Origin of the sequence: Pseudomonas alloputida (assembly GCF_021283545.2) — a bacterium.
Taxonomy (GTDB): domain Bacteria; phylum Pseudomonadota; class Gammaproteobacteria; order Pseudomonadales; family Pseudomonadaceae; genus Aquipseudomonas; species Aquipseudomonas alloputida.
The window spans coordinates 3,752,886-3,810,556 of the sequence record NZ_CP128540.1 but is presented as its reverse complement, the minus strand read 5'-3'; the positions used below and the strand labels follow the sequence as shown (position 1 = coordinate 3,810,556).

Here is a 57,671-nt window from a genome sequence, read left to right as displayed (position 1 = left end):
GCGCGGCTCGAAGCGCTGGAGGGTGCGGCGGATATCCGCGCTCACCTGCACAAGCAAGTCGCCGTTGCTCACGTCATGCCCATTGAAGTCGCGCAGGCCCAGCTCAGGGCTGCTCTGGGAGCACCCCTGGCGGGCATTCAGCAGCGTTTCGAGGTGGCGCTTGATGGCGGCGAACTTGTGGGAAGCGCTCTCCCGTCGGGAGGCCTCTCGGCGGGTGCACTGGTCCACCATCAGGCGATCAAAAAGACCACTCATTGCGTATCGAGCCGCCCGACCAGGGAAATCTCGAAGTTCGCGCCCATGTACTTGAAGTGCGGGCGTACGGCGAGCGAAACCTGGTACCAGCCCGGGTCACCCGCAACATCCGAGACCTCAATACGGGCGGCACGCAGCGGCCGGCGGCTGCGAACGTCGGCAGACGGGTTCTCCTGGTCGGCGACGTACTGCTTGATCCATTTGTTCAGCTCGGACTCAAGGTCACGGCGCTCTTTCCAACTGCCGATCTGCTCGCGCTGCAGCACCTTGATGTAGTGGGCGAGCCGGTTGACGATGAACAGGTAGGGCAACTGGGTACCCAGCTTGTAGTTGGTCTGTGCCTGAAGCCCCTCAGGGGTTTTCGGGAAGTGCTTGGGCTTTTGTACCGAGTTGGCGGAGAAGAACGCGGCGTTGTCGCTGTCTTTACGCATGGTCAGGGCGATGAAGCCCTCTTCGGCCAGTTCGAATTCCTTGCGGTCGGATATCAGCACCTCGGTAGGAATCTTGGCCTGCAACTGGCCCAGGGATTCGTACAGATGGACCGGCAAGTCTTCGACAGCACCGCCGGATTGGGGGCCGATGATGTTCGGGCACCAGCGGTAGCGGGCGAAGCTGTCGTTGATGCAACTGGCTAACAGAAAAGCAGAATTGCCCCACAGGTAGTTGTCGTGCTGCCCGGCGATGTCTTCGTTGTAGTTGAAGCTCTCGATCGGTTGTTCCTGCGGGTGGTAAGCGGAGCGAAGCATGAAGCGCGGCCCGGTCAGGGCGACGTGGCGGGCGTCTTCGCTTTCACGAAAAGCGCGCCACTTGGCATGCCGAGGGCCGGCGAAGAGGTCTTTTATTTCCTTGAGGTTAGGCAGCTCCTCGAAGCTGTTCAAATTGAAGAATTCGGGGGCAGGTGCAGCAAGAAAAGGGGCATGGGACATGGCGCCAACGGAGGCCATGTAACTTAGCAACTTGATGTCAGGGGAAGAGGGGCCGAAGTTGTAGTTGCCTACCATGGCCGCAACCGGCTCTCCCCCGAATTGGCCATAACCCGCGGTGTAAACATGCTTGTAGATACCGCTGCAGGTAACGTCAGCAGCATTTTCGAAGTCGTCGAGCAGGTCCTCTTTACTGACATGCAAGATTTCAAGCTTGATGTTCTCCCTGAAGTCCGTGCGGTCGACCAGAAGTTTCAGGCTGCGCCATGATGATTCAAGCTGCTGGAACTCAGGCTGATGCAGAATGGCATCCATCTGTTTGCCGAGCATTCGGTCGATCTCGGCAATCATCTGGTCGGCTCGGTGCTTGTTGATCAGCTGATCTGGATCATTGCTCTTGAGGATTTCGGTGATGAAGGCAGATACGCCCTGCCTGGCAATCTGGTAGCCCTCCTGGGCAGGTACCAGTTTGGTTTCTGCCATGATCTGGTCGAGCAGGGTGGTATTGCTCAATGTGTCGGCCGTTGCGTCTGTGGTGATGGCGGTGCTGCTTGGCTTGGGCATGGGGACGCTCCGTTGTCTCAATCTTTTTCTGGCGCCTCGAGCACCAGGTCCAGTTCTTGGGCGAGCTGCTTACGCGCCTGCTCGTTGTTAAGCAGGTGCTGCAATTGCTTGCGGAAGGCCGGGACGTTGCCCAGCGGGCCTTTCAGGGCGACCAGTGCTTCGCGCAGCGCCAGCAGCTTGTTCAGCTCGGGCACCTGGCGCGCGATCCGGTCCGGCCCGAAATCGTTGATGGACCTGAACTGCAGGTGGACGGCCAGCTCGGTATCCGGGGCGGTGCCGAGCCTGGACGGTACCGTCACGTCCAGGCTCACATTGGCGTCGTTCAACACGCTGTTGAATGTATGTTTATCGATGCGCATGACCTGACGGTCCTCAAGCGCACGGCTGTCATCCAGGCCGAAGTCGCCCAGCACCAGCATCTTGTGCGGCAGCTCCACCTCAGCCTGCTCATCGCTGGTAGCGGGGACATACTTGATATTGACGCGTTCTTTCGGCGCAACGGATCCCGTATTTTTAGACATCGGTACGCAACTCCCTGTTGGGCTGTAGGATGTTCAGGTGCTAGTTGTGTTTATTATTGTCTCGGTCTTGTAGGAAGATTCCTACATATGTTCAGTGGGTTGGATTATTTGTCCAATTTCTATAAAAACCATGCACGCAAGAGTGGTCTTTGGTCGAGCATTAAGATGTAAAGAAATATTTGTTTGTGTGCATTCGGTACTGTGTAATAGGCTTCTGCTGGAGTTGTTTTAATTGGTCGCGCGGGCGCATGGGTATTGCTATCTATTTGTAGGAAAGTTCTTTGCGCCATATAGGCCATTTGTACTATTCAGAGAGTAAATTCAGGATGATTAACCGCAGTGTATATGGCGCCGGTCTCTCGTTGCTGTTTTGTCTGCAGCCGGTGCTGGCAGGCTCCACGCGGGACTGTCCCCGGATTGTTTCCAACGTCGAGCGACTGGCCTGTTTCGATCAGGCTGCTGGCACCCCGGCGTACACGCCAAAACGGCAGTGGTCTGCACCGGAGCAGCAGGCCCCCACGGTGTTGCGTGTGATGGCAAATGAAGCTGAACGGGCACCGGATGACCTGACGTTTCGCATCGGGAGTCAGACCCAGGACGGGGCAGGCGCGCCAGCGCTTGTGATTTCGGCGCCCGCCATCGCATCGGGTGATGAACGTGCCTACATGGCAATCAGTTGCATACAGGCCATCTCCCGGCTACAGCTGATTGCCAGGCGTCCGATCGAGGCAAGCTGGGTCAAGGTACGCCTGAGCGGGGAGGGCTGGTCTACCCGTGAGACGCCCTGGCAAGTGATGGAGAACGGCCAAGTGCTCGATGCCGGGCGGGGCCTGCCCGCCATCGAGCAGATCAGGAAGCTGATCGGTGCCCAGCGTATCGAGGTTGTGAGTGATCACGGCGAGGTCGACGGGCTGACCTTCGATGCGCAAGGCCTGGCCCCCTTGATCAGCCGGGCGCGAAGCACATGTCGGTGGTAGCGCAGGTATCCGGGGAAGAGGTCACTCGGTTGCTCGCGCCGATTGATCCGGCAGTTCCGGCTGGCCTGTTCGATGTCGAGGACGAAACCTATCAGGCCATTGATCAGGAGATGGTCAAGCTGGGTGGGCTGCAGGAAGCCTCGATCGACTGGGTCTACATCGAAGACGCGTCCCGTCAGTACCTGAGCCAGCAATGCAAGCACTTGCGAATCGTTGCGCACCTGAGTGCCGCATGGTTGCGTAGCGGCTGCTGGGAGCAGTGGGGATGCACCTTGGCGTTGCTGGCCGGCATGCTCGAGTGCTATTGGGAAGCCGCTCATCCCAAGCCGGGGCCGAAAGGCTTCCTGGGCAAGCGCAAGCTGGTTGCCCTGGTGATCGATCGCTTGGCCGAGGCGCTCCCGCGTCTTGATCGTTTTACCTACACCCCGACCCACGCAGCGGCAGCGCAGGCTGCCTTGAAACGCCTGCAACAACAGGAAACAGTACAGCTGGACACGGCAGCACTGGGCGAGCTTGAGCGCCTGCTAGGCAAGTACTCGGAACTTGCCAACGGTGTTGGCGAGGCTGCTGTGCCCAAAGCGCCGGCTGCAACCGAGAAGCCTGCACCGTTGGCCGATGTCATCGCCACACCCGTGTCACGCATGTCGATGGGCAATGAGCGTGAGACACGCCGGGCCGTGCTGTCCATGGCCGAGCTCATCAACCAGCAGGACCCTTACGACGCTACCGGCTACCAGTTACGGCGTTTCGGTTTGTGGGCGCACATTCAGGTTGCTCCCCAAGTCAGGCAGGGCAACCGTACGGAATTGATGGCGGTGCCGCTGGATATCACGCGGTTCTATGAAGAGGCCATTGCCAGTAAGGCGGTTGACCCCGCCTTGCTGCAGCGTATTGAAAAGAGCCTGACGGCTTGCCCCTTCTGGATTCGTGGCAGCTTTCTGGCTGCGACCGTCGCCACACAGCTGGCGATGTGCGAGGTGGCCGAAGCCATCCGTTGTGCCACCGCCCGGTTTGTACAGCGCATGCCCTCGCTGCAGCAGCTGTGCTTCAGCGACGGCATGGTATTTGTCGACGACCAGTGCCTGGCCTGGCTCAAGGGCACCCAAGGGCCGTCTGGCCAAGGTGCAACCCCCCAGGAGTTCAGCGGCCTGCGCGAGGAGCTTGTCAGCCAGCTGGAAACCGGTGGCATAGAGCCGCTGCTCCTTCGGCTGCAAGGGCTGCAAGCCGGCGTTCGTGCTCCCCGTGAGCGCTGCCACACCACCGTGATTGCAGCTGATCTGCTGGCCGCGCGGGGTGTGTCCTGGCTGGCCCAGGACCTGTGCGCCAACGTTGCCCGAACCATGCAGCAAACCACCGCCAGTGCGTGGGAGCCCGAGGTGTTTGAGCGGCTTCAGCAGTACGCGGCATCCCCAGTGTTGGCAGTTCAAGACAAGGATCAGGAGCCTCGATGAATCAAATATGGACGCAACTCAAACGTTGGGGCTGGCCGTGGGTAACGCGCATTGGCCTGGCGCTGCCGCTGCTGCTCGGGCTTGGCGCCTTGCTGATGCTGGTCGCCATCTGGTGGCTTGGCCCGCAATGGACGTGGCGTGAGCAGCAGCCGCTGGCAAGTGTGGCTCATCGCAGCGTGGCAAGCCTGGTGCTGGTGCTGGTGCCGCTTCTGTGCTGGCTTGGGGTGCTGCGCACGCGCTTTCGCCGCCTGCAAGCGGAGCGCCGCCAGGCACTGGCCGCCGAACAGGATGTCGCGCTACCATTCGTGCAGGCGCAAGAGCGGGCCTTGAGCCAGGGGCTTGAGCGGTACCTCGACAATGCCGGTGGGCGACGCGCGTTGTACCGGCTGCCCTGGTACCTGGTGTTGGGCGACGAACAGTCCGGTAAAAGCAGCTTCATCGACCGCACCGATCAGCGCTTTACCCTGACGCGTATCGACCAGGCCCAGGCACGGGGCCGACAGACTCAAGCAATGGCCTACCCGGTAGGCTGGTGGGTCAGCGACGATGCCGTGATCATCGACCCGCCCGGTGTTTTCATCAGTCAAAAACCACCGGTGGGCTCGGCGGCCAACGCCCCCTCCGAAGCCTCCGCGCCGCCCGGCATCCAGGCCCGGTTATGGGAGCACCTGTTGGGCTGGCTGCAGCGTAAGCGAAGCCAGCGGGCGCTCAATGGAGTGTTGCTGGTGGTCGACCTGCCGGCGTTGCTGCATGGCAGGCCCGAGCAGCGCGTCGCGCTGGCCCATGGGTTGCGCACACGCCTGTACGAAGTGAGCAGTCAGTTGGGGGCGCGCCTGCCGCTGTACGTGGTACTGACCAAATTCGATCTGCTGGACGGCTTCGACCAGTTCTACAGCCAGCTTCCGGCCGCCAAGCGTAAAAGCCTGTTGGGGTTCACCTTCAAGCTGGATGCGGTTGACGCGTTCGACGCCTGGCTGGATGAGTATGACGAGCACTACGGGCGGCTTCTCACCCAATTGCAGGAGCAGGTCATCGACCGGCTGGATGTACTGGGCAAGACAGCGCCGTGCGGGCGCCTGTTCTCACTGCATGCACAGTTGATCGGGTTGCGCCCCATACTGCAGGCATTCCTGCGCGAAACCTTGGCGAGTGACCGGTTCACCACGCCACCCTTGGTACGTGGTGTGTACTGGTCGTCAGTGGTACAGCAAGGCGACATGCGCAATGCCTTTGTCCGAGAAGCGGCTCAGCCCTACACGACGAAGCTGCCCCTGCGTGAAGGTAAGGCACAGGGGAAGGCGTTGGTCTATTTCATCCAGCAAGCATTCAGGCGGGTTATCTATCAGGAAGCCGGGCTGGCGGGTGACAATGTTCGGGTTGCGCGCAGCAAGCGCCACTTGCTGTGGGTGGGCTCTGGTGTAGGCATCCTGGCGTTCAGTATCGCCGTTGCCAGCTGGCAGCGTTACGCCGACATCAATGGCGCCAAGGCTGCCAGTGTGCTCGCCAAAAGCCAGGAGTACAGCGGTCACGAAGTCGATATGCGTCTTGATCCGACCGGGCGCAACCTGCTGGCGCCACTGGACCAGATTCGCGATGCGGTCGCGGTGTTTGGCGACTATCGTGCGGCCTGGCCGGTGGTTGCCGATTTTGGCTTGTATCAAGGGCGCAACATTGGTCCCTTGGTTGATGAGGCGTACCTCAGCTTGTTGTCTAAACGTTTCTTGCCGGCCTTGGCCAGTGGTGTGATCGATGCCATGAACGCAGCACCACCTGGCAGCGAGCAACAAATGGCCGCGCTCAGGGTTTACCGGATGATCGAGGACCGCAACAGCCGCCGGCCCGAATGGGTCGAGGACTGGATGGCCCGTCAGTGGCAACGGGCCTTTCCTGGCCAGGGGCAGTTGCAGCGTGACCTCATGCAGCACCTGAAATACGCCTTGGCCTATGCCGATACCGATTTGCCGCAGTACCGCCAGCGGGTCAGCGAAGTGCAGCAGGCGCTGCGCAAATTGCCGTTGCCACAGCGGGTCTATGCAGGGCTGAAACAACAATCGTACCAGCAGTTGCACGCCGGGCTGGACCTGCGCCACCAGGTAGGGCCTGCGTTCGATGTGGTGTACCAGCCGTCTTCCGGGGCCAGGCAAGGGGATGAGGATGTACGGCTGGCCGCCATGCTCACCGCCAAAGGCTTCAGGGAATACTTCGAGCCGCACAGCCAACGCTTCGCTGAAATGGCGATGGTTGATCAATGGGCATTGGGGGAGCGCAGTCAACTCGACTATTCGGACGTCGACCGCGATGCGCTGACCGAGCGGCTGTATAACCTCTACAGCGCCGATTACATTGACAGCTGGCGGCGCGCCCTGACCGCTTTTACGGTGGCTGACTTCCGTGATCTGGACCATGGTGTCGCGATCCTGGAGCAGTTGACCGGCCCCGCAGCACCATTGCAACGGCTGCTGGATACGGTCAGGGATAACACCTCGCTTGCGCCTCCAGCAGCTGTTGAAGCATCGGGTGAGCTGAGTACGCTGCGCGTAGCAACCGGAAAACCCGAGCAACAGCAAGCGTTGGCCATCCAGCGGGCGTTTGCAGGCCTTGGCGCCATGCTGCAGGCGACAGGAGAAAAGCCGAGCTACTACGATGAAACCCTTGGCGCTGTTGCGGCCGTGCTGGACTACGCCAAGGCCGTACAGGACAGCCCGGACCGCGGCAAGGCTGCTTTGCAGGCCGTGCATCAGCGCTTTGCGATGACAGGGCAGGACCCGATAGGCACCCTCCAACGTATTGCCACAGGTTTACCGGAGCCTATCAGCCACCAGGTCAGAAAGCTCGCCGACCAGACTGCCCAGGTGCTGAACGTTGAAGCACTGCGCGAACTGGAGCGACGTTGGGATGCTGACGTGTACAGTTTTTTCCAGCAACGCCTGGCAGGCCGCTACCCCTTTGTGGTGAAGGCACCCGATGCTTCTTTGGATGACTTCGAGGCGTTCTTCGGGCCGAAAGGGCGCCTGCAGCAGTTTAATGATCGGTATCTCAAGGTTTTCCTGAAGGACAACCTTGAGGCCTTGCAGTCCGCTCAGCACGGGCAATCCCTGATTCGTGCCGACGTGATCGAGCAGCTCGAGCTGGCGGAGCGCATCCGCGAAACCTTCTTCGATCAGCGTGGCAAGCTAAGTGTGCAGTTCAGCATCGAGCCCTTGGGGCTCAGTGCAAACCAGCGTACCAGCCTGCTGGACCTGGATGGCCAGTTGATTGCCTACACCCATGGGCCAAGCCATATCACGGGTATTGTCTGGCCCAATACCTTGGGGCAGCAGGTCCGCAGCAATCTCACCTTGCTAAGGCAAAATGGCAACAGCAGCAGCCTGGAGTACCGTGGCCCGTGGTCGATGTTCCGCTTGCTCAGCCGCGGTGCGCTCAATGGCCGGACGGCGACCAGCGTGGACCTGAGCTTCAGGACCGGAGATGGCGTGATGCGCTATCGGCTTAACGCTGAAAAAGCCTTCAATCCCATTACCCAGCAACCTTTCAAAGGCTTCCGCTTGCCCCGAGGCTTGTTGCAACAGCCAGCCAGTGTGGTGCAGGCGGTGCTACCGGATGGGCAGCGACTATGAACCTCGTCAGGGGCGCAGTGCATTGACTGTGCAGGCTTTCGAAGCCTGGGTATGCGCTGGCTGCCCCCGGCCTCTGCTTACTCCACAGCCTCGGCCACGCCCTGATCCTCACCCAGGAACCCGCCACTCTGATGCTGCCACAACCGTGCATAGGTACCCTTTTTCGCCAACAGTTCGGCATGGGTGCCTTGCTCGATGATGCGCCCTTCATCCATCACGATCAGCCGGTCCATGGCGGCGATCGTCGACAACCGGTGGGCGATGGCAATAACGGTCTTGCCTTGCATCATTTCATCCAGGCTCTCCTGAATGGCCACCTCCACCTCCGAGTCCAGCGCGCTGGTGGCTTCGTCAAGCAGCAGGATCGGTGCGTTCTTCAGCATCACCCGGGCAATTGCAATGCGCTGGCGTTGGCCGCCAGACAGCTTGATGCCGCGTTCACCCACCAGGGTGTCGTAACCGCTGTTGCCCTGGCGGTCGCTGAGCTGGCTGATGAAACCATCGGCCTGGGCACTGGCCGCAGCGGCACGGATCTGTGCTTCGGTAGCATCGGGGCGGCCATAGGCAATATTGTCGCGAATCGAACGGTGCAACAGCGAGGTGTCCTGAGTGACCATGCCGATGGCGCTGCGCAGGCTATCCTGCGTGACCTTGGCGACGTTCTGCCCGTCGATGCGTATTTCCCCCTTGTCCACGTCGTAGAAGCGCAGCAGCAGGTTGATCAAGGTGGACTTGCCGGCGCCGGAGCGGCCGACCAGGCCGACTTTTTCGCCCGGACGAATGTGCAGCGTCAGCTCATTGAGCACCTGGCGCTCGCCGTTGTAGTTGAAGCTGACCTTGTCGAAACTCACCGCGCCACCCGTGGTTACCAGCTCTGCAGCACCCGGCACATCCTGCACCTTGGGGCCGCGGGTGAGGGTGGCCATACCGTCCTGCACGGTGCCGATGTTTTCGAACAGCGAGGTAATTTCCCACATGATCCAGTGCGACATACCGTTGACGCGCAAGGCCATGGCGGTGATTGCCGCCACGGCCCCGGTGCCAACCTGGCCCTGGTGCCACAGCCACAGTGCGTAGCCACCGGCACCAAAGATCAAGCCCACCACCAACGCCTGGTTGACGATTTCGAACTGGCTCACCAGGCGCATCTGGCGAAAACCGGTCTGCTTGAAATCTTCCATGGCTGCGCGCGCAAAGTGCGCTTCGCGGTTGGAGTGCGAAAACAGTTTTACCGTGGTGATGTTGGTGTAAGCGTCAGAAACCCGCCCGGTCATCGACGACCGGGCATTGGCCTGCTCCTGCCCGACCTTGCCCAGCCGGGGGACGAAATACAGCATGGCCAAGCCGAACAGCACGACCCAGGCAATGAAGGGCAGCATCAGTTTCAGGGCAAAGCCGCCGGCCAGGGCAATGATCGCGATGAAATACACGCCAATCCCAGGCAGGATTTCAATGAGTGTAAACAGCACATCTCGTACTGCCAGCGCCGTCTGCATCACCTTGGTAGTGACCCGGCCAGAAAACTCGTCAGAAAAGAACGATAAGCTCTGGCGCAACATCAGGCGGTGAAAATCCCAACGCAGCCGCAGCGGCAGGTTGATCGCCAGCACCTGGTGCTGAACCATGGTGCGCAGCGCCACCAGCCCGATGCTGACCACCAGGACGATGCCGATCCCCCACAGCACACGGCTTTCCTCGGGGCCAACAGTACCGCCTGCCTGCCAGGACGCGAGCAGGTCGACCACCTGGCCCAGGAACGCGAATAGCCAGGCTTCGTATATCGACACCCCGGCACTGAGCAGCGCCAGCGCCAGGATGTAGCCACGGGCGCCGCGGGTACAAGCCCACATGAAGCGCAACAGGCCAACGGGCGGCGGTGGTACCTCGTCGGGTGGGAAGGGGTCGAGCCGACGTTCAAAGATACGCAGCATGCTTGTCTCCGGAAAACGGTTCTTGCTTGGCCAATGCCCTGCCGGCTTGCCTTTGCCGACTGTTGTTTTTAACCCGGAAAAGGTCGGCCTTGGGGTGTTTGTTAACAAACCTTTGCAACTCATTACATTTCAGATTGATTTCATTCTGCCTTGATGCTGTATAATTGACGCAACTTTGTGTTACGCATCATTTTTGTCGTTTTTTTGACATGAGTCATAAAGCGTCAGCAGAGGATGTGACACATTCCGCCTTCAAACCGTTTCAATTTACCTTTTGCAGAACCAGTGTTTTGACTAATGGAATGCAGTTGTTGGCGATTTCCGGCCTGAGCGTCGAGAGCAGCCAGCTTCATCAACAAGGACTGTACTGGTTAGCCTGTGACGCCGCCGAAGACGCCTCCTTGCTATGCCGCCAGGTAGTCGAAGGCATGCCCGATAATGCCAGGGCAGCCCTGATCGCCGATGCGCAAGCCATGGATGACGTGCTGGGTGCGCTCGACGCGACGCGCGGTCCGGCCGAGCTGGCACTGTATGAGGCCAACTCGCAAGCCACCCGTTATCTGGTTGAAGACCTGCCTCGTCTTGATGCCCGTGGGCGTGTGCTGGTGCTGCTGGCACCGGCACACGCCTGGGCGGATACCGAAGTCGAGCACTGGTGCAATGCGCTGCGCCAGGCATTGTTGGCTGAAGCGGCGTTGCTGCTGGTCGTCAGTGGGGGGCAGAGCACTGCCTTGGTCGAGCGCCTGCGCGTTTTCAACCAGTGCCTCGATGGCCTGGGGCAGGTGTACCGCGGCAAAGGTGGGGTGCGCTACCTGCAGCATTTCTGGAGCAACCCGCTTGGCAAAACCGCCACCCGGGACATGGAGCTGACTCGGCTGAGCGCGGGCTTTGCCGTTGCTGCCGCGCCTCAGGCACCCAGCGACACCGGTGGTGACGAGTTGCTGTGCCTGGCCCAGCGCCCGGTACTGGAAGGCGCGCCAGCCTTCTCCGAACACTGGCAGGTCTGCGAAAGCTTTGAGGAACTGGGGGGCAAAGCCAGCCGTGCGGTGTCTGCCACGGTGATCTTTGCCATGGACGGTGGGCAGCGTCTGGATAGCCTGGCGCGCCAGCTGCACCACCTGCGGCAGTCGCGTGGCAACGCCTTGAAGCTGGTCGTGCGCGAAATGGCGTCGACCCTGCGTTATCAAGACGAACAGTTGCTGCTGGCTTGTGGTGCCAGCCAGATCGTGCCGTTCGGTGCCAGCTTGTCACGCTTCCTGACCATGGTAGAGAGCATCCAGGGTTACGTCTGGCGTCGACACCTGCCAACCGACTTCGACGCCTTGCTGGCACGCCTGCGGCCGCTGGCCATCTGCGGGTTGGTAGCGCCACGGGCGTTCGCCGATGCCGTGCAAAGCATGTGGCACGGGGTGCGCAACGGCGAAATCGTCCACCAGTTGCTGGTGTTGCGTCCGGCGCCTGGCCTGACCCCGCTGCAGGCTTGCTCGCGTACGGTATTCCGCCGTGATGGCGACATTGCCTGCGTGGTTGGCGAAGTGCTGTTCCTGTTCCTGTTCGCCTGCCGCTCCGAAGGGGTCGAGCAAGCGCTTGACCACATCTTCCAGCTGTCATGGAAAGAGCTGTTCATCAGCCAGGAGGTACTTGCCGGCGTCGACAGCCTGGCCACTCCGGCCTTCCTCGACAGCAACCTACCGCAGCCACCCCGCAGCGACACGGCGGCGCAACTGCCTGCACAGGCATGGTCGGCGCTGGCACCGCGCAAGGTTGGCCTGGCCAAGCGGGGTGGCGCATGAACTTCGTGCAACTGCTGCAGGTGGTCGGCATTACCGCACTCGTCACGCTGGGCCTGGCCTTGTTGCTAGTGCGCCTGTGTTCGGCATTACGTGGCGTGTTGCGCCGTCGCCTTCCCCCCCGTTACCTGAAACCGCTGGGCGTACGCCGCCGCGCTGCACGCCAGGAACCCCAGAATGACTAATACCACCATCACCCTCCCGGTACTGGCCCGCTGGCCTGGACTGGGAGGGTGGAACCTCTATTTTTTTGCAAAGTTTCTGCTGGTCGCGCTGGGCATGCTCGACTTCCAGGCGCTGCCGAACCTGTTGTTCGCTGCGTTTCTGCTTGTCCCTTTGCCGGGCAAGTGGCTGCGTATTGCCCGGCAACTGCTGGCGGTGCCAATCGGTATCGCGCTTTTCTACCAGGACACCTGGCTGCCACCCTTCAGCCGCCTGCTGGCGCAGCCGGGGGTGCTGGACTTCTCGTGGGACTATCTGCTCGAGCTGCTGGGCCGCTTCATCAACTGGAACCTGCTGGGGGCGCTGGCAATGTTGCTGGTGGGTTACCTGTACCTACGCCATTGGCTGCGCCTGAGCACCCTGAGCCTGCTGGGGTTGGCATGGCTGTCGGTCGGCGGCTTGCCGTCGCTGGTTGCAGGCCAGGCGCCCGGCGTGGCGGCGCGTACCGCAGCCGAACCCGCGCCTGCCACTGCAGCAGCCGACAATGCCACGCTCGACAGCTGGCTTGAGCGCTTCTTCGCCAGTGAGCGCGAGCGGGTGACGGCGTTCCCTGCCGTGAGTGCCGATGAGCAACCGTTCGACCTGCTGGTAATCAACATCTGCTCGCTGGCCTGGGATGACCTGTCCGCCGTGGGGCTGCGGGACAACCCACTGTTGTCGCGCATGGACGTGATCTTCGACCAGTTCAACTCGGCGACCTCCTACAGCGGCCCGGCCGCAATCCGTGTGCTGCGTGCCAGCTGTGGGCAGTCGTCGCACGCTGGCCTGTACCAACCGGCCCCGGAGCAGTGCCTGTTGTTCCAGAACCTGGCCCGGCTGGGTTTCCAGAGCAACACCTTGCTCAACCACAGCGGCCGGTTCGACAACTTCATCGGCGACATTACCCAGCAGCGCATGCCGCAACCGGGCATGCGCAATACCGACTTCCCACGGGCACTGGTGGGCTTCGACGGCTCGCCGATTGCCAGTGACCTGGATGTCTTGCGCCGTTGGTGGGGGCAACGCAAAGGCACCCCGGACGAACATGTGTCACTGTTCTACAACAGCATCAGCCTGCATGACGGCAACCGTATCGTCACCGCCGACGGCGGTACCCGCGTGGCCGACTATGCCACCCGCGCCAATCGCCTGTTTGGCGAACTTGGCACCTTCCTTGACGAACTGGAGGGCAGTGGCCGCCGCGTAGTGGTGGCCATTGTCCCTGAGCATGGGGCCGCGTTGCATGGTGATCGCATGCAGTTGTCGGGCATGCGCGAAATTCCCACGCCGTCGATTACCCATGTGCCGGTCGGCCTGAAGTTCATCGGCATGGGCCAGCCTGCCCGCAACGAGCCGCTGCGGGTCACTGCTGCCACCAGCTACCTGGCGCTGTCCGAGCTGATCTCGCGTGTGTATGCGGGCCTCGGCCAGCAGCAGGTGCTGGATGTGCCCGGCCTGCTGACCGACCTGCCAACCACCGAGCAGGTTGCCGAAACCTCTGGCGCACAGGTGCTGAATTACCAGGGGCGCGCCTACATGCGCCTGCAAGGCCAGCCTGACTGGCAGCCGATCCCCAAGGAGCGCCCATGATCACTGGCAAGGCAGACCCGTCCGACCGTAGCGACGATATTGCCCAGTTGCGCCAGCACCTGGACATGCCTGAGCTGAACTACCAGGACATCTCGATGCTGGTGGGCGTTCAGCAGGCCCTGCAGCGCTGGCCATTGCTGGGTGAAAGCTGCAGGGCCAGCAGCGACGATGCGCTGTACGCGGCTGTCACCCGGCGCGAGAGGGTCGCGCCATGACCAGCCTGGCTTTGCATGGGGTACGCGGAGGCCTGGGGCGCAGCGCCTTGCTGGCTGCATTGGGCTACGCGCTGCAGGGCGTGGGCGAACGGGTGCTGCTGATTGACCTGTGCCCCAGCAACTTGCTCGGGCTGCACTTCAACCTGCCGCTGGATACGTCCGAGGGCTGGGCGCTGGCCGAGCGGGAAGGGCGGCCGTTCAGCGATGCCGTGTACGAGGTGCTCGATGGCCTGTGCCTGCTGCCGTACGGCAACCTGCCTGGCGGTGCGCAGCACCGTGTGCCCGATGCGCAGTCATGGCCCGCTCGCCAGGTCGAGCTGGCCGAGCATTTCGACTGGCTGTTGTACGACCTGCCGCAATTGCCGGGCGATACCACCGGCAATGGCATCGAGACTGATGTACGGGTACTGGTGGCAGAAGCCGAAATGGCCAGCCACCTGCTGCTCGGGCGACGTCCGCTCGAGCACTTCGACATGCTGCTGGTCAACCGCTATGACCCGGCCAGCCGCTTGCAGAGCGACCTGTTGATGGTGTGGCGTGACTTGTTTCGTGATCGCTTGCCGATCCAGGTGGTCCATCGCGACGAAGCCTTCCTCGAAGCGCTGGCGTACAAGGCTCCCCTGGGTCTTTACGCACCGCAGAGCCTGGCCTGCCGGGATGTGCAAAGCCTGGCGGTGCGCTGTCTGACGAGGCGCCAGCCGTGACCCTGAACCCTCTGTCGGCCTATACCTGGTTCACTGTCCGTGGTGCGCGTCTGCCGGTCGCGTGGCTGTTCACCCTCGGCGTGTGGCTGGCCTTCCTGTTCCTGCGCCTGGAATCACCCGCCTGGCAGGCGCTGCTGGCCGAGCGCCAACGCCTGTACCCGCAGCTGGCGGGCAAGCGCCCGACCCTGGGTGACCCGCTGCGTCTGTTGATCCAGAGCCTGTGGTTGTTGCTGCGGCGCCAACCGCAGGTGCGTACAGCAAGGCCTGGCCGCCGCGCATTGGGCGCGGTGCGCATGCACCTGCGGGCGGCAGGCGGGGTGGCGCGCCACTACCGCGGCCTGCTGATCGATGCATTGCAACAGGTACCCGCGCGCTACCGCGCCAGTGCTTTCAAACACCAGGCCTCGGCACGCCTGCGCGGCCTGAGCGTGTTTGCCCGGCGGGCGTTCTATAGCGTGCTGACGGTATTCGCCCTCAGCCTCGCCCTGCTGTGCGTGACCGAACCGTTCGGCTACCTGGCGCAGCTGATGTTCATCTGCCTGCTGCTGGTCATCGCCTTGCTGGTGCGACACATGCCGGGGCGTTTCCCGACTTTGATGCTGATCGTGCTGTCGACCATTATCTCGTGCCGCTATCTGTGGTGGCGCTACACCTCGACCCTGAACTGGAACGACACCACCGACTTGGTATTCGGGGTGATCCTGTTGGCGGCAGAAACCTATTCGTGGTTCGTGCTGATCCTGGGTTACATCCAGACCAGCTGGCCATTGCAGCGCAAGCCGGCAAACCTCCCGGCCAACACCAGGCACTGGCCAACCGTCGATTTGCTGATCCCCACCTACAACGAAGACCTGTCAGTGGTGCGCACCACGGTAATGGCCGCGCTGGGCCTGGACTGGCCACGCGAGTGCCTGCGCATCTACATTCTCGATGATGGCCGCCGCGACGCGTTTCGTGCCTTTGCCGACGAAGTCGGGGTAGGGTATATCGTGCGGCCCGACAGCAAGCATGCCAAGGCCGGTAACCTCAATCATGCGCTGGGCGTGACCGACAGCGAGTTGATCGCCATCTTCGACTGCGACCATGTGCCGGTGCGCTCCTTCCTGCAACTGACCGTGGGCTGGTTCCTCAAGGACGCTAAACTGGCGCTGGTGCAGACACCGCACCATTTCTTCTCGCCTGACCCGTTCGAGCGCAACCTCGGTTCGTTCCGCCGCCGCCCCAACGAAGGGGAGCTGTTCTACGGCCTGATCCAGGACGGCAACGATATGTGGAACGCGGCGTTTTTCTGCGGCTCGTGTGCCGTGCTGCGCCGCACCGCGCTGGAGAGCATCGGTGGTTTTGCCGTCGAGACCGTGACCGAGGATGCCCACACCGCCCTGCGCCTGCATCGTCAAGGGTGGACATCAGCCTACCTGAGCATTCCGCAGGCTGCGGGCCTGGCCACTGAAAGCCTGTCGGCGCACATCGGCCAGCGCATTCGCTGGGCCCGTGGGATGGTGCAGATCTTCCGCACCGACAACCCGCTGTTCGGGCGTGGCCTTAGCCTGTTCCAGCGGGTGTGCTACGCCAACGCGATGCTGCACTTTCTGGCCGGCCTGCCGCGGCTGGTGTTCCTGACGGCGCCACTGGCGTTCCTGTTGCTGCATGCCTACATCATCTACGCACCGGCATTGATGATTCTGCTGTACGTGCTGCCACACATGATCCACGCCAGCCTGACCAACTCGCGCATGCAGGGCAGGTACCGACAAACCTTCTGGGGCGAGGTCTACGAGACCGTACTGGCCTGGTACATCGCCCGCCCAACCACGGTGGCGCTGTTCGCGCCGAAAAAAGGCACGTTCAACGTCACCGCCAAGGGCGGCTTGATGGAGCAGGAACAGTTCGACTGGCGAATCGCCCAACCTTACCTGTGGCTGGCGGCGCTCAACGTGGTGGGTCTGGGCTTTGCGGTGTGGCGCCTGGTCACCGGCCCGACGGCAGAAATCGGCACGGTGATCGTCAGCTCGCTGTGGGTGATCTACAACCTGCTGATTATCGGTGCCGCAGTTGCGGTGGCCGCCGAAGTGCGCCAGGTGCGCCGCGCCCATCGGGTGCAGATGCGCTTGCCGGCGGGGCTGATGCTTGCCAGCGGTCATGCCTACCCCTGCACCCTGGTCGACTACTCCGACGGCGGTATCGGCCTGCAGGTACAGCCCGGTCTGGAGCTGAAACCGGGGGAGCAGGTACGCCTGCTGCTCAACCGCGGCCAGCGCGAGTTCGCCTTCCAGGCGTGCGTCACCCGTACCGTCGGGCAACACGTGGGCCTGGTGTTCCGCGACCTCGCCCTGCAGCAGCGTATCGACCTGGTCCACTGCACCTTTGCCCGCGCCGATGCCTGGCTTGGCTGGAACGAGCAGCACGAGGTCGAGCGCCCGCTGCGCAGCCTGATCGATGTGTTGAAGCTGGGTGGCGTCGGTTACGTGCGCCTGGTCGAGCACATGCCGCCATGGCTGCGGGCGTGGTTGCGCCCGTTGCGTTCGCTGGCGTCGTGGCTGGCCAGCTACTGGCCCCGCACACCGCAGGCAATCCCTTCCATGAACCCTGTTGATCGAGACGCATGATGACTGGTTATCCCGCGCGTACCTGGGGCCTGGCGATGGCGCTGTTTACCGCCTTGTCGCAGAGCGCCGCTGCTGCTTCCGTAGCTCCGCTTGCCGAGCCTGCGGTACCCACACCCACGGTACCAAACTGGCAGGTTGCGAAAACCTTCGAGCAGCTTGGGCATGCGTCCGACAGCCTGCTGCTGGGGGTACGCAACAGTGAGCATATCGAGTTTGGCCTGCGTCGCGATCGCCTGGCCACCGATGCCAGCTTGCAACTGGACTACACGCCTTCGCCAGCCTTGCTGCCGAACCTGTCGCACTTGCGCGTCTACCTCAACGACGAGCTGATGGGCGTAGTTCCGGTGGAAAAGGAGCAGTTGGGCCAGCGTGTACGTCGCCAGCTGCCGTTGGACCCGAAACTGCTTGGCGACTTCAACCGGGTACGTCTGGAGTTTGTCGGGCACTATACCGATGTCTGCGAAGACCCGGCCCACAGCGGCCTGTGGCTTAACCTCAACCGCAAGAGCCAGGTACAGTTGCACGAGCAGGCGCTGGTGCTGGAAAACGACCTGGCGCATTTCCCGTTGCCGTTCTTCGATACCCGCGACACCGGCAAGGTAGTGCTGCCGGTGGTGTTCAGCGGCGTGCCGAGCCTGGGCGAGCAGCGTGCGGCGGCAATCCTGGCATCCTACTTCGGCAGCCAGGCCGGTTGGCGCAAGGCCAGCTTCCCTGTGTTGTACAACAACCTGCCGGCCCGTGGCGAAAAACCTGCACCGAGCATCGTGTTTGCCAGCAACGACCGTCGCCCGGCGTTCCTCGCCGATCTGCAGCAGTTCCCGCCAGTCGACGGCCCCGTGCTGCAGGTGATCGATCATCCGCACGACCGCTTCAGCAAAGTGCTGCTGGTGCTGGGCCGTAACGACGACGACCTGATCAAGGCCGCCTCGGCGCTGGCGGTCGGCAACAATCTGTTCCGTGGCGCGCGCGTCAAAGTGGAGCAGATGACCGCGTTGCAACCGCGTCAGCCCTACGATGCGCCGAACTGGACGCGCACCGACCGGCCGGTACGATTTGCCGAACTGCTGGATTACCCCGAGCAACTGCAAGTCAGCGGCCTGCAACCGCGGCCGGTGACACTGGAACTGAACCTGCCGCCCGACTTGTTCGTCTGGCGCAACCAGGGTATTCCGCTGCGCACCCTGTACCGCTATACGGCGCCAGCGGTGACCGACGAATCGCGCCTGAGCATCAGCGTCAACGATCAGTACATCACCAGCATGCCGCTGGTGGGCAATGACCGGCGCGGCGGTACCCTTGAGGAAATGCGCCTGGCAGTGCTGTCCGGTGACAACACTGCATTGAGCGAGAACTCGCTGGTGCCGGCGCTGAAGATTGGCGACCGCAACCGCCTGCGCTTCGACTTCAGCTTTGCCAGCACCTTGGGCAGCGCCCAGCGCGATCGCTGCCAGACCTCGCTGCCGGTGGACGTGCGTGCAGCGATCGACGACAACTCCACCATCGACCTTTCTGGTTACCACCATTACATCGCCATGCCCGACCTGCGTGCATTCGCCCGCAGTGGCTTCCCGTTCAGCCGCATGGCCGACCTGTCCGAGACGCTGGTCATCATGCCGGCCAAACCTACGGCGATGCAGGTCGGCACTTTGCTCGACACAGTTGGCGGGTTGGCCGGACAGATCGGTTACCCGGCGCTTGGCCTGCAATTGATCGACGACTGGCAACAGGTCGCAGCGGCAGACGCCGACTTGCTGCTGATCGGCAGCCTGCCCGAGGCCCTGCGCGACGCGCCCGACCTTGGCCTGTTGCTCAGCGCCCAGCGTGACTGGTTGCTGCAGGGCCGCAGCGCATCGTTGCCCGGTGGCCAGCGTTTCGATACTGAGCCGGTGGCTGCAAGCAGCCGCGTGGCGGTCAGCGCCCAGGCGCCGATTGCGGCCATCACCGGGCTGAAGTCGCCGTTCCACGAGCAGCGCAGTGTTGTGGCCTTGCTGGCCAACAGCGACAGCGATTACGCATTGCTGCGCGACATGCTTGGCGATGTAGGCAAGCTCGATGCGGTGGCGGGTTCGGTAACGCTGTTACGCAGCAGTGGCGTGAGCAGCCAGTTCGTCGGCGAGCACTACTTCGTGGGCGCGCTGCCATGGTGGCTGCTGCTGTGGTTCCACTTGTCCGAGCACCCTGTGTTGCTGGCGGTGATCGCGGCTGTTTGCGTGGTGCTGTTCGCCTTCTTGTTGTGGCGGGCACTGCGCTGGGCAGGCAAGCGCCGCTTGGGTGAGGCGGGGTGATGATGCGCCAGATGCTGGTAGGGCTGGTCGCCTTAGGCCTGCCCGTTTTCGCCAATGCCGGGTCGGTTTGCCCATGGCCTGCCTGGGAGCGGTTCAAGGCCGAGCTGGTGAGTGTGGATGGGCGGGTCATCGACCCGAGTGACGAGCGCCTGATCACCACCTCGGAAGGGCAGAGTTACGCGCTGTTCTTCGCCCTGGTAGGTAACGACCGGCAAACCTTCGCGCAGTTGCTGCGTTGGACCAGCAACAACCTCGCCGAGGGTGACCTGGCCCGGCATCTGCCTGCCTGGCTGTGGGGCCGTGACGGGCAGCAGCAGTGGCAGGTGCTGGACGCCAACAACGCCAGCGATGCCGATCTGTGGATCGCCTACAGCCTGCTGGAAGCAGGGCGGTTGTGGGACCAGCCGGCCTACACGCAACTGGGCCAGCACCTGCTGTGGCGTATCGCCGCGCAGACCGTGCGCAAGCTTCCAGGCCTTGGTGTGATGTTGCTGCCAGGTGACTACGGCTTCGAAGACGCCCAGGGTACCCGCCTGAACCCCAGCTACCTGCCGCTGCAGCTGCTCGACCGCTTCAGCGATGTGGACCCCTTGTGGGGTGAGCTGGCGGCCAACACGCGGCGTTTGTGGTTGGCATCGTCGCCAAAGGGTTTTGCCCCGGACTGGTTGCTGTGGACGCCGGCCGGAAAGCCAGCGGCAGACACGAAACATGGCAATGCCGGTGATTATGACGCCATTCGTGTGTACCTGTGGGTCGGCATGTTGGCCGAGGGGGCGGCGCAACGCCGCGAACTGGTGGCCCATTATGCGCCGATGGCGGCATTGACCCAGCGCCAGGGGCTACCTCCTGAGCACCTGGATGCACGCAGCGGTGAAGCCCGCGGCCATGGCCCGGCGGGTTTCTCTGCGGCCTTGCTGCCATTGCTTGCTGCCTCGCCAGAGCACGTGGCCGGCTTGGCGGCCCAGCGCCAGCGCTTGCGCGAACAGCCGGTCGAGGCCAAGGCGTATTACAGCCAGGTGCTGGCGCTGTTCGGCCAGGGCTTCGACGAGGCCCGTTACCGTTTTGACCCGCACGGCCGGCTGTTGCCGGCCTGGAGCGCGCCATGCAGCGAATGATCGGCGTGTTGATGCTGGCGGCAATAACCTGCCAGGCAGATGCGCAACCCAAGGATATCGATGAACAGCGCCAATGGCTGCTGGACCAGGTACGCCGCGGCGAAGCGCTGCACCGTGACGACCTGGTGCGCGATGCGCTGGGCCGTTTGCAGTTGCTTGAGCCGCGCAACCCGGACGTGTTGCTGGCGGCCTTGAGCCTGGCATTGCGCGAGAAGAACAGCAGTGAAGCCGAGCAGTTGAGTGCGCGGATCAGTGCCGTGGCGCCTGGCAGCCTGCAAGCACGTCAGGCCGCACGCCTGCTTGAGCTTCAACAACCGGCGCCTGCACGGCGCTTGCAGCAGGCGCGTCTGCTGGCAGTTACCGGCCGTAATGAAGAGGCGCTGGCGGTATACGAACAGTTGTTTGCCGGCGAACCACCCAGCCTTGAATTGGCCCTGGACTACTGGCGCGTGCGCGGCAATCTGCCAGGCCAACGCCCTGAGGCGATCCGCCAGTTGCAGCGGTTGGATCAGCAGTACCCGGGCAGCGCCGGGCTGCGCCAGACCCTGGCTGGTTGGTTGTTCGCCGAAAAGCGTGACCGCGAGGCCTTGGCCCTGCTCGATCAGCTGGCGCGAGACCCTGGTGCACGGGATGCCGCTGCCCAGCGCGAGTTCGACTACCTGTCCGGGCAAGCCGTGAGTGCCACCAGCGCGGCAGCCTGGCAAGCCTTTCTTCAGCGTTACCCGGCTTCGCCGTTGCTGGCACAGGCCAGCGAGACCTTGCAACAGCAGCGCAAGCTGCTGGCCGACCCGGCATGGCAGGCCGGTCAACGGGGTAAGGCATTGCTCGACAAGGGCCTTAATGCCGAAGCGGAAACGCAGCTGCGCCGCGCACTGCGCCAGTACCCGGGCGATGCCAGCCTGCATGGGGCCCTGGGTTATGCGTTGATGCGCCAGGGCCGCCATGAAGACGCCCATGCGGCGTTCCGCGCGGCGAGCGCCAAGGAGCAGGACACCTACTGGATCAGCCAATGGAAGGACCTGGAGTCGTCCAGCCAGTATTGGGCCCTGCTGAAGAAAGCCGAGCGGGCCCTGGAGGTGAAAGACGTGCGCGGTGCGCGCGCACTTTACCAGCAGGCTCGCCAGCAACGGCCAAAGGATGAATACGCGTTGCTGGGCCTGGCAGATGTCTCGCTGGCCGAGGGCGATGTGGCGGCTGCCGAGCGGCAGTACCTGCAGGTACGGCGTATGGCGCCGGATAACGAAAGTGCCGTGCGTGGCTTGATGCGCGTTTACCAGGCGCAGTCGCCAGGCAAGGCGCAGGCATACCTGGACAGCCTGCCACCACGGCAGCAGGCGCAGTTCGCCAGCCTGCGACGCAGCCTGGAACTTGCGCGGCTGCGCCAGCAAGGGGACGAAGCCCTGCAGCGCGAGGACTGGTCGACGGCCAGCCACGTGCTGGGCCAGGCTTCGGCCCTGGCCCCCGATGAGCCTTGGCTGGTGTATCAGCTGGCCAACAGTCTGCGTCACCAAGGGCGCACTGGCGAGGCCGACGCGGCATTTGCCAGGCTGGTGCAGCACCAGCCACGTGATCCGGCAACGCGCTATGCCAACGGCCTGTTCCTGGAGTCCAGCGACCGTGATGCCTTGGCTCTGGAAAGTCTGAGGGCGGTACCTCAGGCGACCTGGAGCGCGGACATGCACGCGCTGGAACAGCGTGTTCAGCGGCGTATGACCCTGGCCTCTGCGCAGCAGTTGCAGGCACAAGGCCGCAGTGCCGAGGCGACAGCCTTGCTTGAAGCCGGCCTGGCGCGTGGTGAAGGTAGCCCGGACGACTTGATGCTGTTGGCTGACTGGGCAGCAGCGCGTGGTGAACATGGCAAGGCGCGCAGCTATTACCAGCGTGTACTGGTCGTGCAGCCTGGGCGCCCTGATGCACGCCTTGGGGTGATGGAAAGCGCCGTGGCCGAAGGCAACCTGCAGCAGGCCCGGCACATGCTGGGCGTGAAGGTGCCACAATTTGCCGCTGATGACGGCAACGCCCAGCGGCGCCTGGCGGCGGTGTGGACCGCGCTGGGTGAACACGATCAGGCGGCCAGGCTGCTTGACCGGATTGCCGCGCAGCAGACGCGACCCGATCCGTTGTTGCGGCGCGACGCAGCCCGCCTGGTAGCGCAGGATGATCCTCAACGAGCACTGGACCTTTACGCGGCAGCGATGGCCGATGCGCAGTTGCTGGACCGTGCTGCCGTAGCGCCACGGGATGACCGTGCATTGACCCTGGCCAGCCGCGAGCAGGATGGCGACGACTGGCTGGCCCGCAGCCTGCGCAGTGATGTGGATGCCCTGTATCGCCAGCGCAATACCCATGTGACGCTGATGCATGACTACGGCTGGCGCGAGGATGACGGTACGCCCGGTACTTCGGAACTGAGTACCCAGTCGACCTTGTTGCATGTCGACACCCCTTGGCAGGAGGGCACCGCGTTTGCGCGAGTAGAGCGCATTGGCATGGATGCGGGGTCGTTCGAGCCGAACGATCAGGGAAGCTACACCCCCGACTTCGGCAGCTGCCAGTTTGTTGGCCAGACCGCTGACGGCAAAACACTGCCCGCGTGCACGGGGGGATCGCAGACTGCAAACGGCAGCCTGTTGGCGTTGGGTTGGCAGGGCAGCCGCTGGGCGTTCGACCTGGGCACCACCCAGGGCTATGCAATCAACAACTGGCTGGGCGGCGCAACGGTCAACGGTGACCTCGGGCAGGTTGGCTGGTCGCTGACCGCCTCGCGCCGGCCGATGAGCAATTCATTGCTGTCGTTCGCCGGCGCACGCGACCGCCCGACGGGCGTGCGCTGGGGCGGGGTCACTGCCAATGGCGCCACGCTCGGCCTGAGCTGGGACCAAGGTGGCGACAACGGGGTGTGGGCCAGCCTGGGGCACCATTGGCTGTACGGCGAAAACGTGGCCGACAACCAGCGGACCCGGGCCATGGCCGGCTTTTACCACCGCGTGGTGGAAAAGGCCGACGAGCGTGTACGTGTTGGCGTGACGCTGATGCACTGGCGCCATGACAAGGACCTGGGCGGCTACAGCCTGGGGCAGGGCGGTTACTACAGCCCGCAGCGCTACAGTTCGGTGGGCGTGCCGGTCAGTTATGCCTGGCGCAACTACGACTGGTCGCTGCTGCTGGAAGGTTCCGTCAGCTGGTCTCAGGCTCATAGTGGCAGTAGCCGCTTGTACCCGGACGCGCACATCAACCGCAAGGTACTGGCGAATTATGGCGTCGACTCCAACATCGATGCGATGACCGAAGCCAGCGACAGCAGCGGGTTGGGCTACCGCCTGCGCGGTCTGTTCGAACGGCGCCTAAGTGACCAGTGGGTACTGGGCGGCGGCTTCGACTGGCAGCATAGCGATGACTATGCGCCTAGCCATGGCATGCTCTACCTGCGCTACCTGTTCGAACCGTGGCGAGGCAACCTAGCCCTGCCGGTGACACCGCTGGAGCCTTCCAGCGAGTGGCGGTGACGGCAATCGCTGCGTTGCAAGGGGCGCGCCTGCACGGGGCGATGCGGGCCAAGGGTTGACACCAGGCACGCCGCCCCACCATTATCCAGCCATACCTACGCAACGGGCTTGCCAACATGTCCACATCCAACCACGCCATTTCCGCTTCGGGCTTCATCGCCCAGGCAGGCGCGTGCGTTGCCGTTGCCAAGAAATCCAAGAAACAGCCGCTCATCTGACCGAGGCGCGCTGTCTCGTCAGGTGGGCTGACGAGACAGAAGGCGCCAGGTATCCCTGCCACCACTTCCACTCTTCGCCCTGCTGACGCTGACTTTCGGTCAACATCAGGAGTTTTTGCATGTCGAATTTCCGTGGTATCTGGATCGCCCTCGTCACGCCAATGCGCGCCAATGAAATCGACTTCCCAGGCCTGGAAAAGCTGGTGAAGAAGCTGCTCGAAGACGGTGTGGCCGGTTTTGTAGTGTGCGGTACCACGGGTGAGGCAGCGGCGTTGTCCAAGGCCGAGCAACTGGCAGTGCTGGATGCCGTGCTGGCCTGGGTTGAGCCTGGCAGGATGGTGATGGGCCTGTCAGGTTACAACCTGCGTGAGTTGCTGGCCTTCCAGGCTGAAATCCAGCAGCGTGACATTGGCGGGCTGCTGGTGCCCGCACCTTGCTATATCCGCCCTTCGCAGGCCGGCATCGAAGCCTTCTTCGCCACCGTGGCCGATGCGGCCAGCGTGCCAGTGATCGTCTACGACATTCCCTACCGCACAGGCGTACGCATCGAACGTGAAACCCTGCGCCGTATCGTGCGCCATCCACGCATTGCAGCGGTGAAAGACTGTGGCGGTGACAGCGAGACGACCATGGCCCTGATCGAGGACGGCCACGCCCAGGTGCTGGCCGGTGAAGACCTGCAGATCTTCAACAACCTGTGCCTGGGTGGGGCAGGGGCCATTTCAGCCTCCGCACATGTGCGCGCCGACCTGTACGTACGCATGGTGCGGCAGGTTGACAGCGGTGATTGGGCTGCCGCGCGTGGTACGTTCTACCAGTTGCTGCCCTGGATCAAAGTGGCCTTTGCCGAGCCCAACCCGGCCGTGGTCAAGGCGGCATTGCAGCTGCAAAGCCTGATTGCAGACGAGCTGCGCGAGCCCATGCAGACGTGCACGAATACCACCCGAGACAAACTGCAAAGCGTGCTGTGTTCACTCGGCGCCTGAAGCGGCAACGGTTGATGGCGGGTTGACAAGCCGCCACACCCTTGGTTGGTTCGGGGTCGGCGGATGCCTCGCGAGCGGATTTCTGCCAGCAACGCGCTGAGACAGAGTATTGCCAGGGCCGCTTTGCGGCCCTGTCGCGACCCCAGGTTGCTCCTACGCTGGCTGGGTCGGCAGGCGCTTTTCCATCGGCTGATACACCAGCCCGGCAAACTCACCCACGTCGCCTGCCAGGGTGAAGCCGTAGCGTTGGTAGGCGGGTACAGAAGACAATGATGCCTTTACCGTCACCACCTCGGCGCTGGCATGCTCCAGTGCGGCGTTCATCAAACGCTTGCCTATGCCCTGGCGTTGCACGCCTGGTGCAATGAACAGCATCGCAATGTGACGGCCTTCCTTGAGCTCGATCAGCCCCGCGATAGCGCCTTCGACAAAACAGGCCAGCATGAGGTTGTCACCCTGCATGCGCTCGGCAAACGCCTGGGGTGCTGACACCTGGGTAAAGGTCTCGATACCTTGCGCCGACAGTGTGGGCGCGACTGCCTGCATGAAGGCATCCATGCACAAGGCGCAGGCTTGGGGGAGGTCGTCAGGGGTGAGCGTGCGTACTTGCATGGTAATCGTCCTTGTCGGGTGTCCTTCTGTTGCCCACTTTAACCTGTTACGGGTTCAAGGGCCGATGCGGTATCAAGCTGCCCTGGCAGCCCCCGGCTTGCGTTCGCAATCAGGATGTCTTCGAAGAATGCCCCGACAGGTTCGGTAGGGTGGCACAGCTGTATCTCCAGCACCCACACCACCTCGCTCGGGACAATCTCCACCTCGGCCAGCTTGTCCTGGCCGTACAACACATGCGGGAAGTCGGCGATGCGATGCCCGGCCAGGTTGCGCTCCAACTGCCAACCTTTGGCCTGGGCACTGCGCTCGGCAAAGTTATACAGTTCACGCCCGGTCAACCCGCGGCCCCAGGCCTGGCGGGTCTCGTCGAACACTTCATGCAGTGCCTTCACGCAGGCGTGGTGCAGGGCGTGCTGGCCAAACACGAAGGTATCGCCATAGTCACCTTCATAGCCATCCCATACCGGGCCAACGTCGACCACGACGATGTCCGTGGTACGTAACACGCGTTGAAGGTCAATGCCTTGCCGTGGCGTACGCACGGTATCGTCACCAAAACGGATGTAGGTGGGGTGCCAGGTGTGTGAGGCGCCCATCGCCTGAAGGGTATGCGCGGCCATCTCCAGTGCCTGGGCGGTGGTCATACCGACCTGCAGTTGGCTGGCAATGGCAGCCACGGCCCGCACCGACTGTTCGCGGGCCGCGAGCATGCCGTCCAGCGAATAACGTGGGCCGACCTTTTCCAGCTCAGGGTGCAGCGGGTTGGCTGAGGAAGCCTGCGTTGTCAGTGCACCGCTGGCGACAAAGGCCTCGGCGACAAAGCGATGGGGCGGTACCCCTGCTGCAAGGCATTGCTCGCGGGCCTGGCTGATCATCGTGGCATTGCCACAGGCATAGACCTGGGTTTCGCCCCAGCGATGCGTCTGGCTGAGCGCCACCTGCTGTATACGTGCCTGGGCCGAGAGCACCGGTTGCCAGCGAAAGTGCGGGTGCACACGGCTGGACACGTCGAGAAATTCGCGGTCATAGAAATCCGCCGGCGAAGAGCCGCCCCAATACAGCGTGACGTCGGCATCGCCGGCCAAGGCCGTCAGCAACAGCGGCTTTATGCCGGCGTAACCTGTGCCAGTGGCGAAAAGGATCAGCGGGCGTTGGTCATCGTGCTGCCAGGTACAGGCGCCCAGCGGGCCCTCGAGCTTTACCGTTGCACCTGCTTGCAGGGTGGGCAGCAAACCTTCAGTGAACAGGCCGCCGCTGACCTTGCGGATGTGAAACACCAGTTGCCCTTGTTCCCGGGCAGGCAGGTTGGCAATGGAGAAACAGCGGCTGTCGCCGTTGTCCAGCTGGAACCGCATGTACTGGCCCGCCCGCACCTCCAGCGGCTGAGCAGGCTGCAACACCAGCTCGACGATATCTGCGCTCAGCGCGCGCTTGCCAACCACCTGTGCCTGGGTTTCCAGTGCCGGGGCGTCCAGTGACCAGCCGGGTATTTCCAGGCGCATGTCGCTGCAGGCGTGGCTCTGGCACAGCAACATCTCGTCGGCGGCCAAGGGATAGGACGGCGGCGGTGTGTCCGCATCCCGCTGCTTGTCCTGATGCTGCCCTGAGACCACCTTGACCTTGCACGAGCCGCAGGCGCCGCGGCGGCAGGAAAAGGGTACCGGCAGGCCGCTGGCGAGCATGGCATCGAGCAGCAGCTCCTGGCTGGCTTCGAAGGTTTTGCCCGAGGGCGACAATTCAATGACGTGGCGGCTTTGCATGAGCACCTCGGGGCAAATGGAGGTTCGATTGTTGCTATAGTCCAGGACCAGCAGAACCTCCAGTTTTGGATATTTCATATGGTCCAGCTTCGTAAATGGCAGCCACTGCTCAGGCTCGATGGGGCACAGGCTTCGTACCGGCAGATCGTCGAAGGGCTGGTGGCCGCAATCAGCGAGGGTCGCCTGCGCCCTGGCACGCCGTTGCCGGGCACGCGGGAGATGGCGCAATTGCTGAACGTCAATCGCAAGACCGTGATCCTTGCTTATGAGGAAGCCGAAACCAAGGGCTGGCTGCAAAGCGTGCAACGCCGGGGCACCTTCGTCAGCCAGCAGCTGGCGCCTGGCACAGCGGCCGCTTCCGGTGCCGTGCGGCCTTTTGCCCTGGCGCTGCCAGAGGAACCTGCCGTTGCCTACTTCAAGGCGAACGAACAGGCTGTAGCGCAGCAAGGGCGGCCGGGGGCCTTGTTCTTCGACAACGGCGCCTGTGACCATCGCCTGCTGCCACAGGCTGTACTGCATCGCTATTACCGCAATGCCTTGCGCAGCAGCTTCACCAGCAACAGCGTTCGCCACGGCAGCGAGTGCAGCAGCCGCAATCTGCGCAGCGCCCTGGCCGACATGCTGCGGCACAACCGCAGCCTGAACGTTGGCGCCGAGCATATCTGCCTGACCCAGGGGGTGCAGATGTCGCTGTCCCTGGTGGCCAGTGTGTTGCTCAAGCCGGGTGACGTTGTGCTGGTCGAGCGCCTGAGTTACCCCCCTGCCTGGGAGATCTTCCGTCAGCTGGGTGCCCGCCTGGTGACCGTGGAGCTGGACCATGAGGGTTGCCGGGTCGACCAGCTCGATGCCCTGTGCCGGCAGCACAAGGTGCGGATGATGTACATAACGCCCCATCACCAGTTCCCGACCACGGTCAGCCTGCCAGCCGGGCGCAGGCAACAGCTGCTGGAGCTGGCGCGCCAGCATGCCTTTTGCGTGGTCGAAGAGGATTACGACTACGAATACCACTTTGCCGGGCGGCCCTATCTGCCTTTGGCCAGCGACCGCCAGCAGCGGCACGTGATTTACATTGGCTCACTGTCCAAGCCTTTGGGCAGCACGTTTCGTTGCAGCTATATCGTGGCACCGGTGGAAGTGACAACCGTGCTGGAACGCAGGGCGATGCTGACCCTGGGGCAGGGCGATGCAGTCATGCAGCAGATGTTGGCCGACCTGATCAATGATGGGGAACTGAAGAAGCACTTGCGCCGGGTCAACCGCGAGTACCGGCGCCGGCGCGAGACTTTGTTGGGGTGCTTGCGCGATGCGTTCGGCGAACAGATCAGCGTGCAGGCGCCAGAAGGTGGCCTGGCGCTGTGGGTGAGGTTTGCCGATGAGATCAACGTGGATCAGTTGGTCGACAAAGCGCTGGAACGGGACCTGGTGGTGCGCAGTGGGCGACAGTTTTCACCGTTTGGCCATGCCGAGAACGCCTTGCGCCTAGGGTTTGCTTCGCTGGATGCCGATGAGATCCGGCAGGCGACCCAACGCCTGGCAGACGCAGCTAAAGCGATTGGCAAGGCGCGGTAGCGGATGGCACGGGCTTCGCCCGTGTTCGCGGGCAAGCCCGCTCCCACAGTGATCGCGCTGGCCTCAGGATTTATGCAAAAGGGTTATGCCCTAAAGGGTTTCGAGGCCTCTGGGTCTCAACGCATTCCGTTCGGTTACCGCACATAACCGCATCGCGGCGCCTCAAGCCTGCGCCAGTACCTCCGATAGCAGCACACCCACCCTCGAATCATCGATCAGAAGTGGTGCCAACAAGGAGTACTGCCCGCATGCTTGCAAACCTGAAAATTCGCACCGGAATGTTCTGGGTGTTGTCGCTGTTCAGCCTGACCCTGCTGTTTTCGACCGCCAGTGCCTGGTGGGCTGCCTTGGGTAGCGACCAGCAGATCACTGAACTGGACCAGACTGCGCACCAGTCGGACCGTTTGAACAATGCGTTGCTGATGGCGATTCGTTCCAGCGCCAACGTGTCTTCGGGTTTTATCGAGCAGTTGGGTGGCCATGACGAGAGTGCAGGCAAACGCATGGCGCTGTCGGTGGAGCTGAACAACAAGAGCCAGGCGCTGGTCGACGAATTTGTCGAAAACGCCCGCGAACCCGCCCTTCGCGGGTTGGCAACCGAGCTGCAGGCTACCTTTGCCGAATACGCCAAGGCGGTGGCTGGGCAGCGTGAAGCGACCCGCCAGCGTTCGCTGGAGCAGTATTTCAAGGTCAACAGCGATGCCGGTAATGCCATGGGGCGGTTGCAAACCCTGCGCCAGCAACTGGTGACCACACTGAGCGAACGTGGCCAGCAAATCATGCTCGAGTCCGACCGGCGTCTGGCCCGGGCACAATTGCTGAGCCTGTGCCTGCTGGGCGTGACCGTGGTGCTGGCGGTGCTGTGCTGGGCCTTCATTGCCCAGCGTGTGTTGCACCCGCTGCGTGAAGCCGGTGGGCATTTCCGGCGCATTGCCAGTGGCGACCTGAGTGTGCCGGTGCAAGGGCAGGGTAACAACGAAATCGGCCAACTGTTCCATGAGCTCCAGCGCATGCAGCAGAGCCAGCGCGACACTCTGGGGCAGATCAACAACTGTGCCCGGCAGCTGGACGCCGCCGCCACGGCGTTGAACGCCGTCACCGAGGAAAGCGCCAACAACCTGCGTCAGCAGGGGCAGGAGCTGGAGCAGGCCGCCACTGCCGTGACCGAAATGACCACGGCAGTGGAGGAAGTTGCGCGCAACGCGATCACCACCTCGCAAACCACCAGTGAATCCAACCAGCTGGCCGCGCAAAGCCGCCGGCAAGTCAGCGAAAACATCGACGGCACCGAAGCCATGACCCGCGAAATCCAGACCAGCAGTGCGCACCTGCAGCAGTTGGTGGGGCAGGTGCGGGACATCGGCAAGGTGCTGGAAGTGATCCGCTCGGTGTCCGAGCAAACCAACCTGCTGGCGCTCAATGCTGCCATCGAGGCGGCCCGTGCCGGTGAGGCCGGGCGCGGCTTTGCGGTGGTGGCGGATGAGGTGCGCACACTGGCCTACCGCACGCAACAGTCGACCCAGGAAATCGAGCAGATGATCGGCAGCGTGCAGGCGGGGACCGAAGCTGCGGTGGCTTCCATGCAGGCCAGCACCAACCGCGCCCAGTCGACACTGGACGTGACCCTGGCCTCGGGGCAAGTGCTGGAGGGCATCTACAGTGCGATCGGCGAAATCAACGAGCGCAATCTGGTCATTGCCAGTGCGGCCGAAGAGCAGGCTCAGGTGGCGCGGGAAGTAGACCGCAACTTGCTGAACATCCGCGAACTGTCCAACCATTCCGCTGCGGGTGCGCAGCAGACCAGCGAGGCGAGCAAGGCGTTGTCGGGGCTGGTGGGGGAGATGACGGCGTTGGTGGGGCGGTTCAAGGTTTGAGGCGCTGCGCCTGCGTGGAACATTAAGATAAGGTTAAACTTATTTAAAGTTCCCCTTGCGGGTTGACTTCGATACTACGCTTGAATAAAGTTCGACCGCCCCGAGCGCGGGGCCTTTTTTCCCTTCACTGAAGAATTCAATGGACACAGTATCTCGTCGCTGCCTGACCTCTGCCGAATGGCCTGGTCAGGCACTTGAACCGGAACACCGGTCCCGACACCCTGGTCGGGCAAGCCGCGCCAGAGCCTGATGCTCCGCCGTGACTTGCCGCCGCCGGTGTTGGCCGGTTGGAGGCAAGCTCATGAACCTCACTTCATTCGTTTCACATCGCCAGCCTGCGTGCCTTGCGCCGCGGCAGGCCCGCGCCTGGCCGCGGCGTCTGCACGGCTACCTTGACCACCACCAGCACCCCCCAAGTAGTTGCGGGGTGCTGGCGCGTCTTCATGCACGCTTGAGCCCCCGCACTTCTCACTGAATAAAAGATATTGAACGGTATCTTTGTACTCGAACTTTTCATGTTAAAAGTTCGCGGGATAACTATTTCCCTGTGTTTATGAAAAGGAATCAAACCATGGATTGCGCGAGTAGAAAGTTCGCTGCCGACACAACTTCCGACTCTCGGCAGCGGACAGACAACTGTCGGAAAGAACCAGCATTATTCAGCGACCCGACATGCCTTCGTTCACCGCCTGAGTGAAACGTCTGTGTGTCGTGCCGCCGCAGCGGCAGGAGCACAGCAACATGACTGTCAAATACCGTAACACCTCATCGGCCAAGGCCGAACGCGAGACCCGCCTGTCCACCCGCGCCGCCCGTGAAGCGCGCAATGGCCTGGCGGTCACCCTCGCCAACCTCGATGCCAGCGAACAGGGCTTGACCGAGCACGAAGCCGCCAAGCGCCTGGTGCGCGATGGGGCCAACCAGGTTGCCCACGACCCGCAACCCCACGCCCTGGTGCAACTGCTCAAGGCCCTGAACAACCCGTTCATCTATGTACTGCTGACCCTGGCCGGGATCAGCTTCGTCACCGACTACTGGCTGCCGGTCAGCGCAGGCGAAGCAGACGACGCCGACCTGACCAAGGTCATCATCATCATGACCATGGTCAGCCTCAGCAGCCTGCTGCGATTCTGGCAGGAGTACCGCTCGAACAAGGCTGCCGACGCGCTCAAAGCAATGGTGCGCACTACGGCCACGGTGTTGCGCCGCGAGCAGATCGGGCAAGCCCCGCGCCTGCGCGAAGTGCCCATGGACGAACTGGTGGCCGGCGACATCGTGCAGCTTTCTGCAGGTGACATGATTCCCGCCGATATCCGTCTGCTCGAAGCGCGCGACCTGTTTATCAGCCAGGCCGTGCTCACCGGCGAAGCGTTGCCGGTCGAAAAGTACGACACCTTGGGTAATGTCGCGCAGAAGTCCGCCGCCGAGCATGGCGCACATCAGGACAACCTGCTCGAGTTGCCGAACATCTGCTTCATGGGGACCAATGTGGTCAGTGGCCGCGCCCGCGCCGTGGTGGTCGCCACCGGCCGACGCACCTATTTTGGCTCGCTGGCCAAGGCCATTGCCGGTTCGCGCAGCCAGACCGCTTTTGACCGCGGCGTGAACAGCGTCAGCAGCCTGCTGATCCGCTTCATGCTGGTGATGGTGCCGGTGGTGTTCATGATCAACGGTGTGGTGAAAGGCGACTGGGCTGATGCCTTCCTCTTCGCGCTTGCCGTGGCAGTGGGCCTGACCCCGGAAATGCTGCCGATGATCGTCAGCGCCAACCTGGCCAAGGGCGCCGTGGCCATGGCTCGGCGCAAGGTGGTGGTCAAACGCCTGAATGCCATCCAGAACCTGGGCTCCATGGACGTGCTGTGCACCGACAAGACCGGTACGCTCACCCAGGATCGGATCATCCTCGAGCACCATGTGGGCTTCGACGGTCAAACCGACAAGCACATCCTCGAGCTGGCCTGGCTCAACAGCCATCACCAAAGCGGCATCCGCAACCTGATGGACCAGGCCGTGCTGCATTTCGCCGGCCAGGACCACCAGTTCCAGGCGCCTTACGCCTACGCAAAGGTCGACGAACTGCCGTTCGACTTCATCCGCCGCCGCCTGTCAGTGGTGGTGAAGAATGCCTTGGGCGATCACCTGCTGGTAAGCAAAGGGGCGGTCGAGGAGATGCTCGCCATCGCCACCCATGTGCAGGAAGGCGACAAGGTCGTTGCCCTTGATCCGTGCCGTCGCCAGCAGCTGATGGCCAGGGTCGATGCCTTCAACCAGGACGGCTTCCGCGTGCTGGTGGTTGCCACCCGGCAGATCCCGGCGGACGAAGGCAAGGCGCAGTATCACACCGAAGATGAGCGCGATCTGGTCATCCAGGGCTTGCTGACCTTCCTCGACCCGCCCAAGGAAACGGCCGGCCCGGCCATTGCCGCCTTGCGCGACATGGGCGTGCAGGTCAAGGTACTGACCGGCGACAACCCGGTGGTCACGTCCAAGGTCTGCCGTGAAGTGGGCCTGGCGCCGGGCCAGCCCTTGCTCGGCCAGGACATCGAGGGCATGGACGACACCACCCTGAAGCTTCAGGTGGAGGAGCGCACCGTCTTCGCCAAGCTCACCCCGTTGCAGAAATCACGGGTGCTCAAGGCCCTGCAGGCCAATGGTCACACTGTGGGCTTCCTTGGCGACGGCATCAACGACGCCGCAGCCCTGCGCGATGCTGACGTCGGTATCTCGGTGGACAGCGGCACCGACATCGCCAAGGAATCGGCCGACATCATTTTGCTGGAAAAGAGCCTGATGGTGCTCGAGGAGAGCGTGCTCAAAGGCCGCGAAACTTTCGGCAACATCATGAAGTACCTGTGCATGACTGCCAGTTCCAACTTCGGCAACGTGTTCTCGGTCCTGGTGGCCAGTGCGTTCATTCCGTTCCTGCCGATGCTGGCGATCCACTTGTTGCTGCAGAACCTGATGTATGACTTTTCCCAGCTGTCGCTGCCGTGGGACCGCATGGACAAGGAGTTCCTCAGCAAACCACGCAAATGGGATGCCCGTAACATCGGTCGCTTCATGCTGTGGATAGGCCCTACGTCGTCGATCTTCGACATCACCACCTTCGCCCTGATGTGGTACGTGTTCGCCGCCAACAGCGTAGAAATGCAGGCGCTGTTCCAGTCTGGCTGGTTCATCGAGGGCTTGCTGTCACAGACGCTGGTAGTGCACATGCTGCGCACTCGCAAGGTACCGTTCTTCCAGAGCACCGCTGCATTGCCGGTGGTATTGGCAACGGGGCTGGTCATGGCATTGGGTATCTACATCCCGTTCTCCCCGGTGGGCGCGATGGTTGGCCTGGTGCCGCTGCCGTGGGAGTACTTCCCTTGGCTGGTCGCCACCCTGCTGGGCTACTGCGTGGTCGCCCAGGCCATGAAGACCCTCTATATCCGCCGTTTCGGCCAGTGGTTCTGAGCGATGCAAGGAGAGCAGACCATGCGAGTACTGATATGTGCAGGGCGCAACTACGCCGACACCCGGCGCTGCCGCCAGGCCCTGGACGACGTCCAGCGCCAGCGGCCGATCCGGGTGTTGATCCACGGTGGCAGCCAGTTTCTTGGTGGGGAAATCGAAAGCTGGGCGCGCGAGCATGGCGCCGATCTGGTGCGTTACCCGCCAAACTGGCAGCTGCACGGCAAGCAGGCCGAACGCTTGCGCAACCTGTTCATGCTCAATGACAGCCGCCCTGACCTGTTGCTTGCCTTGCCCGGTGGCGATGACACCGAGGAGCTGCTGGCCAGGGCCCGTGGCGCCGAACTTCAGGTGGTGTACGCCAGGCAACCACGCCAGCCCGAGCGGGACGATTGCAGCTAATGCAAGCGCCTGGAGCCGTACGGTACCTGTAGGAGCGGGCTTGCCCGCGAAGCAGGCGCCTCGGCTTCACGGCTTCAAGCTTTGTGCAGCCGTCCTGGGCGGCTGCTCAGCCTGGCTGCGCCGCCAGATCGTTGCTGACGTTGCGCCCCAGCACCAGCACGGTGACAAAGCCACAGCCCACCAGCGCCGTGGCCAGGCTCAGCAGTACCGCCGTGCCCATATGGTCCACGACTTGCCCGCCGAAGAACGAGCCCACGGCAATGATCACCTGGAACATGGCCACGAACAGCGGCATGCCACGTTCGACATCTTTGGGCGCCACGACAAACATCCAGATATTGGCGCAAGCCGGGAACGCACCGAAGGCAAAGCCCCATAGTGCGATCAGCATGGCGGCACCCGTCATGCCGGTGGCGAAGTGCGGGAACAGGGCGGTGCTGACTGCGATCATGAGCGCGACCAGCATCAGGGTATGCCGCACGCTGCGGTTGGCAGCAAAGCCGGCGAAGATGTTGCCCATGAAGCCGGCCACGCCATACAGCAGCAACAATGAACCGATCGTAGGCCCGTCAAAGCCGGCATTCTGTTTGAAGAACGGTGCGACATAGGTGTACGCAGCAAAGTGCGCCAGGCCGATCAGCAACACGGCGATCAAACCGACCCGTGCTTGCGGGTTGATGAACAACGCTGGCAGGTCGCGGATGCGGATGGCCTTTTCCGGCATCAGCCGCGGCAGCAGGAACACCTGTGCCAGCAGCACCGGTACGCCTACCAGTGCAGTGACCAGGAACGTCATGCGCCAGCCCATCAGGCCACTCAGCCAGGTGCCGACAGGCACGCCCACTACCGTCGCCAGGGTTACGCCCGCCATGATGATGGAGTTGGCTTTGGCTACGCCCATTCCGTCAGGTGCCAGGCGACCGCTGAGGGCGATGGCTGTCGCCCAGAAGCCGCCAATACTGATACCCAGTAGCACACGGCCGACCAACAGCAGGTTGAAGTCACCGGCATAGGCCACGATGGCGTTGGCGATGATCATGATCAGCGTCAGGCCGATCAGCAGGTAGCGCCGGTCCAGCGCGCCGACGCCTACGGAAATCAACGGGGCGGCTAACGCAGCCATGATGCCGGGAAGGGTCACCATCAGGCCGGCAAGGCCTGCACTGATGCCCAGGTCGCTGGCCACATCGTTGAGTACCCCCACCGGGAGGAATTCACTGGTGACCAGGGCGAAAGCGCCCACGGCCACCGAGAGGATTGCCAGCCATTGCTGGGTCACGCTTTGTTGGCTGTGTTCGGGAAGGCCGCGAGGGGCCTGGCTGTTGCTTGGCATGGGTTAGGTTCCATGAGGGATCTCGCCTGTAGCAGGCGCAGGAGCGGGGGGATTTGCAGGGGATTGTAGAGGCGGCCGTGCCCAACCGACAGGCAGGCCGCTCGATAGTAATCATCAGCGCAATCGATGAAACGCCTTGTGTAGAGCCGCTGCTCTCAGCAATGACGCCCCACTCGCGAATGCAGTGGGCTGGAGGGGCTCTTCCCAAGCCCGCACGTCAGCAGGCAAGGCCAGCCACGGTGGCATGACCCGGATAGGCGCAGCAGGCGGCAGTGCAGAACGTTCATGCAGCCTAAGGTGTTACCAGCACATCACACTGCGATTCGTTCAGTACATGCTTGGTGACGCTGCCCACCAGCAGTTCCTCCAGCGCGCTTGCCCCCTGCTTGCCGACAACGATCAGGTCGCACTCCAGCTCCTGTTCCTGCTCGGCAATGCGCCAGCCAGGGTCACCGTGCACCAGGATCTGCCGTGCATCGGCCAGGCCGGCAGCCTCACTCAGCGCCGCGAGCTGTACCTGTGCATCCTTGCGGATGACATTGCGGTAGTGGGTGAGGGTATCGTGGTCGAGATGGGCGAAGCGCACGCTGGCTTCGAACGGGGCTTCGTACGCATGCAGCAGAATGATCTCTGCTTGCGGGGCAATGGCCTTGGCCAATTCGATCGTGCGCAGTGAAACGGACGAAAAATCGACTGGCACCAGCACGGTGCGGTAGGCATCACGAGGGGCCGGCTTGACCACCAGCAAAGGGCAGGGCATGCGGTTGAGCAGTTTCTGCACGGTCGAACCCAGCAGCAGGCGCCGCGCTACGCTCTGGCCCCTGGCCCCACACACCAGCAGGTCGCTGTGCTTGTCCTGCACCACCCGGTTGATCTCCGTGATCACCGAGCCGCTGGCGACCTGCACGCCAGCGGAGATACCGTAACGCTGGAACAGCAGCGCTGCCAGTGCGTGGGTTTTCTCGCCTGCGCTATCCAGTACGCGTTTCAACAGATCGTCATCAGGCGTCACCAACTGTTTGAGGCGCTCGAAGGGTGCCGGGTTGGCAACGTAGAGCAGGTCCAGCGAGGCCTGTTGCGCATCGCTCAGGTAGGCCGCGCGCTCAGCGGCGTTGCGAGCATGTGGGGAAAGGTCGGTGGCAACCAGTATGTGTTTCAGCGGGTTCATGTGGGGCTCCTTGGTCAAGGCGCGCACAGCGATCAAGCGGTAAACCTTGCGCACTGTGCACCTGGCGGTACTTGAGTCATTCCTTGCGTGCAGCCATCGTCGCGCGAACCCGGCGCGAGGGCTTGATTTGGGTCAATGGCGTGCAGGTGTAGCGGCAGGTCATGCCTGCCAACAGCACTGCCGGTGTAGCTGCAAGGCTGATTACCCAGGGCTGGCGGGCTGCCTCATTACCGTCTTGACCCTCAGCCTTTCAGCCCGGATTTCCCAGTGGCCTGCCATGAAACCGCATTAACTGTCGCAGCGCTGTCGGCCCTGCAACAGCAGCAGTTCGGTGAGCGTGTCCATGGCCGGTGTTGCCTGGCTGCCTTTACGGGTCACCAACTCGTAGGGGTCGCTGACCGAGCCCATGCTCAAGGGCAGTATGCTGACCTGTTGATTCATCGCACATTGCCGGGCCACGTCGATCGACACCAGCGCAACGAAGTCAGGACGGTTTTGCAACAGCGACAAGGTCGCCAGGATCGAAGTGGTTTCAACCAGGTGCAGCGGGAAGCGCAGCCCGGCATCGTGAAATTCGCGCTCCAGTTGCACGCGCATGGGCATGTTGGCCCGGTAGACGATCCAGCGGCTCTCGGCCAGGTCGGCAAGGCTCAGGCTTGGCGCATGCTTGAGCGGGTGGTCGATGTTGGCGATGACCGCCAGTGTCTCATCCTGGACAAAGGTGCTGGCGAACAGCTGCGGCGTATTGCTGACACTGGTGCGGCACAGGGCGATGTCCAGGCGGCCGCTCTCGATCTGGGTCAGCAGCGACTGGCTGGTGTCTTCGATGATTTCGAACGACATCTGTGGCTGGATGCTGGCCAGCTGTGACACTGCCTTCATCAGCAACGGCACCGCCCCCATGATCGCCCCCACTGCCAGCCGGCCGCCGACCCCACGCAGGATTGCATCCAGATCGTGCCGCAGGTTGGCGATATCGGTCTGCAACAGGCGTGCGTAGCGGATGGCGCAGTGCCCGGCGGCCGTGGGCTCCAGGCCTCGGTTGGTGCGGTTGAACAGCACGGTGCCGAAGGTGGTTTCGATTTCCTGCAAGGCCTTGCTGGCACCAGGCTGGGTAAGCCCGACGCTGCTTGCTGCACCGAGCAGCGAGCGGTGCTCGTCCAACTCGATCAACAAGCGCAGGTGGCGGGCGTGCAGGCGGGACATGATCGAATTGAGCGATGGGGTCATCTGGTATTCGTCCTGGTTATACCGATATGGATTGTTCTCAATACCATGGCCAGCCGCGCATTCCTATACTGGCGCTGCACAGTGTCGCATCCAGTGCGGCTGAAACGCCCAGAACAATAAAGCCAGGAGCCTGCCAAGCCTTATGTCCCTGATCAACTACATCACCCAGATCCAATTCGATATCGGTGCCATCGCCTGCCTGCCTGCCGAATGTGAGCGCATTGGTATAACCAGGCCTTTGATCGTGACCGACCGTGGCGTGCGTGCCGCCGGTATCGTCGATACGGCGTTGAACACCTTCGGCAGCGACACCACACAACTGCCGATCTACGACGGTACGCCACCCAACCCCAACGAGCATGCCGTGCGTGAGGCCGTGGCCATGTTCAAGGCAAATGGCTGTGATGGCATCATCGCCATTGGTGGTGGCTCGGCGATCGACCTGGCCAAGGGGGTGGCCGTGTGTGCCCGGCACGACGGCCCGTTGAAGAGCTTTGCGGTGATCGAGGGCGGCCTGGCCCGGATCACCCCGGCAACCGCGCCGGTGATTGCGGTGCCGACCACGGCCGGCACGGGGAGCGAGGTCGGGCGCGGTGCCATCCTGATACTCGATGACGGGCGCAAGGTGGGGGTGATCTCGCCCCATGTGGTGCCCAAGGCCGCCATCTGTGACCCGTCATTGACCCTCGGGCTGCCGGCACAACTCACGGCTGCCACCGGCATGGACGCGATTGCCCACTGCCTGGAAACCTTCATGGCACCTGCGTTCAACCCGCCTGCCGACGGCATTGCCCTGGACGGCCTGTGGAGGGCCTGGCGCTTCATCGAACGAGCCACCCGCGCGCCGGGCAACCTGGACGGGCGCATCAACATGATGAGCGCATCGCTGCAAGGTGCGCTGGCCTTCCAGAAAGGCCTGGGCTGCGTGCACAGCCTTAGCCACGCGCTGGGCGGGATCAACCCGCGCCTGCACCACGGCACCCTCAATGCGATCTTCCTGCCTGCCGTCATCCGCTTCAACCGCACGGCCGAAACGGTGGTGAATGAACACAAGATGCAACGCATCGCCCAGGCGATGGGGCTGGCCGATGACAGCCAGATCGAAGATGCCATTCGCCACATGACCCGTACGCTGGGCCTGCCGACCGGCCTTGGCGAACTGGATGTCAACCCGGACCTGTTCCCGCGCATCGTCCAGGGTGCGTTGGCCGATCACAGCCACCGCACCAACCCGCGTGAGGCATCTGCCGAGGACTACCAGTGGCTGCTTGAAGCGTCGATGTAAGCCGTTACCTGCTGTTCAACCAATAACAACAAAAGTGAACGCCCATGAATACCAAATATGCGCAACCCGGGCTTGCCCGCGAACCTGAAGCGGTCGCCAGTTCGAACCCGTTCAGAAAGTACCAGGTCATCACCGTCAGCCTGTTGCTGGTGATCGGCATCATCAACTACGTCGACCGCAGTGCGCTGTCGATTGCCAATACCTCCATCCAGCGCGACATGGGCATCACGCCGTCACAGATGGGCATCCTGCTGTCGGCGTTTTCCCTGGCGTATGCCTTTTCGCAACTGCCCTTGGGCATGATCATCGACCGCCTGGGCAGCAAGATTTCGCTGGGGGCGGCCCTGCTGGGCTGGTCGGTGGCACAGACGGCTTCGGGCCTGATCAACAGTTTTTCTGCATTCATCGGGCTCAGGGTGGTGCTGGGAATTGGCGAGGCGCCGATGTTCCCGTCGGCGGCCAAGGCGCTGGCGGAGTGGTTCGAGGCCGAGAAGCGGGGGACGCCGACCGGCATCGTGCTGTCATCGACCTGCATCGGGCCGTGTCTGGCGCCGCCGTTGCTGACGCTGCTGATGGTCACCTGGGGCTGGCGCGGCATGTTCATCGTCACCGGAGTGTTCGGCATTCTGGTTGCCGCCTGCTGGTTCGCTTTCTACAAAAGCAAGGCGCGGTACCTGGCCGAACTGCCTGCCGAGGCGCGTGAGCAGCTGCTGGCGGCCCAAGCGCATAAACAGGCGGTACCAAGCGCCAGGCCCAGTGTGCAGGCACAACTGGCGGCGTGGGCCGAACTGTTCCGCCACAAGAGCACCTGGGGCGCAGTACTGGGCTTCATGGGGGTGATCTACATGCTGTGGCTGCACCTGACCTGGCTGCCGGGCTACTTCGAACGCGAGCATGGCTTGAGCCTGTACCAGACCGCCTGGGTGGTTTCGCTGGCCTATGTGTTCGGCGCGTTGGGCACCATTGTCGCGGGCCGCATCTGCGACCGCCTGGTGAAGCAAGGTGCCAGTGTGCTGGGTAGCCGCAAGCGGGTTGTCGTGACTGCGTTGCTCGCGGCGGCTGCATTCACCGTTCCCCTGTCGTTCGGTAGCGGCTTCCTGCTCAGTGTGGCGCTGCTGTGTTGCGCGCTGTTCAGCGTGAACATGGCCAGCTCTACCGCATGGATGATCGCCAACACCGTGGTCGATAGCCAGCGCGTGGCCTCGTTTGGCTCGATCCAGAACTTCGGCGGCTACCTGGCAGGCTCTGTGGCGCCCATCGTGACCGGGTTCAGCATTCAGCAGACCGGGTCCTTCGCTTCGGCATTCCTGATCAGTGCCGCCGTGGCCGCGGTTGCTGCGATGGCTTATGTGTTGCTGTTGAAGCAGCCGGTTTCCACTGATCGCTGAGCATGCACCTGCAGGCGGATTTCATCAGGCAGTTAAATAACAATTTGTGATGATTTGCATCATGACAATATATTTATCCTTATCAATGTCAGGCCCTAGCATCTGTTGTCCGCCATCGCCTATTTCAATGAGGTCTTGATGAACCGTTCGCTCTTCGTACACCAACGCACTGCAGCCTTGCTACTGCAACACTGGCGCAGCGGTGACCTGCTGACAGAACTGCCCGCCAGCCTCAAGCCCGAGACGTTGAAACAAGGCTATGACAGCCAGGACCAGTTGTTTGCCGCTGCCGCAGGCCAGCGCGCCGGGTGGAAGCTGGGCGTCGGCAGCCCGGCAGGCATGCGTGCCGGCAAGTTGTCGCGGCCCTTGATTGGCCAACTGGAAGCGGGGCGTTGCCATGCCGATGGCGCACATATCCAGCTGCCAGCGGTTACGCCGGTGACCATCGAATGCGAAATTGCCTTCGTGCTGGACCGGGATATTCCTCCGCAAGCCGGGCGCGTACCGGTGAGTGAGGATATTCGTGCCACGTGCGTCACCTTTGAAGTGGTGCGTTCGCGCTTTGTCGACCGCAAGGCTGTCGGCTGGCCAAGTTTTGTGGCTGACAACGTCGGGTTTGAAGCATTGGTGGTCGGCAATAGCCTGGGCGCTGGTATAAATGTGCCGTTGCTCGCCGACCTGGCCGAAACCACCGAGGTGCATGTGGATGGCCAACGGCGCGCCGGTGGCTTGTCTGGCGATGCGGCCACCGACCCGCTGGTGTCGCTGGCTCACCTGTACGCACACGCTGCCGAGCGTGGCCAGACCTTGAAGGCCGGGGATGTCGTGACCACCGGGGCCATGTGCCAGCCGTTCGATTTGCATGAAACAGGCCACCAGGTCAGCGCCAGGTTCCTTGGCCAGACCCTGACGTTTACGCTGTAACTGCCGACCATTGCTCGAACGCTGCCTGCATTCTTTGCCGGGTCTGAGGGTCGGCGGGGATCAGGTGTTCGATGCGCAGTGACTGCACGGTGACATCCTGCGGCATGCCAAAGGTGGTGAACGTGGACAGGAACCGCAGCTCACCATACGGGGTGTTCACGCGGGTCAGCAGCAGAGGGGTGGCTGTCGTCATCTGGCACGGGCTTGCCGGGGCCGGCAAGTCGCGCAAGCGCGCTGCCAGTGCCGGATTGCCTGCGGCCTCCCTGGAGGCACGTTGCCAGGCAGCAGCGCGGATTTCCGGCGCGTTGGCCAGGTGATCACCCAGACCACCGGGGCACAGCAGTGTCTGCAGCAGGTTGAGGCCGGTTGCCGGCTGTGCGCTGACACCGGCCATCGCCAGCAGCAGCCCGGTACTGGCGTTGGCGGCGATGACGTCCCAGTGGCTGTCGATGACGATCGCCGGAGCGGGGTTGTTCACCTGCAGAATATGCTCGATGGCAGTATTCACCAAGGCCAGTTCAGGCGCATCGAGCGGCGTGGCGGCGTAGCGGGGTGCGTATCCTGCAGCAACGAACACTTCGTTGCACCGCTCCAGCGGCGCATCCAGGGCCGAGAGGAGGGCATGCAACGTGCCTGGGCTGGCTTTGGCGCGTCCTGTTTCCACACAGCTCAGATGACGCTGCGACAGCCCCGTCAGCAGCGCCAGTTCCAGCTGGCTGAGGTTGGCCTGACGGCGCAGTTCGCGAAGATGCTGGCCCGCTGAGATGTGCGGGGCAGGGGTGCTGCGATGGAACAGATGCTGATTCATGCGTTGCCCTGATCGTCCTTGAGTGCAATGTCCATGACCTCACGGGTCATTGAGTGCAAGCAACCCTATCACTACTGTGCCGGCAAACCCTATCAAGGAGAGCTATATGGGCTTGCGTATCTGCGCGCTGGCAATACTGGTGCTGTTTTCGCTGTATACCGGCGGGACCATGCTGATTGCCGAGCAATCGCTGCTGGCATTCGGGCTGGCACTGCTGGCGCAGGCGGACACGGCCCAGGTGGTCATCGACCTGTACCTGATGGCCGGGCTGGCCGGTTGCTGGATGGTGCGAGACAACCGCATGCGCGGCAGAGCCGGGATCGCGGTGCTGCCTTACCTGCTGCTGACCGTCGTGTTCGTTTCGCTGGGGCCGTTGCTGTACCTGGTGACCAGAGGCGTTGCCGAGGGGCGCCAGCCATGAGCAGTGCCTTGCAGGCCTATGCGCTGTGTGTGGTGGTGCTGTTCCTCAAGACGTTCCTGGTTTCCTGCTATCAGGGCTATCACCGTTTGCGCTTCGTCGCGTTCACCAACCCGGAGGACGCTGCCGTGTTCAGGCGCATCGCCCAGGCCGTAGAACGCCCGCAGGTGATACGTGCTGCCAAGGTATGGGCCAACGACCTGGAGAACATTCCCATGTTCTTTGCCCTCGGCGGGCTGGCTGTTGCGCTGGAAGCCGCCACGCTACCGGTGCTATGGCTGAGTGTGGTGTTCACGGTTGCCAGGGTCCTGCACACGCTGGCCTACCTGCGGGGTTTGCAGCCTTGGAGAACGTTGTTCTATGGCATCGGGGTCATTTGCCTGCTGGGATTCTGCTTACTCATCACCGCGAGAATAGGCGGCTGAACCAAAATATTGCATGAGTCATCTTGATGCTTTCACATAGCAGTACTAATACTTAAGCACTGCCGAAGGGGATGATCATGCAGACACGCTTCGTTGTGGTTCCCGCAGTGCCACTCAAGAAAGAGGCTTATCCTCGGCGGCTTGGCTTTCCTGCCGCACTGGGGGAGGGTTACGACCTCTACGACACCCAGGACAAGATGCGTCTGAGCCTGAACTTTTCCACCCGTGCCCAGGCTGAGTTCGAATGTGCATGCCGCAACCGCTGTGGGGATGCCGGTGATACAGGTCTCGCCGGCATCGGTTGATCGCCTGCAGTGGCCGGGTTCCTGTTTTTGGTGCCGAGTTGCATGGTCTATCGACACCTTCAAGCGTTTGCGTCGAGGCTGGAGCCGTTCCAGGGTTCCGGCTCGGCGCCTGATGGCACAGTCAATAAGCTCTACCGCGCGGCCTGCCATTCAATAGTCACAAAGTTGTAACACAGCTGATGCAAAGTGTGCCGGCCATCACATGGAGCACATTTTGATGAAACGCCTGATGAAGTCTGCTGCACTCGCCGTTGCCGTTTCCCTTTGCGCCACCTCGGCAGCCTTTGCTGCAGAAAACGTTCGGTTGACCGGTTCGGGCGCCAGCTTCCCTGCACCGATCTACCTGACCTGGTTCAAGGACTTCAGCAAGAACACGGCTGGCGTCACCGTCGATTACCAGTCCAAGGGCAGCGGCGCGGGCGTTCAGGACTTCCTGAACAAGACCGTCGACTTCGCCGCCAGCGACTCGGCCATGAGCGAAGCAGACATTGCCAAGGTTGGCGAAGGCGTGCAATTGCTGCCAATGACCGCCGGTGAAATCGTCCTGGCTTACAACCTGCCGGGTAACCCTAAAGGGCTGAAGCTGCCGCGCGACGTCTACTCCAATATCTTCCTCGGCAAGATCACCCAGTGGAACGACCCGCAAATCGCTGCGGCCAACCCTGACCTGAAGCTGCCTGCCACCCCGATCACCGTGGTCGTGCGTGCCGACTCCAGCGGCACCACTGCCGTCTTCACCAAGCACCTGTCGGCCATCAACGCTGACTTCAAGCAAGGGCTGGGCGAAGGCAACACCGTCAACTGGCCGGCCACCGACAAGTTCATCAAGTCGCCGAAGAACGACGGCGTAACCGCCACCGTCCGCCAGACCCCGGGCGCCATCGGCTACATCGAATACGGCTTCGCCAAGCTGGCCAAGGTCGACTTCGCCATGTTGCAGAACAAGGCTGGCCAATACGTAGTGCCGAATGCCGAGAGCGGTGCCGAAGCACTGGCTGCGGTGAAAATGCCGGAAAACCTGGTGGCCTGGCTGCCTGACCCGGACGGTGCCAAGTCCTACCCGGTCACTTCCTATACCTGGATGATTTTCCGCAAGGACAACGGCAACCCGGAAAAAGCCAAGGCCATGCGTGAAATGGTCGAGTACAGCCTGACCAAAGGCCAGACCATCGCCGACTCGATGGGTTACATCCCGCTGCCGCCGTCGGTAGTCGACCAGGTGCGTAAAGCGTCCGCCAACATCCAGTAATACCCAGGCGCTCCCGGTATTGGCATGAAGCCATGCCGGGGGTGTTTGTCCCTTGTCCCGGAACTCGCCAATGAACACTCCTTTTGCCATACCGGATAACCCCGACTCCGCGTGCCAGCCACCGTCTGCGAAAGACTTTCTGGTCGATCGCACCTTCCGTGCGCTTGCGCGCATTGGCGTGGTGCTGGTGCTGGCGCTGGTCTTCGCGCTGGTCTACGAAGTCGGCCGCAAGGCACTGCCTGGGATTGAAAAGCACGGTTTTGACGTGTTGTTCGGCAGCGTCTGGGACGTTAACCAAGGCAAGTACGGTATTCTGCCAGCGATCTGGGGTACGCTTTACAGCGCCTTGATCGCCCTGTTGATCGCCGGTTTCTTCGGCGTCAGCATGGCCATTTTCCTGACCCAGGATTTCCTTCCGGCCAAGCTTGCCGCGGTGTTTCGCACCATCGTCGAGTTGCTCGCCGCCATCCCCAGCGTGGTGTACGGCCTGTGGGGCATCTATGTGGTCATCCCGGCGATTCGTCCGCTGACCGCCTGGCTGAACAGCGAGCTGGGCTGGATCCCGTTTTTCGGCACCTCCCTGAGTGGCCCAGGCCTGCTGCCTGCGGCGCTGGTGCTGGCGATCATGATCCTGCCGACCATCGCGGCGGTTTCCCAGGATGCGCTGACCAGCGTACCTATGAAAACCAAGCAGGCTGCCTACGGCATGGGTACTACCCACTGGGAAGCCATCCTCAAGGTGATGGTGCCCTCGGCGGCTACCGGCATCTTCGGTTCGCTGGTGCTGGGCCTGGGCCGTGCACTCGGTGAAACCATGGCGCTGGCCATGCTGGTCGGCAACGCCAACACCATTTCCCTGTCCTTGTTCGCACCGGCCAACACCCTGGCGGCGCTGCTGGCGCTGAACTTCCCGGAAGCCGGCCCGAACGAGGTCGAAGTGCTGATGTACGCGGCACTGGTACTGATGTTCATCACCCTGCTGGTGAACGTCCTCGGCTCCATGATCATGCTCTACGCCCAGCGTGGTAACAAACAATGACTGACCTGACGACCCCTGTAGCCGCGCTGCCCAGCCTGCAGCGCAAGCTGGAAGGCCGCGCCCTGCGCAGCCTGGTATTGACCACCCTGGCCTGGTTCGCGGCACTGGTGGCCAGCGTGCCGCTGATTTCCGTGCTGTACATGCTGATCACTCGCGGCGGGGCACGCCTTAACCTGGAAGTGTTCACCGAGCTGCCGCCGACTGGCTTCGAGATGGGCGGTGGTTTCGGTAACGCTATGGCCGGTACCTTCGTCATGGTCGGCATTGCCGCCGCCATCGCTGTGCCGGTCGGTATCCTGGCAGCGGTGTTCCTGGCCGAACTCGGCCCCGACAGCAAACTGGCCAACGCTGCGCGCTTTGCCGCCAAGATGCTCACTGGCCTGCCATCGATCCTGGCCGGGGTGTTTGCCTACGCCTTGGTGGTGATGACCACCGGTACCTACTCGGCACCGGCAGGCGGCGTGGCGCTGGCGGTGCTGATGCTGCCGATCGTGGTGCTGACCGCCGAAGAGTCGATGAAGATGGTGCCCAAGATCATGAAGGACGCCGCCTACGGCATGGGTTGCACCCGTGCCCAGGTGATCTGGAAGATCGTCCTGCCTACCGGCCTGCCGGCCATCCTCACCGGGGTGATGCTGGCTGTGGCCCGCGCGGCTGGCGAAACCGCGCCACTGCTGTTCACCGCATTGTTCAGCAACTACTGGATCTACCACGACGGCGACATGGCGGTGATGAACCCCACAGCCTCGCTTGCGGTACTGATCTACAACTTCTCCGGCATGCCGTTCGACAACCAGCTGGAGCTCGCCTGGGCGGCCTCGCTGGTGCTGGTAATGATCGTGCTGGTCATCAACATTTTGAGCCGAGTCTTCGGCAAGCCCAAGTATTGAGAAAGGGAGCATCCAACTTGAACGTATCCACTGCGCAAAGAGCCGCTCCCATGGTCAGCGAAGCCCCCATCGTCATGGACTGCAAGCTCGACAAGATTTTCTACGGTAACTTCATGGCCGTGCGTGACAGCCATGTGCCGATCAGGAAAAACGAGATCACCGGTTTCATCGGCCCTTCGGGCTGCGGCAAGAGTACCGTGCTGCGTAGCTTGAACCGTATGAATGACCTGGTGAAGGGCTTCCGCTTCGAAGGCCATGTGCACTTTCTTGGGCAGGATGTCTACGGCAAGGGTGTCGACCCTGTTGTAGTGCGCCGCTATATCGGCATGGTGTTCCAGCAGCCCAACCCGTTCTCGATGAGCATCTTCGACAATGTGGCCTTCGGCCTGCGCCTGAACCGCTACAAAGGCGACTTGGGCGATCGCGTGAAGCACGCCTTGCAAGGCGCCGCGTTGTGGGACGAAGTGAAGGACAAACTCAAGGTCAGTGGGCTGTCACTGTCCGGTGGCCAGCAGCAGCGCCTGTGCATCGCCCGTGCCATCGCCACCGAGCCGGAAGTGCTGTTGCTGGACGAGCCCTGCTCGGCACTCGACCCGATTGCCACCCGCCGCGTGGAAGAGCTGATGGTCGAGCTGAAAAAGGACTACACCATCGCCCTGGTGACCCATAACATGCAGCAGGCGATTCGTGTGGCCGACACCACCGCGTTCTTCTCGGTGGATATTTCCCAGGGCACCCGCACCGGCTACCTAGTCGAGATGGGCCCGACCGCGCAGATTTTCCAGAACCCGCGCGAGCAGCTGACCAGCGACTACATCAGCGGCAAGTTCAGCTAAACCATGCAAGCTCAAGGTGGGCGGGTGTTGCAGCCAGGAAGGTTGCAACACCCGGCCGCGTTACCTTCCGTTAAAGTGTTACCCAGGATTACCAATGCGAGCGACGCGTCGTCTTGATCTGTCAGCGGTAGAGCGCGCACTGCGCGAGGTGCAGGGCCGTTTTGCCGAACTCAGCCAGCATTTCACCGAACCGCGGGACCCGTTTACCGACGAGGTGCTGCTGAATGTGGTTGAAGGCTATGCGCTGATTGACGACTATGTCGCTCGCGGTATCGACCTGTTCGATCTGCAACAGCTGAACCTGATGCTGGAAATCAATGCCACCGTGCTATGCGGCAGCGACCCGGCCCGTCGCCTGGAATTCGCCCCGCACCTTGCGGCAACCGAAGCGCACTTTTTCAACAACGTGGAAGGTGGCATCAAGGATTTGTACAACTGGTACTGCGCGTACCGCAGCGATTCCATCTGGAAGCGGGCAGCGGGTGTGTATGTACGGATCCTCAGCAAGCCGCAGCTGTTCATCGAAGGCAACAACCGCACGGGTTCGCTTATTGTCAGCTATTTGCTGATGCGTGCCGGGCTGCCGCCATTCGTGCTGTCGCTGGACAACGCCGAGGGTTACTTCAACCCGTCCTCGGTCATACGCAACTCCGCCAAACACGGTGTCAAGGCTTTGTACGAACTCCCCAAGATCAAGAAAAAGTACGCCGCTTTCCTGGAAGCGAAAGCACCTGAGCCCGGCAAGTTCTTCCTGAACGGCACGCCCGTGCCTGCCTGCGAGGGGAGCCGCTGATGCAAGGTTCATCCCTGTTCGCACGAGGGCGGCAAGCCATCGAACGCAAGCTCAAGCGTGGCCAGGTACGCATTTCGTTCGATATCGACGACACGCTGGCCTGCCTGCCCGAACACGCCGCCGCCGAGGACAGCAAGCTGCCGGGTTTCGTCCATCGCTGGCTGGGTGAGCCCCTGCGCAGCGGCACCCGCGAACTGGTCCGCGACCTGCGCCGCCAGGGCTGCAGCATCTGGATCTACACCTCCTCGGGGCGTACCCCGGCTTACATCCGCCGGTGGCTGATGCTTTACGGCATTCATGTCGATGGCGTGGTCAACAGCGGTCGGCACCAGCACATCCTGGCCCAGCGCGGGCTGGAAAACGCTCCCTCCAAGCTGCCTTCGGCTTTTGATATTGACCTGCACGTAGATGATTCCGAAGGTGTGCGCCTGGAAGGTGTCGACCACGGTTTCCGCGTGGTGGTGGTGTGCCCGAAGGATGAGCACTGGGCGCAGAAGGTGAAGGACGCGGTGGTGGATGTGCAGGCACGGCTGGCCTGGCAGCAACCGCACCGTTATGAAATGCCCGCTTGCCAGCGTTCGCAGGCACTGGCTTCCTGAAGCCAGGAGATTCCGCTCAGATAATGTAATTGGGGCTGCTTTGCAGCCCTTCGCGGGCGAGCCCGCGAAGGGCCGCAAGGCGGCCCCGGTTCATTCAATCGTATTGATACCCGCCTGCCACTCCTGCCTGAGCCATAAGTCTCGAACCAGGACCCAAGCAGGTACCGGGACCAAATCACCGGGCCGTACCCTCCCGCCCCAAAGCACTCGCCACCCCACGCCAAAGCAGCGTTTCTGGCAATTTGCCCACTTCTGATAATCGCCTCCGACATCCCGTCCCCGTTTGGAGCGCGCCATGCACAACAACAATAAGCACCTGCCGCCTCGTTTTCTCGCAGCCGCCATCGCCAGCTTTTCTGCGCTTGGCCTGAGCAGCGTCGCCGAAGCCGAGATCATGCTGTACGACAAGGACCAGACGACGTTTTCCACCGATGGCTATATCAACGCCTTCTACGTCAACAGCGAGGTCGACCGTGAGGGCGAGCAGTTTGACCGCCGCCAGTCGCGGGTGAAGATGGGCTTCTTGCCCAACTACCTAGGCTTCAACATGGGCAAGCAGGTGGATGACCTGAAACTCGGCGCGCGTGCCTCGTTCTGGGTAACCATCAACGACAGTGAAACCAACGGCACCGACACCGCCATCGACGTGCGCCAGTTCTATGGCACGGTGGCCAACCCCGAGTGGGGCGAGGTGCTGATCGGCAAGGACTTCGGGCTGTTCGCCCGATCCAACATCCTGCTCGACGAACTGCTGGCCGGTTATGGCCAGGTCAGCGACACCCTGGGGCTGGTGGACGGCGGCGGGGTGTCGTTCGGCAACATTGGCAGCGGTTACCCATACCCGTTCCCTACCTCACAGATCACCTACCGTACGCCCGTGATGGAGGGCCTACGGGTTGCGGTGGGCATCATGGACCCGGTGGACACCAACGACAGCAGCCCGACCGGAAAGGCCTACCAGGAAAACCCACGCACCGAGAGCGAGATCACCTACCAGTTCGACCTCGGTGGCGCGCAGATCTACAGTTGGGTCAACGGCAGTTACCAGACCTCGGACAATACTGACTCCACGGTAGAAACGATCACTTCCAAGGGGGTGGGTTACGGGGTGCAGGCAAAGATGGGCGGCTGGTCGCTGACCGGCTCGGGGTTCCAGGCCAAAGGCATCAACCCGTTCTTCACCAACAATGCCGGCGAACCGGTTTTGCGCAATGTCGACAGTGATGGCTACCTGCTGCAGGGCTCGTACAAGTTCGGCAAGAACCGCGTGGCGCTGTCCTATGGCAAGACCAAGGACGATGGCAACGGTGCGGTTGGCAGCGGCGCGGACTACGAGACCCGGGGTGTGGCGCTGTTCCATGACATCAACGACAACCTGAAACTGGTGGCCGAGTACAACCAGTTTTCCATCGACGGGCATGACACCAGTGCGCAGAACGAAGACACCGATACCTTTGCGGTGGGCGCGGTGTTGACCTGGTAAGCGGCCGGGGCCGCTAGGCGGCCCCGAATGACACGGTCTTTTACGCCCATGGAACCGCCCACCCGCTACCCAAGTAGCATTCGTCACCCACCACCACCTCCTTAAACTGATCACTCAGCCACCCCGTGCCGGAGACCACGATGCAGCAGGCTCATAACGACGGTGTGGTCAGTGCCATGTCTCAGGCTACCGACGCACGGCTGGCCGCTCAGGACCTGGCGCGGCAGTTGCTGCACCCGCACCTGGGTTTCGTGTTGTTCTTCTGCTCCGCCGAATACGACTTGCAGGCTTTGGGCGAAGCATTGGAACAGGACTTTGGCGGCATACGCCTGGTCGGCTGCACCAGCGCCGGTGAAATCACCCCGCTGGGCTACGGCCGCAATTGCGTGACGGCGGTCGGCTTCGATCACCGGCACTTTTCGATCGCCACCGCGTTGATCGATGAAATGGAGCGCTTCAGCCTGATCGACGCGCAGCAGATGGTCGAGCGGCTGGTCGGCACCTGCCGCAGCAATACCCTGGCGCCAATCAAGGGCCACAGCTTTGCACTCACGCTGCTCGATGGCTTGTCCAGCCGCGAGGAGATGGTGCTTGCCGCACTCAGCGCAGCACTGGGGGATATCCCGCACTTCGGCGGCTCGGCCGGTGACGACAATTACCTGAACCGCACCCATGTGTATTACGGCGGTGCATTCCACAACGGCGCAGCCGTGGTGGTGCTGGTCAACACCTGGCTCGACTTCGAAGTGTTCACCACGCATCACATCCTGCCGCGCCAGGAAAAGCTGGTGGTAACCGGTGCCGACAGCGCCCAGCGCCGGGTTTTCGAACTGAATGCCGAGCCGGCGGCCGAGGAATATGCCCGCCACATCGGTGTGCCCGTGGCTGCGCTCGATCACCGGGTGTTCGCCGCCCACCCGCTGGCCGTGCGCATTCATGATCAGTACTACGTGCGGGCGATCCAGCAAATGCATCCTGACCTCAGCTTGAGCTTCTACTGCGCGGTGGAGAACGGCATCGTGCTCACGGCCATGACCCCGGGCCCGCTGCTGCCGAACCTGCACCAGCTGTTCGATGGCCTGCACCAGCGTCTCGGACCGCTGCTGCTGACCATCGGTTGTGATTGTTTCCTGCGGCGGCTGGAACTGGAGGCCCACCGCGGCCTGGAGCCGGTCGGCGCGTTCCTGCGCGAGCAACGGGTGATTGGCTTCAACACCTACGGAGAACAGTTCAATGGCATGCACATCAACCAGACCTTCACCGGGGTCGCCATTGCCCGCAACCGGCCTCCTGTCGGTCGCTGAACTGCAGGCCGAGCTGACCCGGCTGCAGCATCAGAACCACAAGCTGCAGCGTATCAATGACGCACTGATCGAGCGCATCGAGTCGGGCGTGACCCGGGGCAACGACCCATACGCCGCGTTCCAGCATTCAGTGGTGCTGGCCGAGCAGGTACGCGAACGCACCGATGCGTTGAACCAGGCCATGGCCGAGCTCAAGGCCGTCAACCGCCTGCTCAGCGAGGCCCGGCAGCGGGCCGAGACGGCCCACCAGCACCAGATTCGCCTGATTACCGACAACGTCCCGGCACTGATCGCTTACCTGAACGCCGATCTGGTCTACGAATTCACCAACAAGGTTTACGAAGAGTGGTATTGCTGGCCGCATGGCGTGATGCTGGGCCAGAGCCTGCGCGAGGCCCACAGCGAGCAGCACTACCAGCGCCTGGAAGGCTATGTGGCGCGGGCACTGGCGGGGGAGAGCGTGACGTTCGAGTTCGCCGAGACCAATATCAACGGCCAGGAACGCTACATGCTGCGTTCCTACGTACCGAACCGCCTGGCCAGTGGCGAAGTGGTGGGTATCTTCGTGCTGATCCGCGACATCACCGAGCGCCGCAACACCGCACAGGCGTTGCACCAGGCGTATCAGCACCTGGAGCAACGGGTGCGCGAGCGCACTGCCGAACTGACCAGCCTCAACGACCAGTTGCTGCGCGAAATCGAAGAGCGCAGCCAGGCCGAGTCGCGTCTGCGCGAGGCCAAGCGCGAGGCCGAGCAGGCCAACCTGTCGAAAACCAAGTTCCTGGCTGCGGTCAGCCATGACCTGCTGCAACCGCTGAACGCGGCGCGGCTGTTCACCAGTGCGTTGCTCGAGCGCGATGAGCCGCAAAATGCTGCCCACCTGGTGCGAAATGTCAGCAATTCGTTGGAGGATGTGGAAAACCTGTTGGGTACCCTGGTGGATATTTCCAAACTCGATGCCGGGGTGATCAAGGCAGATGTCGCCCCGTTTGCCCTCCACGAACTGATGGACAACCTGGCTGCCGAATACGTCCAGGTGGCGCGTAGCGAAGGGTTAGAGCTGCATTTTGTGGGGTGTTCTGCCGTCGTGCGCAGTGACATCCAGCTGCTGGCACGCATCCTGCGCAACCTGCTCAGCAATGCTATCCGCTACACCCCCAGCGGGCGCGTGGTGCTGGGGTGTCGGCGCCTGCGCGGTGGCGTGCGGATTGAAGTATGGGACAGCGGCATCGGCATTGCCGAAGAACACCTGCAAGACATGTTCCTGGAGTTCAAGCGGGGTGATGTGCAGCGCCCGGACCAGGACCGTGGGCTGGGTCTGGGCCTGGCAATCGTGGAGAAGATCGCCGGCATCCTCGGCCACCGGATCCGCGTGCGTTCATGGCTGGGCAAAGGCTCGGTGTTCGCTGTCGAGGTGCCGCTGAGCACCACTGCTCCCAAAGCCCAGCCGAGCCAGGTTATCTGCGAGCCGATGCTCGAACGCTTGCGCGGGGCGAGGGTGTGGGTGCTGGATAACGATGCGGCGATTTGCGCGGGCATGCGCACTTTGCTGGAAGGTTGGGGCTGCCGTGTGGTGACTGCGCTGTCGGAGGAAGACCTGGCGCGTCAGGTGGACAACTACCACGCTGACGCCGACCTGCTGATTGCCGACTACCACCTGGACAACGACTGCAACGGTGTCGACGCCGTAGCGCGGATCAATGCCCGCCGCGCCCAGCCGCTACCGGCGCTGATGATCACGGCCAACTACAGCAACGATCTCAAGCAGCAGATCCGCGAACTGGGTCACACGCTGATGCACAAGCCCGTAAGACCGATGAAACTCAAGACGGCGATGAGCCATCTGCTGGCCAGTGGCTTGGCATAGCGGTTGGCCGCTTCGCGGGTTGATCCGCGAAGCGGCCGGAACAGCTCAACGGCGCAGATAATCAGCAAAATCGATATCGCCAGCACTGAGGATGGCTTGTACCCGGTTGTGCACATTGAGTTTGCGCAAAATCGCCGAAACGTGGGCCTTGACGGTGGTTTCGGCGATGTCCAGCGTGTAGGCGATCTGCTTGTTCGATTCGCCTTTGGTCATGCGCTCGAGCACCAGCAGTTGCTTGCGGGTCAGGGCCTGGAGCATTTCCGGAGGGAAGCTCGGGGCATCGTTATGGCGCCGGCTGGTACTGCTTTTTTGCGCGCGGATGATGTCTGGCGGCAGGTAGACATTGCCATTGAGGATCTGCTCGATCGCTTCGATCATCTGTGAGCGTGGCGACGACTTGGTGATGAAGCCCACGGCACCGTAGGTAATGGCCTGCAGCACGATCTGCTTTTCCTGCTCGGCCGAAACGATGACCACCGGCGTGGTTGGCGCCTCGTTGCGCAGGGTGATCAGGCCATTGAGGCCGTGCATGCCGGGCATGTTCAGGTCGAGCAGGATCAGGTCGAGGTCGTCATGGGTCTGGGTCAGGGCCAGGGCGCTTTCAAGGTCGGCGGTCTCCATGACCTCGCTGCCCTGGAAACCATCGCTGATGACATTGTGGATGGCTTCGCGAAACAGGGGGTGATCGTCGGCAATCAGAATTTTGTACATGGCCTTTTCACCTTGTTTTTATTGGATGGAGCGGGGCACGCATACACAGGCACTTCAGGGAAACGGCACCGGTTGTGCCGGCTGCAATGGCAGGTTGGCTTGCTGCCAGGCATCCAGGCCGTCGCGGTACCAGTACAGGTTGTTATAGCCCAAGGCTTTCGCGCGTTTTACCGCGTTCCAGCTTAACCAGCAATCGGAGCGGCAGTAAAAGACCAGTGGTTGGTCCAGGTGCCCGGCCGTGGCTTTTTGCAGGTTACGCACGAAGTAGTCCTGCCATGCCGGGCTCAGTTCGCCGTCGCCGGTGTTGGCCAGCCACAGGCTGCCAGGGAGGTTGCTATGCGGCTGGTCTTCTATGAAGCGACCTTGCAGCCATTGACGGCGATAGACGTCGATCAGCACCGGCCGGGGCGTCTGGCCCAGCAGGCTTTGCAAAGTGGCGGTGTCGACGACCTGGCCGCCTTCGACCTGTTGCGGGGTCGGGCTGCGATAGTGCGTGGTGCGATAGCCGTCGGCGGAGAACAGCGGCGCCGTGTCAGCCTGGGCGATACCTAGCGTCAGGCTCAGCGAAAGTACCGCCAGCAAAGGGCGTGGCAGCCGGGGCAGGGCACGTGGCATGGGGGGGTTCCTTTTTGTTATGGACTCATTACATGCCAGTGGCGGTGCTTTGTGAATGCGACGATAGACAGTAAATGCAGTACTAAAGTAGTAGATGGCCGGGCGCCTGAAGGCATGGAGACGCCCTAGGGAGCAACTGTCTTGCTCAATTTCTGAAAGCTGGCGCGATCCCTGTGGGAGCGGCCTTGCGTCGCGAAAGGGCCGCGCAGCGGCCCCAGGATCTCGGCATCATGCATAGATTGCTGGGGCCGCTTTGCGGCCCAATCGCGACACAAGGCCGCTCCCACACGGGTTACACGCCAGGTTTTCAGCGCGGCTTGCGCAGCGCTGCATGCTGGGGGTTGAAGGTGAGGATCGCCAGCAGGGTGAACAATGCGGTCAAGCCCAGGCACACCGCCAGCGCCAGCAGGTTCAACCGCTCATAAAGTGCAAACCGCACCAGCTCTACGGCATGGGTGAACGGGTTCACAGCACACAGCCAGTACAACCACTGGCTGGCCTCGCGCATTTTCCACAACGGGTACAGCGCCGACGACAGGAAGAACAGCGGGAAGATCACGAAGTTCATCACCCCGGCGAAGTTCTCCAGCTGGCGGATGGCGTTCGACAGCAATAGCCCCAGGGCACTGAGCATGAAGGCCACCAGTAGCAATGCCGGCAGCGCCATCAGCAAGCCCGCTGCCGGTGGTTGTACCCCGTATAACCAGGCGATGGCGAGGAAGGCATAGACTTGCAGCAGGGAAATCAATGAAGTTGCCAGCAGTTTGCTGCCCAGCAGGAACGGGCGTGGCAGCGGGCTGGTCAGCAACACGCGCATGCTGCCCATCTCGCGGTCGTAGACCATCGACAGCGAGCCCTGCATGCCGTTGAACAGCAGAATCATGCAGGCCAGGCCGGGGATGATGTACACCTCGTAGGGGATGTAGGTGTCGTAGGGCTCGATGATGGCAATGCCCAGCGCTGCGCGAAACCCGGCAGCGAACACCAGCAACCACAGCAGCGGGCGCACCAGCGCGCTGAGCAGGCGTGTACGCTGCAGCACGAAGCGCAGCCATTCGCGCAGCATGATGCCGTTGAAACATTGCCAGTAAGCGTTCATCGGGCGTTGGCTCCTGAGGGGGCGTTGGTCAGGCGGGCAAAGGCGTGATCGAGGTCACCGCCGTGCTCAAGGCTCAGCGCATCGGCGGTGCCACTGGCCACCAGGCGCCCCTGATGCAGAATCAACAGGTCATCGCTGGGCTGCACTTCGTCCAGCAGGTGAGTGGCCCACAACACACTGAGCTGCTGCTCGCGGCACAACCGGCGCAGGTGCTGGTTAAGCGCCAGGCGGCTGGCCGGGTCGAGGCCGACGCTGGCTTCGTCCAGTAGCAGCAGGCGCGGTTCATGCAGCAGCGCGCGGGCAATTTCCACCCGCCGCCGATGGCCGATGTTCAGCTCACGCACACGATCGCGCCGGCGTTCGCCAAGGCCTTGGCGGGCCAGTTCGGCCTCGACCCGCAGGTGGCTCTGACGCCGCGACAGGCCATGCAAGGCGGCGTGGTAGCGCAGGTTCTGTTCAACGCTCAGGTCCAGGTCCAGGGTGCTTTGCTGAAACACCACACCCAGCTGGCGCAAGGCCGGACGTGCAGCGTTGCGTAGCGAGCAGCCGCACACGCGGATGTCGCCACGCTGCAGGTCGTACAGGCGCGTGAGCAGGGCGATCAAGGTCGACTTGCCGGCACCATTGGGGCCCAGCAATGCGGCGAAGCGCCCGGGTGCCAGGCTGAAACCGACCTGCCGGAGTGCCTCGCGCTGGCCATAGGCAAAGCTCACGTCACTGACGTCGAGGGCGTTCATGGTGTCACCACCACGCCCCAGGGGTAGCGCCCGACCTTCA

The 57,671-nt window shown here is 62.5% G+C and carries 47 protein-coding genes and 1 pseudogene (2 of these 48 cut by a window edge); 33 read left to right on the top strand and 15 right to left on the bottom strand.

The features are described from left to right. The 3 genes in view from tssE to tssB are tightly spaced (at most 17 nt apart) and all read right to left on the bottom strand, a layout consistent with a single transcriptional unit that may run on beyond the window. Positions 1-255, bottom strand: the 5' portion of a protein-coding gene (tssE, locus tag LU682_RS17520) for a type VI secretion system baseplate subunit TssE (RefSeq protein ID WP_010953542.1). The gene continues 156 nt to the left of window position 1, outside the view; 255 of the gene's 411 nt are visible here — the first part of the coding sequence; its start codon is at positions 253-255; its stop codon lies beyond the left edge, outside the window. Then, a complete protein-coding gene (gene tssC / locus LU682_RS17515) occupies positions 252-1,742 on the bottom strand; it encodes a type VI secretion system contractile sheath large subunit (RefSeq protein WP_010953543.1) in 1,491 nt (496 codons plus the stop codon). Before tssC ends, tssE begins: the two co-directional genes overlap by 4 nt. 17 nt (positions 1,743-1,759) lie before the next feature. Further along, the gene (gene tssB / locus LU682_RS17510) at positions 1,760-2,263 is read right to left on the bottom strand and encodes a type VI secretion system contractile sheath small subunit (RefSeq protein ID WP_010953544.1); all 504 of its coding nucleotides are present in this window, start codon (positions 2,261-2,263) and stop codon (positions 1,760-1,762) included. A gap of 326 nt (positions 2,264-2,589) precedes the next feature. Between tssB and vasI the strand changes: the two genes are divergently transcribed. The 3 genes from vasI to tssM are packed head-to-tail and all read left to right on the top strand — an operon-like array spanning position 2,590 to position 8,308. Continuing rightward, positions 2,590-3,240, top strand: a complete 651-nt coding sequence (gene vasI / locus LU682_RS17505) for a type VI secretion system-associated protein VasI (protein ID WP_232856671.1) — start codon at positions 2,590-2,592, stop codon at positions 3,238-3,240. Then, entirely contained in the window at positions 3,228-4,691 is a 1,464-nt protein-coding gene (tssA, locus tag LU682_RS17500; RefSeq protein ID WP_010953546.1) for a type VI secretion system protein TssA, read from the top strand. The genes vasI and tssA overlap by 13 nt, the downstream gene beginning before the upstream one ends. After that, positions 4,688-8,308, top strand: coding sequence for a type VI secretion system membrane subunit TssM (gene tssM / locus LU682_RS17495; RefSeq protein WP_010953547.1), 3,621 nt, complete (start codon positions 4,688-4,690; stop codon positions 8,306-8,308). The genes tssA and tssM overlap by 4 nt, the downstream gene beginning before the upstream one ends. Positions 8,309-8,385: 77 nt before the next feature. On the opposite strand, the gene LU682_RS17490 is transcribed toward tssM, so the two are convergent. Next, on the bottom strand, positions 8,386-10,239 hold the full coding sequence (locus LU682_RS17490) for an ABC transporter ATP-binding protein (RefSeq protein WP_028697022.1): 1,854 nt from the start codon (positions 10,237-10,239) through the stop codon (positions 8,386-8,388). Here LU682_RS17490 and LU682_RS17485 point away from each other — a divergent pair. The 11 genes from LU682_RS17485 (at position 10,238) to dapA (ending at position 25,455) form a co-directional block, all read left to right on the top strand. Next, the gene (locus LU682_RS17485) at positions 10,238-10,393 is read left to right on the top strand and encodes a hypothetical protein (RefSeq protein ID WP_164721826.1); all 156 of its coding nucleotides are present in this window, start codon (positions 10,238-10,240) and stop codon (positions 10,391-10,393) included. The genes LU682_RS17490 and LU682_RS17485 overlap by 2 nt on opposite strands. A gap of 148 nt (positions 10,394-10,541) precedes the next feature. Beyond that, a complete protein-coding gene (locus tag LU682_RS17480) occupies positions 10,542-12,032 on the top strand; it encodes a BcsE family c-di-GMP-binding protein (protein ID WP_060488877.1) in 1,491 nt (496 codons plus the stop codon). Further along, a complete protein-coding gene (bcsF, locus tag LU682_RS17475) occupies positions 12,029-12,214 on the top strand; it encodes a cellulose biosynthesis protein BcsF (protein ID WP_010953551.1) in 186 nt (61 codons plus the stop codon). Before LU682_RS17480 ends, bcsF begins: the two co-directional genes overlap by 4 nt. Further along, a complete protein-coding gene (gene bcsG / locus LU682_RS17470; protein ID WP_010953552.1) occupies positions 12,207-13,820 on the top strand; it encodes a cellulose biosynthesis protein BcsG in 1,614 nt (537 codons plus the stop codon). The genes bcsF and bcsG overlap by 8 nt, the downstream gene beginning before the upstream one ends. Then, entirely contained in the window at positions 13,817-14,035 is a 219-nt protein-coding gene (gene bcsR / locus LU682_RS17465) for a cellulose biosynthesis protein BcsR (RefSeq protein ID WP_010953553.1), read from the top strand. The genes bcsG and bcsR overlap by 4 nt, the downstream gene beginning before the upstream one ends. Further along, on the top strand, positions 14,032-14,739 hold the full coding sequence (gene bcsQ, locus LU682_RS17460; protein WP_010953554.1) for a cellulose biosynthesis protein BcsQ: 708 nt from the start codon (positions 14,032-14,034) through the stop codon (positions 14,737-14,739). The genes bcsR and bcsQ overlap by 4 nt, the downstream gene beginning before the upstream one ends. Further along, entirely contained in the window at positions 14,736-17,345 is a 2,610-nt protein-coding gene (bcsA, locus tag LU682_RS17455) for a UDP-forming cellulose synthase catalytic subunit (protein ID WP_010953555.1), read from the top strand. Before bcsQ ends, bcsA begins: the two co-directional genes overlap by 4 nt. Then, entirely contained in the window at positions 17,342-19,630 is a 2,289-nt protein-coding gene (bcsB, locus tag LU682_RS17450; protein WP_060488879.1) for a cellulose biosynthesis cyclic di-GMP-binding regulatory protein BcsB, read from the top strand. Before bcsA ends, bcsB begins: the two co-directional genes overlap by 4 nt. After that, entirely contained in the window at positions 19,630-20,745 is a 1,116-nt protein-coding gene (gene bcsZ / locus LU682_RS17445; protein WP_049586287.1) for a cellulose synthase complex periplasmic endoglucanase BcsZ, read from the top strand. The genes bcsB and bcsZ overlap by 1 nt, the downstream gene beginning before the upstream one ends. Next, positions 20,733-24,251: a cellulose synthase complex outer membrane protein BcsC gene (gene bcsC, locus LU682_RS17440; protein ID WP_010953558.1), complete on the top strand. Its 3,519-nt coding sequence runs from the start codon at positions 20,733-20,735 to the stop codon at positions 24,249-24,251. The genes bcsZ and bcsC overlap by 13 nt, the downstream gene beginning before the upstream one ends. Positions 24,252-24,588: 337 nt before the next feature. Next, the gene (gene dapA / locus LU682_RS17435; protein ID WP_010953559.1) at positions 24,589-25,455 is read left to right on the top strand and encodes a 4-hydroxy-tetrahydrodipicolinate synthase; all 867 of its coding nucleotides are present in this window, start codon (positions 24,589-24,591) and stop codon (positions 25,453-25,455) included. A 153-nt stretch (positions 25,456-25,608) separates the two neighbouring features. On the opposite strand, the gene LU682_RS17430 is transcribed toward dapA, so the two are convergent. Together LU682_RS17430 and LU682_RS17425 are read right to left on the bottom strand one after the other, a co-directional pair. After that, positions 25,609-26,067 carry a GNAT family N-acetyltransferase gene (locus tag LU682_RS17430; RefSeq protein WP_232885682.1) on the bottom strand — a complete coding sequence of 153 codons (459 nt, stop codon included), beginning with the start codon at positions 26,065-26,067 and terminating at the stop codon, positions 25,609-25,611. 72 nt (positions 26,068-26,139) lie between these two features. Then, positions 26,140-27,905 (bottom strand): annotated as a pseudogene (locus LU682_RS17425) (M24 family metallopeptidase). Between LU682_RS17425 and pdxR the strand changes: the two are divergent. The 4 genes from pdxR (at position 27,906) to LU682_RS17405 (ending at position 35,125) form a co-directional block, all read left to right on the top strand. Further along, complete coding sequence (pdxR, locus tag LU682_RS17420; protein ID WP_010953562.1) at positions 27,906-29,396, top strand: MocR-like pyridoxine biosynthesis transcription factor PdxR; 1,491 nt, start codon at positions 27,906-27,908, stop codon at positions 29,394-29,396. 248 nt (positions 29,397-29,644) lie between these two features. After that, entirely contained in the window at positions 29,645-31,270 is a 1,626-nt protein-coding gene (locus LU682_RS17415; protein WP_020192192.1) for a methyl-accepting chemotaxis protein, read from the top strand. Positions 31,271-32,011: 741 nt separating this feature from the next. Continuing rightward, entirely contained in the window at positions 32,012-34,726 is a 2,715-nt protein-coding gene (mgtA, locus tag LU682_RS17410; protein ID WP_060488883.1) for a magnesium-translocating P-type ATPase, read from the top strand. Between the two features lie 21 nt (positions 34,727-34,747). Beyond that, complete coding sequence (locus tag LU682_RS17405; RefSeq protein ID WP_020192194.1) at positions 34,748-35,125, top strand: DUF2493 domain-containing protein; 378 nt, start codon at positions 34,748-34,750, stop codon at positions 35,123-35,125. Positions 35,126-35,231: 106 nt separating this feature from the next. Here the strand turns inward: LU682_RS17405 and LU682_RS17400 are convergent, their stop codons facing one another. From LU682_RS17400 to LU682_RS17390, 3 genes are all read right to left on the bottom strand, one after another. Further along, the gene (locus LU682_RS17400; RefSeq protein WP_010953567.1) at positions 35,232-36,458 is read right to left on the bottom strand and encodes an MFS transporter; all 1,227 of its coding nucleotides are present in this window, start codon (positions 36,456-36,458) and stop codon (positions 35,232-35,234) included. A 292-nt stretch (positions 36,459-36,750) separates the two neighbouring features. Continuing rightward, positions 36,751-37,626 (bottom strand): universal stress protein, encoded by an 876-nt coding sequence (locus tag LU682_RS17395; protein WP_049586330.1) that lies wholly within the window; start codon positions 37,624-37,626, stop codon positions 36,751-36,753. A gap of 288 nt (positions 37,627-37,914) precedes the next feature. After that, positions 37,915-38,856, bottom strand: coding sequence for a LysR family transcriptional regulator (locus tag LU682_RS17390; RefSeq protein WP_010953569.1), 942 nt, complete (start codon positions 38,854-38,856; stop codon positions 37,915-37,917). Between the two features lie 142 nt (positions 38,857-38,998). Between LU682_RS17390 and gbd the strand changes: the two genes are divergently transcribed. The 3 genes from gbd (at position 38,999) to LU682_RS17375 (ending at position 42,453) form a co-directional block, all read left to right on the top strand. Beyond that, entirely contained in the window at positions 38,999-40,141 is a 1,143-nt protein-coding gene (gene gbd, locus LU682_RS17385) for a 4-hydroxybutyrate dehydrogenase (RefSeq protein WP_010953570.1), read from the top strand. A gap of 44 nt (positions 40,142-40,185) precedes the next feature. Continuing rightward, on the top strand, positions 40,186-41,529 hold the full coding sequence (locus LU682_RS17380; RefSeq protein ID WP_010953571.1) for an MFS transporter: 1,344 nt from the start codon (positions 40,186-40,188) through the stop codon (positions 41,527-41,529). 138 nt (positions 41,530-41,667) lie between these two features. Continuing rightward, entirely contained in the window at positions 41,668-42,453 is a 786-nt protein-coding gene (locus LU682_RS17375; RefSeq protein WP_010953572.1) for a 2-keto-4-pentenoate hydratase, read from the top strand. On the opposite strand, the gene LU682_RS17370 is transcribed toward LU682_RS17375, so the two are convergent. Then, positions 42,443-43,261 carry a helix-turn-helix domain-containing protein gene (locus tag LU682_RS17370; RefSeq protein WP_010953573.1) on the bottom strand — a complete coding sequence of 273 codons (819 nt, stop codon included), beginning with the start codon at positions 43,259-43,261 and terminating at the stop codon, positions 42,443-42,445. The genes LU682_RS17375 and LU682_RS17370 overlap by 11 nt on opposite strands. Positions 43,262-43,367: 106 nt before the next feature. On the opposite strand from LU682_RS17370, the gene LU682_RS17365 reads away from it, so the two are divergent. The 12 genes from LU682_RS17365 (at position 43,368) to LU682_RS17310 (ending at position 54,469) form a co-directional block, all read left to right on the top strand. Next, a complete protein-coding gene (locus LU682_RS17365; RefSeq protein ID WP_049586280.1) occupies positions 43,368-43,682 on the top strand; it encodes a hypothetical protein in 315 nt (104 codons plus the stop codon). Continuing rightward, positions 43,679-44,104 carry an MAPEG family protein gene (locus tag LU682_RS17360; RefSeq protein ID WP_010953574.1) on the top strand — a complete coding sequence of 142 codons (426 nt, stop codon included), beginning with the start codon at positions 43,679-43,681 and terminating at the stop codon, positions 44,102-44,104. Before LU682_RS17365 ends, LU682_RS17360 begins: the two co-directional genes overlap by 4 nt. 71 nt (positions 44,105-44,175) lie before the next feature. Then, positions 44,176-44,409 (top strand): hypothetical protein, encoded by a 234-nt coding sequence (locus tag LU682_RS17355; RefSeq protein ID WP_010953575.1) that lies wholly within the window; start codon positions 44,176-44,178, stop codon positions 44,407-44,409. Between the two features lie 217 nt (positions 44,410-44,626). Beyond that, positions 44,627-45,658 carry a phosphate ABC transporter substrate-binding protein PstS gene (gene pstS / locus LU682_RS17350; protein WP_060488884.1) on the top strand — a complete coding sequence of 344 codons (1,032 nt, stop codon included), beginning with the start codon at positions 44,627-44,629 and terminating at the stop codon, positions 45,656-45,658. A 70-nt stretch (positions 45,659-45,728) separates the two neighbouring features. Next, on the top strand, positions 45,729-46,697 hold the full coding sequence (gene pstC, locus LU682_RS17345; protein WP_004574212.1) for a phosphate ABC transporter permease subunit PstC: 969 nt from the start codon (positions 45,729-45,731) through the stop codon (positions 46,695-46,697). Further along, positions 46,694-47,587, top strand: a complete 894-nt coding sequence (pstA, locus tag LU682_RS17340; protein ID WP_010953577.1) for a phosphate ABC transporter permease PstA — start codon at positions 46,694-46,696, stop codon at positions 47,585-47,587. The genes pstC and pstA overlap by 4 nt, the downstream gene beginning before the upstream one ends. Positions 47,588-47,637: 50 nt before the next feature. Continuing rightward, positions 47,638-48,423 (top strand): phosphate ABC transporter ATP-binding protein PstB, encoded by a 786-nt coding sequence (gene pstB, locus LU682_RS17335; protein WP_003254117.1) that lies wholly within the window; start codon positions 47,638-47,640, stop codon positions 48,421-48,423. Between the two features lie 94 nt (positions 48,424-48,517). Beyond that, the gene (locus LU682_RS17330; RefSeq protein ID WP_004574211.1) at positions 48,518-49,216 is read left to right on the top strand and encodes a Fic family protein; all 699 of its coding nucleotides are present in this window, start codon (positions 48,518-48,520) and stop codon (positions 49,214-49,216) included. Beyond that, a complete protein-coding gene (locus LU682_RS17325) occupies positions 49,216-49,815 on the top strand; it encodes a trehalose-phosphatase (RefSeq protein WP_010953580.1) in 600 nt (199 codons plus the stop codon). Before LU682_RS17330 ends, LU682_RS17325 begins: the two co-directional genes overlap by 1 nt. A 295-nt stretch (positions 49,816-50,110) precedes the next feature. Then, positions 50,111-51,298: a porin gene (locus LU682_RS17320; protein ID WP_010953581.1), complete on the top strand. Its 1,188-nt coding sequence runs from the start codon at positions 50,111-50,113 to the stop codon at positions 51,296-51,298. 140 nt (positions 51,299-51,438) lie between these two features. After that, positions 51,439-52,602 carry a nitric oxide-sensing protein NosP gene (nosP, locus tag LU682_RS17315; protein ID WP_010953582.1) on the top strand — a complete coding sequence of 388 codons (1,164 nt, stop codon included), beginning with the start codon at positions 51,439-51,441 and terminating at the stop codon, positions 52,600-52,602. Continuing rightward, the gene (locus tag LU682_RS17310; RefSeq protein WP_060494870.1) at positions 52,571-54,469 is read left to right on the top strand and encodes a PAS domain-containing hybrid sensor histidine kinase/response regulator; all 1,899 of its coding nucleotides are present in this window, start codon (positions 52,571-52,573) and stop codon (positions 54,467-54,469) included. The genes nosP and LU682_RS17310 overlap by 32 nt, the downstream gene beginning before the upstream one ends. Positions 54,470-54,514: 45 nt before the next feature. On the opposite strand, the gene LU682_RS17305 is transcribed toward LU682_RS17310, so the two are convergent. The 5 genes from LU682_RS17305 to LU682_RS17285 all read right to left on the bottom strand — a co-directional run. Next, on the bottom strand, positions 54,515-55,180 hold the full coding sequence (locus tag LU682_RS17305; RefSeq protein WP_010953584.1) for a response regulator: 666 nt from the start codon (positions 55,178-55,180) through the stop codon (positions 54,515-54,517). A gap of 54 nt (positions 55,181-55,234) precedes the next feature. Continuing rightward, positions 55,235-55,795 (bottom strand): PQQ-dependent catabolism-associated CXXCW motif protein, encoded by a 561-nt coding sequence (locus LU682_RS17300; protein ID WP_010953585.1) that lies wholly within the window; start codon positions 55,793-55,795, stop codon positions 55,235-55,237. Positions 55,796-56,102: 307 nt separating this feature from the next. Beyond that, positions 56,103-56,894: an ABC transporter permease gene (locus LU682_RS17295; protein WP_010953586.1), complete on the bottom strand. Its 792-nt coding sequence runs from the start codon at positions 56,892-56,894 to the stop codon at positions 56,103-56,105. After that, on the bottom strand, positions 56,891-57,631 hold the full coding sequence (locus tag LU682_RS17290; protein ID WP_010953587.1) for an ABC transporter ATP-binding protein: 741 nt from the start codon (positions 57,629-57,631) through the stop codon (positions 56,891-56,893). The genes LU682_RS17295 and LU682_RS17290 overlap by 4 nt, the downstream gene beginning before the upstream one ends. Further along, positions 57,628-57,671, bottom strand: the final stretch of a protein-coding gene (locus LU682_RS17285) for a YVTN family beta-propeller repeat protein (protein WP_010953588.1). It continues 946 nt past the right edge of the window; 44 of the gene's 990 nt are visible here — the last part of the coding sequence; its start codon lies off the right edge, out of view — the gene reads right to left on this strand; the stop codon is at positions 57,628-57,630. The genes LU682_RS17290 and LU682_RS17285 overlap by 4 nt, the downstream gene beginning before the upstream one ends.

Excerpts from the sequence above, each read along its gene's own strand:
- tssC (WP_010953543.1), bottom strand. The coding sequence starts at position 1,742 with ATGCCCAAGCCAAGCAGCACCGCCATCACCACAGACGCAACGGCCGAC.
- tssB (WP_010953544.1), bottom strand. The coding sequence starts at position 2,263 with ATGTCTAAAAATACGGGATCCGTTGCGCCGAAAGAACGCGTCAATATC.
- vasI (WP_232856671.1), top strand. The coding sequence starts at position 2,590 with ATGATTAACCGCAGTGTATATGGCGCCGGTCTCTCGTTGCTGTTTTGT.
- tssA (WP_010953546.1), top strand. The coding sequence starts at position 3,228 with ATGTCGGTGGTAGCGCAGGTATCCGGGGAAGAGGTCACTCGGTTGCTC.
- tssM (WP_010953547.1), top strand. The coding sequence starts at position 4,688 with ATGAATCAAATATGGACGCAACTCAAACGTTGGGGCTGGCCGTGGGTA.
- LU682_RS17485 (WP_164721826.1), top strand. The coding sequence starts at position 10,238 with ATGCTTGTCTCCGGAAAACGGTTCTTGCTTGGCCAATGCCCTGCCGGC.
- LU682_RS17490 (WP_028697022.1), bottom strand. The coding sequence starts at position 10,239 with ATGCTGCGTATCTTTGAACGTCGGCTCGACCCCTTCCCACCCGACGAG.
- LU682_RS17480 (WP_060488877.1), top strand. The coding sequence starts at position 10,542 with ATGCAGTTGTTGGCGATTTCCGGCCTGAGCGTCGAGAGCAGCCAGCTT.
- bcsF (WP_010953551.1), top strand. The coding sequence starts at position 12,029 with ATGAACTTCGTGCAACTGCTGCAGGTGGTCGGCATTACCGCACTCGTC.
- bcsG (WP_010953552.1), top strand. The coding sequence starts at position 12,207 with ATGACTAATACCACCATCACCCTCCCGGTACTGGCCCGCTGGCCTGGA.
- bcsR (WP_010953553.1), top strand. The coding sequence starts at position 13,817 with ATGATCACTGGCAAGGCAGACCCGTCCGACCGTAGCGACGATATTGCC.
- bcsQ (WP_010953554.1), top strand. The coding sequence starts at position 14,032 with ATGACCAGCCTGGCTTTGCATGGGGTACGCGGAGGCCTGGGGCGCAGC.
- bcsB (WP_060488879.1), top strand. The coding sequence starts at position 17,342 with ATGATGACTGGTTATCCCGCGCGTACCTGGGGCCTGGCGATGGCGCTG.
- bcsZ (WP_049586287.1), top strand. The coding sequence starts at position 19,630 with ATGATGCGCCAGATGCTGGTAGGGCTGGTCGCCTTAGGCCTGCCCGTT.
- bcsC (WP_010953558.1), top strand. The coding sequence starts at position 20,733 with ATGCAGCGAATGATCGGCGTGTTGATGCTGGCGGCAATAACCTGCCAG.
- dapA (WP_010953559.1), top strand. The coding sequence starts at position 24,589 with ATGTCGAATTTCCGTGGTATCTGGATCGCCCTCGTCACGCCAATGCGC.
- LU682_RS17430 (WP_232885682.1), bottom strand. The coding sequence starts at position 26,067 with ATGCAAGTACGCACGCTCACCCCTGACGACCTCCCCCAAGCCTGCGCC.
- pdxR (WP_010953562.1), top strand. The coding sequence starts at position 27,906 with ATGGTCCAGCTTCGTAAATGGCAGCCACTGCTCAGGCTCGATGGGGCA.
- LU682_RS17415 (WP_020192192.1), top strand. The coding sequence starts at position 29,645 with ATGCTTGCAAACCTGAAAATTCGCACCGGAATGTTCTGGGTGTTGTCG.
- mgtA (WP_060488883.1), top strand. The coding sequence starts at position 32,012 with ATGACTGTCAAATACCGTAACACCTCATCGGCCAAGGCCGAACGCGAG.
- LU682_RS17405 (WP_020192194.1), top strand. The coding sequence starts at position 34,748 with ATGCGAGTACTGATATGTGCAGGGCGCAACTACGCCGACACCCGGCGC.
- LU682_RS17400 (WP_010953567.1), bottom strand. The coding sequence starts at position 36,458 with ATGCCAAGCAACAGCCAGGCCCCTCGCGGCCTTCCCGAACACAGCCAA.
- LU682_RS17395 (WP_049586330.1), bottom strand. The coding sequence starts at position 37,626 with ATGAACCCGCTGAAACACATACTGGTTGCCACCGACCTTTCCCCACAT.
- LU682_RS17390 (WP_010953569.1), bottom strand. The coding sequence starts at position 38,856 with ATGACCCCATCGCTCAATTCGATCATGTCCCGCCTGCACGCCCGCCAC.
- gbd (WP_010953570.1), top strand. The coding sequence starts at position 38,999 with ATGTCCCTGATCAACTACATCACCCAGATCCAATTCGATATCGGTGCC.
- LU682_RS17380 (WP_010953571.1), top strand. The coding sequence starts at position 40,186 with ATGAATACCAAATATGCGCAACCCGGGCTTGCCCGCGAACCTGAAGCG.
- LU682_RS17375 (WP_010953572.1), top strand. The coding sequence starts at position 41,668 with ATGAACCGTTCGCTCTTCGTACACCAACGCACTGCAGCCTTGCTACTG.
- LU682_RS17370 (WP_010953573.1), bottom strand. The coding sequence starts at position 43,261 with ATGAATCAGCATCTGTTCCATCGCAGCACCCCTGCCCCGCACATCTCA.
- LU682_RS17365 (WP_049586280.1), top strand. The coding sequence starts at position 43,368 with ATGGGCTTGCGTATCTGCGCGCTGGCAATACTGGTGCTGTTTTCGCTG.
- LU682_RS17360 (WP_010953574.1), top strand. The coding sequence starts at position 43,679 with ATGAGCAGTGCCTTGCAGGCCTATGCGCTGTGTGTGGTGGTGCTGTTC.
- LU682_RS17355 (WP_010953575.1), top strand. The coding sequence starts at position 44,176 with ATGATCATGCAGACACGCTTCGTTGTGGTTCCCGCAGTGCCACTCAAG.
- pstS (WP_060488884.1), top strand. The coding sequence starts at position 44,627 with ATGAAACGCCTGATGAAGTCTGCTGCACTCGCCGTTGCCGTTTCCCTT.
- pstC (WP_004574212.1), top strand. The coding sequence starts at position 45,729 with ATGAACACTCCTTTTGCCATACCGGATAACCCCGACTCCGCGTGCCAG.
- pstA (WP_010953577.1), top strand. The coding sequence starts at position 46,694 with ATGACTGACCTGACGACCCCTGTAGCCGCGCTGCCCAGCCTGCAGCGC.
- pstB (WP_003254117.1), top strand. The coding sequence starts at position 47,638 with ATGGTCAGCGAAGCCCCCATCGTCATGGACTGCAAGCTCGACAAGATT.
- LU682_RS17330 (WP_004574211.1), top strand. The coding sequence starts at position 48,518 with ATGCGAGCGACGCGTCGTCTTGATCTGTCAGCGGTAGAGCGCGCACTG.
- LU682_RS17325 (WP_010953580.1), top strand. The coding sequence starts at position 49,216 with ATGCAAGGTTCATCCCTGTTCGCACGAGGGCGGCAAGCCATCGAACGC.
- LU682_RS17320 (WP_010953581.1), top strand. The coding sequence starts at position 50,111 with ATGCACAACAACAATAAGCACCTGCCGCCTCGTTTTCTCGCAGCCGCC.
- nosP (WP_010953582.1), top strand. The coding sequence starts at position 51,439 with ATGCAGCAGGCTCATAACGACGGTGTGGTCAGTGCCATGTCTCAGGCT.
- LU682_RS17305 (WP_010953584.1), bottom strand. The coding sequence starts at position 55,180 with ATGTACAAAATTCTGATTGCCGACGATCACCCCCTGTTTCGCGAAGCC.
- LU682_RS17300 (WP_010953585.1), bottom strand. The coding sequence starts at position 55,795 with ATGCCACGTGCCCTGCCCCGGCTGCCACGCCCTTTGCTGGCGGTACTT.
- LU682_RS17295 (WP_010953586.1), bottom strand. The coding sequence starts at position 56,894 with ATGAACGCTTACTGGCAATGTTTCAACGGCATCATGCTGCGCGAATGG.
- LU682_RS17290 (WP_010953587.1), bottom strand. The coding sequence starts at position 57,631 with ATGAACGCCCTCGACGTCAGTGACGTGAGCTTTGCCTATGGCCAGCGC.